The organism is Nonomuraea sp. bgisy101 (genome assembly GCF_057708945.1).
Genome location: NZ_JBYITD010000052.1, coordinates 1 through 55951 on the forward strand (window position 1 = coordinate 1; position 55951 = coordinate 55951).

General features: G+C 70.3%; 50 protein-coding genes and 1 riboswitch (1 of these 51 cut by a window edge). Of the genes, 23 read left to right on the forward strand and 27 right to left on the reverse strand.

The features are described from left to right. Positions 1-69 precede the first annotated feature (69 nt). From AC3EO4_RS50650 to AC3EO4_RS50660, 3 genes are all read right to left on the reverse strand, one after another. Positions 70-1596, reverse strand: coding sequence for a tripartite tricarboxylate transporter permease (locus tag AC3EO4_RS50650; RefSeq protein WP_379576129.1), 1527 nt, complete (start codon positions 1594-1596; stop codon positions 70-72). Further along, positions 1597-2058 (reverse strand): tripartite tricarboxylate transporter TctB family protein, encoded by a 462-nt coding sequence (locus AC3EO4_RS50655; RefSeq protein WP_379576128.1) that lies wholly within the window; start codon positions 2056-2058, stop codon positions 1597-1599. It lies immediately after the preceding gene. Positions 2059-2249: 191 nt separating this feature from the next. Then, entirely contained in the window at positions 2250-3218 is a 969-nt protein-coding gene (locus tag AC3EO4_RS50660) for a Bug family tripartite tricarboxylate transporter substrate binding protein (protein ID WP_379576127.1), read from the reverse strand. A gap of 146 nt (positions 3219-3364) precedes the next feature. Here AC3EO4_RS50660 and AC3EO4_RS50665 point away from each other — a divergent pair, with 146 nt between their 5' ends. The 3 genes from AC3EO4_RS50665 to AC3EO4_RS50675 all read left to right on the forward strand — a co-directional run bounded on the left by AC3EO4_RS50665 (position 3365) and on the right by AC3EO4_RS50675 (position 7623). Further along, positions 3365-4897, forward strand: a complete 1533-nt coding sequence (locus AC3EO4_RS50665) for an ATP-binding protein (RefSeq protein ID WP_379576126.1) — start codon at positions 3365-3367, stop codon at positions 4895-4897. Then, positions 4894-5547 carry a response regulator gene (locus AC3EO4_RS50670; protein ID WP_379576125.1) on the forward strand — a complete coding sequence of 218 codons (654 nt, stop codon included), beginning with the start codon at positions 4894-4896 and terminating at the stop codon, positions 5545-5547. The genes AC3EO4_RS50665 and AC3EO4_RS50670 overlap by 4 nt, the downstream gene beginning before the upstream one ends. A 75-nt stretch (positions 5548-5622) precedes the next feature. Continuing rightward, positions 5623-7623, forward strand: coding sequence for a VanW family protein (locus tag AC3EO4_RS50675; protein ID WP_431903232.1), 2001 nt, complete (start codon positions 5623-5625; stop codon positions 7621-7623). A gap of 27 nt (positions 7624-7650) precedes the next feature. Here AC3EO4_RS50675 and AC3EO4_RS50680 read toward each other — a convergent pair whose 3' ends face one another. Next, positions 7651-8715: a PQQ-dependent sugar dehydrogenase gene (locus tag AC3EO4_RS50680; RefSeq protein ID WP_431903234.1), complete on the reverse strand. Its 1065-nt coding sequence runs from the start codon at positions 8713-8715 to the stop codon at positions 7651-7653. Positions 8716-8753: 38 nt separating this feature from the next. Between AC3EO4_RS50680 and AC3EO4_RS50685 the strand changes: the two genes are divergently transcribed. The 5 genes from AC3EO4_RS50685 to ilvC all read left to right on the forward strand — a co-directional run bounded on the left by AC3EO4_RS50685 (position 8754) and on the right by ilvC (position 16054). Continuing rightward, entirely contained in the window at positions 8754-9662 is a 909-nt protein-coding gene (locus tag AC3EO4_RS50685; protein ID WP_379576122.1) for a 2-hydroxyacid dehydrogenase, read from the forward strand. A 271-nt stretch (positions 9663-9933) separates the two neighbouring features. Then, positions 9934-12579 carry a putative bifunctional diguanylate cyclase/phosphodiesterase gene (locus AC3EO4_RS50690; protein WP_431903282.1) on the forward strand — a complete coding sequence of 882 codons (2646 nt, stop codon included), beginning with the start codon at positions 9934-9936 and terminating at the stop codon, positions 12577-12579. Positions 12580-12785: 206 nt separating this feature from the next. Beyond that, complete coding sequence (locus AC3EO4_RS50695; RefSeq protein WP_431903236.1) at positions 12786-14525, forward strand: acetolactate synthase large subunit; 1740 nt, start codon at positions 12786-12788, stop codon at positions 14523-14525. After that, positions 14518-15042 carry an acetolactate synthase small subunit gene (gene ilvN, locus AC3EO4_RS50700; RefSeq protein WP_354909714.1) on the forward strand — a complete coding sequence of 175 codons (525 nt, stop codon included), beginning with the start codon at positions 14518-14520 and terminating at the stop codon, positions 15040-15042. The genes AC3EO4_RS50695 and ilvN overlap by 8 nt, the downstream gene beginning before the upstream one ends. A 22-nt stretch (positions 15043-15064) precedes the next feature. Further along, on the forward strand, positions 15065-16054 hold the full coding sequence (gene ilvC, locus AC3EO4_RS50705) for a ketol-acid reductoisomerase (RefSeq protein WP_379576330.1): 990 nt from the start codon (positions 15065-15067) through the stop codon (positions 16052-16054). A gap of 118 nt (positions 16055-16172) precedes the next feature. Here ilvC and AC3EO4_RS50710 read toward each other — a convergent pair whose 3' ends face one another. Continuing rightward, positions 16173-17801: an MFS transporter gene (locus tag AC3EO4_RS50710; RefSeq protein ID WP_431903239.1), complete on the reverse strand. Its 1629-nt coding sequence runs from the start codon at positions 17799-17801 to the stop codon at positions 16173-16175. A gap of 1 nt (position 17802) precedes the next feature. Beyond that, a complete protein-coding gene (locus AC3EO4_RS50715) occupies positions 17803-18552 on the reverse strand; it encodes an SDR family oxidoreductase (RefSeq protein ID WP_379576119.1) in 750 nt (249 codons plus the stop codon). Between the two features lie 93 nt (positions 18553-18645). On the opposite strand from AC3EO4_RS50715, the gene AC3EO4_RS50720 reads away from it, so the two are divergent. Next, on the forward strand, positions 18646-22071 hold the full coding sequence (locus AC3EO4_RS50720; protein ID WP_431903241.1) for an AfsR/SARP family transcriptional regulator: 3426 nt from the start codon (positions 18646-18648) through the stop codon (positions 22069-22071). 461 nt (positions 22072-22532) lie between these two features. Here AC3EO4_RS50720 and AC3EO4_RS50725 read toward each other — a convergent pair whose 3' ends face one another. Then, the gene (locus tag AC3EO4_RS50725) at positions 22533-23390 is read right to left on the reverse strand and encodes a CAP domain-containing protein (RefSeq protein ID WP_379576117.1); all 858 of its coding nucleotides are present in this window, start codon (positions 23388-23390) and stop codon (positions 22533-22535) included. A 966-nt stretch (positions 23391-24356) separates the two neighbouring features. Beyond that, positions 24357-25211 (reverse strand): NAD(P)H-binding protein, encoded by an 855-nt coding sequence (locus tag AC3EO4_RS50730; protein WP_431903243.1) that lies wholly within the window; start codon positions 25209-25211, stop codon positions 24357-24359. Positions 25212-25325: 114 nt separating this feature from the next. Here AC3EO4_RS50730 and AC3EO4_RS50735 point away from each other — a divergent pair, with 114 nt between their 5' ends. Beyond that, entirely contained in the window at positions 25326-25664 is a 339-nt protein-coding gene (locus AC3EO4_RS50735; protein ID WP_431903245.1) for a transposase, read from the forward strand. Between the two features lie 191 nt (positions 25665-25855). Here AC3EO4_RS50735 and dacB read toward each other — a convergent pair whose 3' ends face one another. Further along, positions 25856-27403 carry a D-alanyl-D-alanine carboxypeptidase/D-alanyl-D-alanine endopeptidase gene (gene dacB / locus AC3EO4_RS50740; protein WP_431903246.1) on the reverse strand — a complete coding sequence of 516 codons (1548 nt, stop codon included), beginning with the start codon at positions 27401-27403 and terminating at the stop codon, positions 25856-25858. Between the two features lie 767 nt (positions 27404-28170). Here dacB and AC3EO4_RS50745 point away from each other — a divergent pair. Together AC3EO4_RS50745 and AC3EO4_RS50750 are read left to right on the forward strand one after the other, a co-directional pair. After that, a complete protein-coding gene (locus AC3EO4_RS50745; RefSeq protein WP_431903248.1) occupies positions 28171-29727 on the forward strand; it encodes a serine hydrolase domain-containing protein in 1557 nt (518 codons plus the stop codon). 402 nt (positions 29728-30129) lie between these two features. Further along, on the forward strand, positions 30130-30915 hold the full coding sequence (locus AC3EO4_RS50750) for a MerR family transcriptional regulator (RefSeq protein WP_379576112.1): 786 nt from the start codon (positions 30130-30132) through the stop codon (positions 30913-30915). 216 nt (positions 30916-31131) lie between these two features. Here AC3EO4_RS50750 and AC3EO4_RS50755 read toward each other — a convergent pair whose 3' ends face one another. Both AC3EO4_RS50755 and AC3EO4_RS50760 read right to left on the reverse strand, forming a co-directional pair. Next, on the reverse strand, positions 31132-31314 hold the full coding sequence (locus AC3EO4_RS50755; protein ID WP_431903250.1) for a hypothetical protein: 183 nt from the start codon (positions 31312-31314) through the stop codon (positions 31132-31134). Further along, entirely contained in the window at positions 31271-31822 is a 552-nt protein-coding gene (locus AC3EO4_RS50760; RefSeq protein WP_379576110.1) for an FHA domain-containing protein, read from the reverse strand. The genes AC3EO4_RS50755 and AC3EO4_RS50760 overlap by 44 nt, the downstream gene beginning before the upstream one ends. An 80-nt stretch (positions 31823-31902) precedes the next feature. Here AC3EO4_RS50760 and AC3EO4_RS50765 point away from each other — a divergent pair, with 80 nt between their 5' ends. Genes AC3EO4_RS50765 through AC3EO4_RS50775 form a run of 3 tightly spaced genes read left to right on the forward strand, consistent with a single transcriptional unit; the run spans position 31903 to position 35641 of the window. Beyond that, entirely contained in the window at positions 31903-32415 is a 513-nt protein-coding gene (locus tag AC3EO4_RS50765; RefSeq protein WP_431903252.1) for a PadR family transcriptional regulator, read from the forward strand. Continuing rightward, complete coding sequence (locus AC3EO4_RS50770) at positions 32412-33107, forward strand: ABC transporter ATP-binding protein (RefSeq protein ID WP_431903254.1); 696 nt, start codon at positions 32412-32414, stop codon at positions 33105-33107. Before AC3EO4_RS50765 ends, AC3EO4_RS50770 begins: the two co-directional genes overlap by 4 nt. Beyond that, on the forward strand, positions 33104-35641 hold the full coding sequence (locus tag AC3EO4_RS50775; protein ID WP_431903256.1) for an ABC transporter permease: 2538 nt from the start codon (positions 33104-33106) through the stop codon (positions 35639-35641). The genes AC3EO4_RS50770 and AC3EO4_RS50775 overlap by 4 nt, the downstream gene beginning before the upstream one ends. On the opposite strand, the gene AC3EO4_RS50780 is transcribed toward AC3EO4_RS50775, so the two are convergent. The 3 genes from AC3EO4_RS50780 to AC3EO4_RS50790 are packed head-to-tail and all read right to left on the reverse strand — an operon-like array spanning position 35634 to position 38610. Continuing rightward, the gene (locus tag AC3EO4_RS50780) at positions 35634-36392 is read right to left on the reverse strand and encodes a class I SAM-dependent methyltransferase (protein WP_431903258.1); all 759 of its coding nucleotides are present in this window, start codon (positions 36390-36392) and stop codon (positions 35634-35636) included. The genes AC3EO4_RS50775 and AC3EO4_RS50780 overlap by 8 nt on opposite strands. Next, complete coding sequence (locus AC3EO4_RS50785; RefSeq protein WP_431903260.1) at positions 36340-37710, reverse strand: MFS transporter; 1371 nt, start codon at positions 37708-37710, stop codon at positions 36340-36342. The genes AC3EO4_RS50780 and AC3EO4_RS50785 overlap by 53 nt, the downstream gene beginning before the upstream one ends. Before the next feature lie 42 nt (positions 37711-37752). Continuing rightward, complete coding sequence (locus AC3EO4_RS50790) at positions 37753-38610, reverse strand: hypothetical protein (RefSeq protein ID WP_379576104.1); 858 nt, start codon at positions 38608-38610, stop codon at positions 37753-37755. 227 nt (positions 38611-38837) lie between these two features. On the opposite strand from AC3EO4_RS50790, the gene serA reads away from it, so the two are divergent. Together serA and AC3EO4_RS50800 are read left to right on the forward strand one after the other, a co-directional pair. After that, positions 38838-40427, forward strand: a complete 1590-nt coding sequence (gene serA / locus AC3EO4_RS50795) for a phosphoglycerate dehydrogenase (RefSeq protein WP_379576103.1) — start codon at positions 38838-38840, stop codon at positions 40425-40427. A 439-nt stretch (positions 40428-40866) separates the two neighbouring features. Continuing rightward, positions 40867-40989: a hypothetical protein gene (locus AC3EO4_RS50800; RefSeq protein WP_379576102.1), complete on the forward strand. Its 123-nt coding sequence runs from the start codon at positions 40867-40869 to the stop codon at positions 40987-40989. Between the two features lie 241 nt (positions 40990-41230). On the opposite strand, the gene AC3EO4_RS50805 is transcribed toward AC3EO4_RS50800, so the two are convergent. Then, entirely contained in the window at positions 41231-41719 is a 489-nt protein-coding gene (locus tag AC3EO4_RS50805; RefSeq protein WP_379576101.1) for a C40 family peptidase, read from the reverse strand. 168 nt (positions 41720-41887) lie between these two features. Next, a riboswitch (cyclic di-AMP (ydaO/yuaA leader) is annotated at positions 41888-42032 on the reverse strand. A 100-nt stretch (positions 42033-42132) separates the two neighbouring features. Between AC3EO4_RS50805 and AC3EO4_RS50810 the strand changes: the two genes are divergently transcribed. Then, complete coding sequence (locus AC3EO4_RS50810; RefSeq protein WP_379576100.1) at positions 42133-43185, forward strand: 3-isopropylmalate dehydrogenase; 1053 nt, start codon at positions 42133-42135, stop codon at positions 43183-43185. 208 nt (positions 43186-43393) lie between these two features. Next, positions 43394-44491, forward strand: coding sequence for a branched-chain amino acid aminotransferase (locus AC3EO4_RS50815; protein WP_379576099.1), 1098 nt, complete (start codon positions 43394-43396; stop codon positions 44489-44491). 104 nt (positions 44492-44595) lie between these two features. Here the strand turns inward: AC3EO4_RS50815 and AC3EO4_RS50820 are convergent, their stop codons facing one another. The 5 genes from AC3EO4_RS50820 to AC3EO4_RS50840 form a co-directional block, all read right to left on the reverse strand. Beyond that, the gene (locus AC3EO4_RS50820; RefSeq protein WP_379576098.1) at positions 44596-45399 is read right to left on the reverse strand and encodes an MOSC domain-containing protein; all 804 of its coding nucleotides are present in this window, start codon (positions 45397-45399) and stop codon (positions 44596-44598) included. A gap of 94 nt (positions 45400-45493) precedes the next feature. After that, complete coding sequence (locus AC3EO4_RS50825; RefSeq protein ID WP_431903265.1) at positions 45494-46276, reverse strand: dienelactone hydrolase family protein; 783 nt, start codon at positions 46274-46276, stop codon at positions 45494-45496. 125 nt (positions 46277-46401) lie between these two features. Then, on the reverse strand, positions 46402-46983 hold the full coding sequence (locus AC3EO4_RS50830) for a GNAT family N-acetyltransferase (RefSeq protein ID WP_431903266.1): 582 nt from the start codon (positions 46981-46983) through the stop codon (positions 46402-46404). A 15-nt stretch (positions 46984-46998) separates the two neighbouring features. Continuing rightward, complete coding sequence (locus AC3EO4_RS50835; RefSeq protein ID WP_431903268.1) at positions 46999-47601, reverse strand: Uma2 family endonuclease; 603 nt, start codon at positions 47599-47601, stop codon at positions 46999-47001. A gap of 26 nt (positions 47602-47627) precedes the next feature. Next, positions 47628-48272 (reverse strand): O-methyltransferase, encoded by a 645-nt coding sequence (locus AC3EO4_RS50840; RefSeq protein WP_379576094.1) that lies wholly within the window; start codon positions 48270-48272, stop codon positions 47628-47630. Between the two features lie 107 nt (positions 48273-48379). On the opposite strand from AC3EO4_RS50840, the gene AC3EO4_RS50845 reads away from it, so the two are divergent. Together AC3EO4_RS50845 and cimA are read left to right on the forward strand one after the other, a co-directional pair. Further along, positions 48380-48991 carry a DsbA family protein gene (locus AC3EO4_RS50845; RefSeq protein WP_379576093.1) on the forward strand — a complete coding sequence of 204 codons (612 nt, stop codon included), beginning with the start codon at positions 48380-48382 and terminating at the stop codon, positions 48989-48991. 175 nt (positions 48992-49166) lie between these two features. Beyond that, on the forward strand, positions 49167-50741 hold the full coding sequence (gene cimA, locus AC3EO4_RS50850; protein ID WP_431903270.1) for a citramalate synthase: 1575 nt from the start codon (positions 49167-49169) through the stop codon (positions 50739-50741). A 171-nt stretch (positions 50742-50912) separates the two neighbouring features. Here the strand turns inward: cimA and AC3EO4_RS50855 are convergent, their stop codons facing one another. Further along, the gene (locus AC3EO4_RS50855) at positions 50913-52544 is read right to left on the reverse strand and encodes a heparinase II/III domain-containing protein (RefSeq protein ID WP_431903272.1); all 1632 of its coding nucleotides are present in this window, start codon (positions 52542-52544) and stop codon (positions 50913-50915) included. Between the two features lie 96 nt (positions 52545-52640). Between AC3EO4_RS50855 and AC3EO4_RS50860 the strand changes: the two genes are divergently transcribed. Then, a complete protein-coding gene (locus tag AC3EO4_RS50860; RefSeq protein WP_379576090.1) occupies positions 52641-53228 on the forward strand; it encodes an HD domain-containing protein in 588 nt (195 codons plus the stop codon). Here AC3EO4_RS50860 and AC3EO4_RS50865 read toward each other — a convergent pair. After that, positions 53225-53650: an antibiotic biosynthesis monooxygenase family protein gene (locus AC3EO4_RS50865; protein ID WP_431903274.1), complete on the reverse strand. Its 426-nt coding sequence runs from the start codon at positions 53648-53650 to the stop codon at positions 53225-53227. The genes AC3EO4_RS50860 and AC3EO4_RS50865 overlap by 4 nt on opposite strands. 141 nt (positions 53651-53791) lie before the next feature. Here AC3EO4_RS50865 and AC3EO4_RS50870 point away from each other — a divergent pair, with 141 nt between their 5' ends. Further along, positions 53792-53995, forward strand: coding sequence for a cold-shock protein (locus AC3EO4_RS50870; protein ID WP_358126354.1), 204 nt, complete (start codon positions 53792-53794; stop codon positions 53993-53995). Positions 53996-54033: 38 nt separating this feature from the next. Here the strand turns inward: AC3EO4_RS50870 and AC3EO4_RS50875 are convergent, their stop codons facing one another. The 5 genes in view from AC3EO4_RS50875 to AC3EO4_RS50895 are tightly spaced (each overlapping or abutting the next) and all read right to left on the reverse strand, a layout consistent with a single transcriptional unit that may run on beyond the window. Beyond that, positions 54034-54615: a hypothetical protein gene (locus AC3EO4_RS50875; protein ID WP_431903276.1), complete on the reverse strand. Its 582-nt coding sequence runs from the start codon at positions 54613-54615 to the stop codon at positions 54034-54036. After that, complete coding sequence (locus tag AC3EO4_RS50880) at positions 54612-55259, reverse strand: DUF6286 domain-containing protein (protein ID WP_431903278.1); 648 nt, start codon at positions 55257-55259, stop codon at positions 54612-54614. The genes AC3EO4_RS50875 and AC3EO4_RS50880 overlap by 4 nt, the downstream gene beginning before the upstream one ends. Continuing rightward, a complete protein-coding gene (locus AC3EO4_RS50885; RefSeq protein WP_379576086.1) occupies positions 55256-55591 on the reverse strand; it encodes an Asp23/Gls24 family envelope stress response protein in 336 nt (111 codons plus the stop codon). Before AC3EO4_RS50885 ends, AC3EO4_RS50880 begins: the two co-directional genes overlap by 4 nt. Next, a complete protein-coding gene (locus AC3EO4_RS50890; protein ID WP_379576085.1) occupies positions 55588-55776 on the reverse strand; it encodes a DUF2273 domain-containing protein in 189 nt (62 codons plus the stop codon). The genes AC3EO4_RS50885 and AC3EO4_RS50890 overlap by 4 nt, the downstream gene beginning before the upstream one ends. Further along, positions 55773-55951 carry the 3' portion of a hypothetical protein gene (locus AC3EO4_RS50895; protein WP_379576084.1) on the reverse strand. It continues 100 nt past the right edge of the window, so only the last 179 of its 279 coding nucleotides appear in the window; the start codon falls outside the window, past its right edge — the gene reads right to left on this strand; it ends in the stop codon at positions 55773-55775. The genes AC3EO4_RS50890 and AC3EO4_RS50895 overlap by 4 nt, the downstream gene beginning before the upstream one ends.

The following is a 55951-nucleotide window of genomic DNA, read 5'->3' on the forward strand; positions in this document are numbered from 1 at the left end:
GACGGGCCGGCGGGGCCTCGACGCTCATGTCCCAAGAGCCACCTGGGTGATGCCCAGGAAGCCCGCGGCTCACTCCATCTGAGACCCAGGTGTGATGACCGCGCCGGGATGGCGCCGCGCCCACAGCCGCCTGAACAGGGGCGTCAGGAGGGCCAGCGCGGCCAGACCCAGCAGGACGGCCGCGATCGGGCTTCTGACCAGCGCGGTCACGTCGCCCGCGCTGATGGCCAGCGCCCTGCGCAGCTGCTTCTCCGCCATCGGACCGAGGATCATGCCGATCACCGCGGGGGCGACCGGCAGCCCGAAGCGGCGCATGGCGTAGCCGAGAAGGCCGAGCACGAACAGCACCACGAGGTCGACGGCCGACGAGTTCAGCGCGTAGACGCCCAGGGCCGCGAACAGCACGATGCCCGAGTAGAGGTAGGGGCGCGGGATGCGCAGCACGCGGGCCCACAGGGGGGCCAGCGGCAGGTTCAGCACCAGCAGCATCGCGTTGCCGATGAACAGCGAGGCGATCATGCCCCACACCAGGGCCGGGTTGTGGTCGAACAGTTGCGGGCCAGGCTGCAGGCCGTACTGCTGGAAGGCGGCCAGCAGGATCGCCGCCGTCGCCGACGTGGGCAGGCCGAGCGTGAGCAGCGGGACGAGCGTGCCCGCCGCCGAGGCGTTGTTGGCCGCCTCGGGTCCTGCGACGCCCTCGATCGCGCCCTTGCCGTACTCCTCCTTGGCCACGCCGCGGGCCAGCTTCTTCTCCGCGGCGTAGGACAGGAACGTCGGGATCTCCGCGCCGCCGCCCGGCAGCGCGCCGAACGGGAAGCCGAGCGCGGTGCCGCGCAGCCACGGCTTCCAGGAGCGGCCCCAGTCCGAGCGGCCCATCCACGCGCGGCCCACGGGAACCACCTCGGGGCTGGCGTGCCGCAGCCTGGAGGCGACGTACAGCGCCTCGCCCAGCGCGAACAGGCCGACGGCGACGATCACCACGTCGATGCCGTCGAGCAACTGCGGGATGCCGAGGGTGAGGCGGGCCTGCCCGGTCTGCTCGTCGATGCCGACCAGTCCGATGACCAGCCCGAGACCGAGCGAGGCCAGGCCGCGCACCATCGAGCGCGACAGCACCGAGGAGACCGCGGTGAAGGCCAGCACGGCGAGGGCGAAGTAGTCCTCGGGACCGAAGGAGATCGCGAAGTCGACCACCGCGGGAGCGGCGACGACGAGCAGGGCCGTGGCGATCGTGCCCGCCACGAACGAGCCGATGGCGGCAGTGGCCAGCGCCTGCGCGGCCCTGCCCCGCCTGGCCATCTTGTTGCCCTCCAGCGCGGTGATCATGGAGGACGACTCGCCTGGCGTGTTGAGCAGGATGGACGTGGTGGACCCGCCGTACATGCCGCCGTAGTAGATGCCGGCGAACATGATGAACGCGCTGGCCGGGGGCACGGTGAAGGTGATCGGCAGCAGGAGCGCGACCGTCATGGCGGGGCCGATGCCGGGCAGGACACCGACGAGCGTGCCGAGGGTGACGCCGACGAGCGCGTACAGCAGGTTGACCGGGGTGAGGGCGGTGGCGAAGCCCTCCAGGAGAAGCTGGAGCGAATCCACTCACATCACCCCCTGGAGCAGGCCGTCAGGGAGGGTGACGCCCAGGCCCCTGACGAAGGCCAGATAGGAGACGACGCCCAGGACGACGGCGATGATCGCGGTCTTGACCTTGCTCTCGGCACCCAGGGCGACGGAGAGGCCGAAGAACAGCAGCGAAGCGGAGATGACCCAGCCGAGGGTGGTGAGGACGGCGGTGAAGGCCAGGAAGATGCCGCTGACCAGTCCGACGCTCTTCCAGTCGGCGGGGGCGTCGGCGTCGATGTCCTCGCTCTCCTCGGGATCGCCCCGGCCGCCGCGCAGGACGTCGAGGGTGTAGAAGGCGCCGATGACGATCAGGGCGCCGCCGACGAGGATGGGGAAGAACCTGGGGCCCAGACCGAGGGCGGAGCTGGCGGCGGTGACATCGAGGGTGCCGACGATGACGAACACGCCGAGGACGAGGACGACGAGGGACAACCCCATCTCCGGGCGCCACCATCCGTGCCTCTTGCCGTGGTCCTCTCCCCGGTCACCGGCTGGGGGCGGCCCGGCAGAGGCGCCGCCGCCGGCGGGCGGGGGGCTCGGGACCCCGGTACGGCCTGCCGTACCGGGATCCGGGTGCGCGGGGACGGCGCCACGGGGGGTGGCGCCGTCCTGCTCGTGCGGGGAGGACATCAGGAGACGAGCCCCATCTCGGCGATGACGGCCTTGACGCGGGTCTGCTCGGCGTTCAGGTAGTCGGCGAACTGCTGCCCGGTCTGGAAGGCGTCGATCCAGCCGTTCTTGGCCACCGCGTCCTTCCACGCCTGCGAGTCGTGCATCTTGGTCACCAGGTCGGTGAGCGCCTTCTTGTCGGCGTCGCTCAGTCCCGCGGGCGCGACGAACCCTCGCCAGTTGGCCAGCTCGACGTCGAGGCCGCCCTCCTTCAGCGTGGGCGCGTCGACGGAGTCGATGCGGCTGGGCGCGGAGACGGCCAGCGCGCGCAGCTTGCCGGACTTCACGTGCTCGGCGAACTCGCCGACGCCGGACACACCGATCGTGACCTTGCCGCCGAGCAGCGCGTTGAGCGCCTCGCCGCCGCCCGAGTGGGCGATGTAGTTGACCTGCTTGGGGTCGACTCCGCCCGCCTTGGCCATCAGGCCCGCCAGGATGTGGTCGGTGCCGCCCGCCGAGCCGCCCGCGACGGACACCTTCGCGGGGTCGGCCTTCCACGCGGCCACCAGGTCGGCCAGCGTCTTCAGCGGCGAGTCAGCGGGCACGACGACGATCTCGTACTCCTCGGTCAGCTTGGCGATCGGCGTGGTCTCGGCCAGCGTGACCTTGGACTTGTTCTGCTCGATCGCGCCGACCATGACCAGGCCCATGGTCATGAGCAGGTTGCCGTCGCCCTTCTCGCCCGCGAGCTGGGCCAGGCCGATCGTGCCTCCCGCGCCGGGCACGTTGAAGACCTCGGTCTTGCGCTGGGGGTCGACGGACTTGATCGCCTGCTCGGCCGTACGGGAGGTCTGGTCCCAGCCGCCGCCGACGGCGGCGGGCGCCATGATGCGCAGTGTGCCGGTGCCGCCGCCCCCGCCCTGCTGGCCGCAGCCGGTGAGGGCCGCGACGGAGAGGGCGGCGATGGTGGCGAGTATGCGGAGTCGCATGATCACTCCAAAACGGGGGGTGTCACAATCTCGAATACTGGATGGTGAAACGGACATCCCCTCTCGTCGACCCTTTACGCGGTTGCCGTCGTAAAGGTCATATTGGTCGCGACCCGTGCGTGACCTGCTGGTGCTTCCATGGCCCTGTGAGACTCGGCACGCAACTCTTCGTGCTGCAGATGGTGATCGTCGTGCTCGCCGTCAGCGGCACGGCTGTCGTATGGGCTCAGCACACCCGGCGGCAGCTCGACTCGCAGTACCAGCAGCGGGCGCTGGCGATCGCCGAAGCGGTGGCGGGGATGCCGCAGGTGCGCGAGGCCTTCGCCGCGCAGGATCCCTCCACGCTCCTGCAGCCGATCGCGGCCGGCGTCCAGCTGGAGACCGGCGCCGACTACGTCGTGATCGCCAACAGGGAGCAGAGACGCTACGCCCACCCGAACACCGCGCTCATCGGCAAGCGGCTGTCCACGGACGGCTCGACCGTCCTGAAGACGGGCGAGAAGTGGGTCGGCGTGGAGACGGGGACGATCGGCACCACGGTGCGCGGCAAGGCCCCGATCTTCGACGAGTACGGCACGATCATCGGGCTCGCCTCGGTCGGGGTGCTCGTGGAGAAGGTGGACGCGCAGGTCGCCTCGGTGCTGGCGCCGCTGCTGTGGACGGGGCTCGCCGTCCTGGTGGCGGGCTCGGCTCTGGCGGCGCTCATCGCCCGCAGGGTCCGCAGGCAGATCTTCGGCCTCGAACCCGCCGAGATCGCCAAGCTCCTGGAGCAGCGCGAGGGTGTGCTGCACGGGGTGAAGGAAGGCGTGCTCGCGCTCGACATGAAGGGCAGGGTGACGCTGGTCAACGACGCCGCCCGCGAGCTGCTCGGCGAGGTGGGCGGCGACCTGACCGACATGCCGGTCTCCGAGCGCATGCGCGACGTGCTCGGTGGCGCGGACCCGGGCGAGGACAAGATCGTGCTGCACGGCGAGCGGGTGCTGGTCCTCAACCGCACTCCCGTGTCCGTGCGCGGCCAGCAGCGCGGCTGGGTGATCACCCTGCGCGACAGGACCGAGCTCGTACGGCTGGCCCAGGAGCTCGACTCGGCCAGCTCCACGACGGAGGCGCTGCGGGCCCAGGCCCACGAGTTCGCCAACCGCATGCACACCGTCGTGGGCCTGCTGGAGCTGGGCGAGCACGACGCGGCGATCAGCTTCATCACCAGGACCACGCGCAGTACCTACGCGACGGGCATCCGCGAGCGCGTCGCCGACCCCACGCTGGCCGCGCTGCTGCTGGCCAAGTCGGCGGAGGCGGCCGAACGCGGCGCCACGCTCGTGCTGGCCGACGACACCCGCGTGCCGAAGGGCGCGATCGACGATCCTCAGGACGCCGTGCTCGTCGTCGGCAACCTGGTGGCCAACGCGCTCGACGCGCTCGACGGCGCGCCGGGGACGATCGAGGTCGCCGTCGTGGCCACGGGGGAGGGGCTACGGGTGCGGGTCGGCGACTCGGGCCCCGGCATCACCCCTGACCTGGTGGAAGAGGTCTTCAGGGAAGGGTTCACGACCAAGGCGGCGCACTCCGGCCCCCGCGGGCTCGGCCTCGCACTGACGCGGCAGGCGTGCATGCGCAGGGGCGGCTGGGTGCGCGTCCACAACTCGGGAGGCGCCGTGTTCACGGCGTTGCTGCCATGACCGTGAGGGTGCTCGTCGTCGACGACGACTTCATGGTGGCCCGCATCCACAGCGGTTACGTGGCGAAGCTGCAGGGCTTCGAGGTCGTCGGCACCGCCCACACCGGTGCCGCGGCGCTGGACGCGGTGGCCGAGCATCATCCCGACCTGGTTCTGCTGGACATCTACCTGCCCGACATGTCTGGTCTGGAAGTGCTGAACAGGCTGCGTGGCGTCGACGTTCTCATGATCAGCGCGGCCCGCGACCTGCCGACGGTCAGAGCGGCGATGCGCGGCGGCGCGGTCAGCTATCTGATCAAGCCCTTCACCTCGGCCGCGCTGGCCGAGCGGCTCTCCAGCTACGCCGACACACGCAAGCAGCTCACCTCCATCGGCCCCGAGGTCAGGCAGGACGACATCGACCGTCTGTTCGGCGTCACGAGGGCGCCCCTGCCCAAGGGCCTGTCCTCGGCGACCTGCGCACTCGTCGCCGACGCGCTGCGCGAGGCCGGGGGCGATCTTTCGGCCAGCGAGGCCGCCACGCTGACCGGGTTGTCGCGGGTCAGCGCGCGCCGCTACCTGGAATACCTTTGCGCGGCGGGCAAGGCGGAGCTGCGCCCCAGGTACGGCACGACAGGCCGCCCGGAGCATCGCTACCGCTGGATGTCCTGATTCAAGGTACATATCGCATCACCTGTGCCTTAGTGTTTCCTGAGGAAAGGCAGCGGATTGGGAGGAGCTTGAGGCGTGGCGAACGCCCGACCGATGGACCCACCGACCGACCCGTTCGCCTCGGTGCCCACCCCCAAACCGGGGAAAGGCAGGAAGCCGCGCGTCGGTGGGCTGCCTCCCGGCGTCTCGCCCGACATCTACGGCCCCACAGGCCGGCAGGACCAACGGCCCGTCGGGCCCACCGCCCTGCCTCCCGTCGCCCCGCCGCCGCAGCCGTGGCCGATGGCCGAGGGCCAGCAGGACTACGAGCCCGCGCCTCCGCCGCCGCCCGTGTTCGGCCTGCAGGAACGCCGCTCCTTCGCCGAGCCCCCGCCGCCGCCCGCTCCGCCCAGGCGCGGACGCCTGCTGCCCGCGATCGCCGTCGTGATCGCGGTGCTGCTCGTCCTGGCGTACGTGGTGCCTGCGGTGATCATGTCGGACTCGGTGCTGCCCGGCACCAGGGTGGACGGCGTCGACATCGGCGGGTTGACCGTGACCGAGGCCGCCGACAGGCTCCGTGACGAGCTGGCGCCGAAGATCGAGCGGCCCCTCCAGGTCGAGGTGAACGGCCGCAAGGAGACCGTCGAGTCCGACGAGGCAGGCGTCGAGCTCAACGTCGTCGGCACGATCGAGCAGGCGCCGAGCGGCTTCCCCAGCCCCATCGAGGTGTGGCGGGCGCTGACCGGCACCACGACGATCGAGCCGAAGGTCACCATCGAGTCCGCCCAGCTCGCCAGGACGGTCGAAGGGCTGGCCGCGAAATACGACCAGAAGGCGCGCGAGGGCAGGGTCGCCTTCAAGGGACTCCAACCCGTCACCGTCGCCCCGCGCGAGGGGCGCGTCCTGGACCAGGCGGCCGCGGCCAAGCTGATCAGTGAGGCCTTCCTCGGCTCGCACGGGACCGTGACCCTGCCCGTCAAGATCGACGAGCCCACGACCAAGCCCGCCGCGGTCAAGGCCGCCGCCGCCACCGCGACCAGCGCGCTGTCCGGGCCGATCACCCTGACCAGGGACGGCAAGCAGGCGCAGATCCCCGTCGCCGCCATCGCCGCCAACCTCACCTTCGTCTCCGACGGCGAAGGCGGGCTCGAACCCCGCTTCGACGCGCGTCAGGCGATCGCCGGGATCGAGGGTCAGCTGATCGACGCCGCCCAGGCGCCACGCGATGCCACCTACGACGTCGTCGACGGCAGGCTCAAGCTCGTCTCCGCGCGCAAGGGCAAGGGCGTCGACGACAAGAAACTGGCCGTCGACGTGGCCGAGGCGCTCAAGACGGGCGGCAGCCGTACCATCCCGGTGGATCTGGCGGTCGTCGCGCCACGCATGACCGACAGCGAACTGCGCGGGATGGGCATCAAGGAGAAGGTCGGCTCCTTCACCACCCAGCACCCCTGCTGCGCGGCGCGCGTGACCAACATCCAGCTGATGGCCAGGACCCTCGACGGCTACATCGTCAAGCCGGGGGAGACGTTCTCCATCAACGGCATCGTCGGCGAGCGGACCACGGCCAAGGGCTACGTGCCCGCGGGACAGATCGTCGCGGGCAAGATGGAGGACGGCGTCGGCGGCGGCGTCTCACAGTTCGCCACCACGATGTACAACGCGGCCTACTTCGGCGGGTTCGAGGACGTCGAGCACATGGCGCACATGTACTGGATCTCCAGGTACCCGCCAGGGCGGGAGGCGACGGTCTTCTGGCCGACCGTGGACCTGAAGTGGAAGAACGACTCCCCGTACGGCGTGCTGGTGAAGACCTCCTACACGGGCACCTCGATCACGGTCACGCTCTGGAGCACCAAGCGGTACGACAAGGTCGAGTCGGTCACCTCGCCGAAGCGGAACCACGTCGCCTTCACGCGGAAGGAGGACGACAGCCCCGGCTGCAAGCCGCAGGAGGCGCACGACGGGTTCACGATCGACGTGACGCGAGTGATCACCAAGGACGGGGTCGAGGTCAAGCGGGAGAGGAAGACCACCACCTACCGCATGGGCCCGCAGGTCACCTGCGTGAAGCCGGCGACCGACGACCTGGAGTAGCGGCCGGGGCCGTGCTCACCTGCGGCCTCAGCTCAGCGGCACCGACAGGATCCTGTCGTCGCCGTCGCGGGGGTCGCCCCTGCCGTCGTGATTGCTCGTGCCCACCCACAGGCTGCCGTCGGGCGCCGCGGTGACGGCCCGCAGCCTGCCGTACGTGCCGTCGAAGCGGGCCACGGGCTTGCCGGCCGAGCCGTCCGCGCCCAGCGGCACCTGCCACAGCCGCCTGCCCTGCAGCGCGCCGACCCACAGCGAGCCCTTCGCGTAGGCCATGCCCGAAGGGGAGGCCTCCGAGGTGCTCCAGGTGACGATCGGATCGATGAAGTCGGGGTCGGAGCCGACGCCCTCCACCTCGGGCCAGCCGTAGTTGCCGCCCGGCTTGATCAGGTTGACCTCGTCGTAGGAACTGGAGCCGAACTCCGAGGCGTACAGCCGCCCTGCCGGGTCCCACGCCAGGCCCTGCACGTTGCGGTGCCCGTAGCTGTAGACCAGGGTGCCGAACGGGTTGCCCGGTGCAGGCGTGCCGTCCACGGTCATCCGCAGGATCTTGCCGCCGAGCGAGTCGCGGTCCTGGGCCAGCGGCCTGTCGCCGGTCTCGCCCGTGGTCGCGTACAGGAAGCCGTCGGGTCCGAACGCGAGCCGTCCTCCGTCGTGGATGCCGCCCTTCGGGATGCCCTTCACGATCACCTTGGCGTCCGAGAGCCGGTCATCGGCGAGGCGGTAGCGGACGATCCTGTTGTCCGCCGCCGCGGTGTAGTACAGGAAGACCTGCTCGCCCTTCACCGCCACGCCCATGAGCCCGCCCTCCCCGTCGGGCTCGGCCCCCGCGATCCTGCCCAGCGAGGTGACCAGGCCCGTGGACGTCACGCGCAGCAGCCTGGCGCGGTCCCGCTCGGTGACCAGCGCGTCGCCGCCGTCCAGGAACGCGATCGACCACGGCACCCGCAGCCCCTCCGCGACCGTCCTGGGCTCGCCGGGCGTCGCCGACGGCTTCGCCGTACCGGCCGGGCGCACACCGCTCCCGACCTCCGCCGGCGCCGCGGCGCACCCCGCGGCCAGTGTCGCGGCGATCATGATCGTAAAGATGGACCTCATGTGCCCCATACTCGCCTCTTCCCCATAAAGTTCCGCGTATGAAGATCTGGGTGCCGTCCGAGGCCGCCGCTGAAGTGCTCGCCGACCTGCCCGATGTGGAGTGCGTCGTCTTCGACGGCCGCGGCCCGGCCCCCAAGGGGGCCGAGGAGGCCGAGGTGTGGATCCCGCCGCTGATCCCCGTGCAGGACACGCCCGAACTCATGGCGCGGATGAAAAGGCTGCGGCTGGTGCAGACCGTGACGGCGGGCGTGGAGCCCTACCGGCCGCACCTGCCCCAAGGGGTCACGCTGTGCAACGCGCGCGGCGTGCACGACGCGGGCACCGCCGAGTGGGCGGTCGGCGCGATGATCGCGGTGCTGAGGGACTTCCCCGCCTTCGTGGACGCGCAGCGCAGGGGCGAGTGGGCCTACCACTACACCGACGTGCTGGCCGACGCCCGTGTGCTGATCGTCGGGTACGGATCCATCGGCGCGGCGCTCGAACGCAGGCTCGACGGGTTCGAGGTCGAGGTGGTGAGGGTGGCCAGGACGGCCCGCGAGGGCGTCCACCCCATGGAGGAACTGGACACGCTCCTTCCCGACGCCGACGTCGTGGTGCTGCTCGTGCCCGCGACCGCCCACACGGCCGGCATGGTCGACGCCGGATTCCTCGCGCGCATGAAGGACGGGGCGCTGCTCGTCAACGCCGCAAGGGGCGCGGTGGTCGACACCGACGCCCTGGTCGCCGAGCTCGTCTCCGGGCGGCTGCGGGCCGCCCTCGACGTCACCGACCCCGAGCCGCTGCCCGGCGGGCACCCGCTCTGGAACGCGCCAGGGGTGTTCATCACACCGCACGTGGCGGGCAGCACGCCCGCCTCGACACGCCGCGTGCTGCGCCTGATCCGCTCCCAGCTGCTGCGATACCTCGCGGGCGAGCCGCTGAAGAACGTCATCACCGAGTCGTACTGACGGTGTCGTACTGACAAAGGGATTCCCGAACGTGTCTGCCCCGTGACCTTCGGTGCGTACGGTGGGCGACATCGACGATTCCACGACAGCTATCCATGACCCGTTGTCAAGGCGATCTTCGGAGCAAAGTGGTCCTCATGGTTATCAGATCGGTGACGACTCCCCGGTTGTCGTCCCCCGCGCACCCGGAAGAGCACACACTGGCGATGTGCGACTGCCGAACTCCGGCAGTCACGTGAGCTGACTTGACACGGGATGGGCAACGACATTGATCCGCTGGCGTGATCCACGGGCGCCGCTCGCCGGCGCGGCCGCGACGGGTGTGGTGGGGTTGGCCGCCGCCCTTCTCGCGGGCGCACCGGCCCTGGCGACCGCCGCGGTCGCCGGAGGGCTGGCCGCGCTGCTGGCGGCCGTCTCGCTGCTGGTCGCCTCCGTGCGGATGGCGCCCCAGCACCGGCCCGCCGCGCGCTGGCTCGGCTCGGCCTCGGTGGTCTGGCTCTTCGGTGTGGCGCTGCGCCCCGTCGCGGCGGGCTCCATCCTGGCGGTCAACTTCTCCGACCTGCTCGTCCTCGTCGCCACCGTGCTGTTCGCCGGGGGGTGCGTGCTGGCCGCGGGACGGCCCATGCACGCCCGTGTCGTGCTGAGACAGGTGACCGACGCCTATCTGTGCGCGGCCGCCCTCTTCCTGATCAGCTGGGTGATCGCGCTCAAGCCGCTCTACGTCGAGGTGGGCGTCTCCTCGACGTTCATGATCACGCTGTTGCCCGCGCTGGTCAGCCTGCTGGTGACCTGCGCCGTGGGGCCCGTGGTCGTCACCGCGCGGTCGCCGCTGTGGCCGCTCGGCCTCGCGGGCCTGGCCGTCCTCGCCACCGCGACGATCGGCGAGCTCTCCGGCGCGGTCGCCAGGCTCGGCGGTGTCGACCCGCCCAGGTGGAGCCTCCTGCTCGCGCCCGTCGCCTTCCTGCTGCTGGCGGCACTGCCCTGGAGCGGCAGGTCGTCGAGGATCATCGACGCGGGCGGCGAGGAGTCGAAGGCGCCCACCGGCCAGGTCGCCGCCACCCTGATCGCGGCCGTGCCGCTGTGCCTGGTCGTGATCGCCGCCGGCGCGATGCTGCTCAACCTGAAAGGCCCGCCCGTCACGGGCGTCGCCCTGGTCGCCGCCTCCGTGGTGGTGATCCTCGTCGTCCGCGTGTTCGTGCTGATCACCACCACCGCCCGCATGCGCCACCTGGTCGCGCTCGGCGACCGCCAACTGCGCGAGCTGGCCGAGAGCACCGGCGACGTGGTCCTGCTGTGCGACTACGAAGGCGTCGTCCGCGAGATGGGCGCGGGCGTCGAGGTGACCTACGGCTACCGCCCCGAGGACCTGGTCGGCGGGTCGATCTTCGACTACATCCACCCCGAGGACGTGCCGGGCATCCAGCTGGCGCTGCGCCAGATGGGCCTGGACGAGGACCCGGTGGCGCCCGGCGCCTGCCTGATCGCCTGCAGGGTGCGGGCGGCCGACGGCACGTGGCGGCCCACCGAGTCCGTGGCCACCCGCCACGTGCACGGCGAGGAACTGCTGCTGGTCACCACCCGCGACGTGAGCGACGAGGAGGCGCTGCGCAACCAGGTCGCCCACCTGACCTTCCACGACGGCGTCACGGGCCTGCCCAACCGCTCCTACTTCGAGGAGCGCACGCGGGAGGTCCTGGAGGGCAGACAGGCGGGGCGCACCGCGGTGATCTTCCTCGACCTCGACGGGTTCACCTCGGTCAACGACTCGGTGGGCCACGCCAGCGGCGACTACCTCCTCGGGCAGGCCGCGCGTCGCCTTCGCGGCGCCGTACGGCCCGACGACACGCTGGCGCGCTGGGGCGGCGACGAGTTCGCCGTGCTGGTGGAGACGGGCCCCGAGGCCGCGCAGGTCGCGGTCGACGTGGCCGAGCGGCTCGTCAGGGCGGTCTCGCAGGACCCGTTCAGGGTGGCCGACCGCGACGTCGCGCTGACCGCGAGCGTGGGCGTGGCCTTCGCCGAGGACGGCGTGCCCGCGGGCGACCTGATCCGCAACGCCGACGTGGCGATGGCACGAGCCAAGGAGCTCGGCGGGCGCAGGGTCGAGGTGTTCGCCGCGCACATGCACGCCGATGTGGTGCGCAGGCTCGAGCTGGCCGCCGACCTGCACCGGGCGCTGGTGGAGGAGCAGTTCGCGATCGAGTACCAGCCGGTCGTCGACCTTGCCACCTCGCGGGTGACCGCGGTCGAGGCGCTGGTGCGGTGGTGGCGGGGGTCGGTGTTCGTGCCGCCTGAGCAGTTCCTCGGCCCTGCCGAGGACACCGGGCTCATCGTGCCGCTGAGCGAGTGGATCCTGCGCGAGGCCTGCCGCGAGGTGGCCACGTGGCGGGCGTCGTCGTGGGACATCGGGCTGTCGCTCAACCTGTCGGCCAGACAGATCACGGCGCCGCGCTTCGTCGAGACCATCTCCGAGGCGCTGCAGGAGAGCGGCCTGCCCGCCTCCGCGCTCACCCTCGAGGTGATCGAGGAGATGCTGGTCGAGGACGCCGAGGAGACGATCAGCAGGTTGTCGGAGCTGCGCGCCCTCGGCGTGCGGCTGGCCATCGACGACTTCGGCACCGGCTACGCCTCGCTCGCGTTCCTGCGCCAGCTGCCCGTCGACATGATCAAGATCGACCCCTCGTTCGTCTCGGGTCTCGGCCGTGACGAGACGCTGACGCTGCTCACCCGCACGATCGTCAGGCTCGGCCACGACCTCGGGCTGATCGTCGTGGCCGAGGGCATCGAGCGGCCCGAGCAGCTGGAACTGTTGAGGGAGATGGGCTGCACCCGCGGTCAGGGCTATCTCGTGGCCAGGCCCATGGCGGCGCGCGGCGTCGACTCGCTCATGCGCACCAACCTCACCAGTCTCGGATCGTGAGACTCGTGTTCCACCAAATTGACACAGCCGCCCTAGGAGCGGCTATGGTGTGTCTCATGCTTCGCAGTGAGATTCTCGTAGTACTTCGCCGGCGCGCAGGCCGTTAGCGAAGCACTTCGACCTGCGCGCCGCCCCAGCCCCGCACCTCCGTGCGGGCGGGGCATTTTTTATGTCCTCAGTGCTCAACGCCACGCAAGGAACGAGCGATGACCGAACGGATGACAGGTGCACAAGCCCTCGTGAGGGCGCTGGAGCACGTTGGAGTCGACACCGTGTTCGGGATCCCTGGCGGCGCGATTCTCCCCGCCTACGATCCTCTCTACGACTCGACCAAGGTCCGTCACGTGCTTGTAAGGCACGAGCAGGGCGCCGGCCACGCGGCCGAGGGCTACGCCCAGGCCACGGGCAAGGTCGGGGTGTGCATGGCGACCAGCGGTCCCGGCGCCACGAACCTGGTGACGCCCATCGCCGACGCCTACATGGACTCGGTGCCCATGGTGGCCATCACCGGCCAGGTGGCCAGCAGCATGATCGGCACGGACGCCTTCCAGGAGGCGGACATCTCCGGCATCACCATGCCGATCACCAAGCACAGCTTCCTGGTCACCGACGCGTCCGACATCCCGCGCACGATCATGGAAGCGTTCCACATCGCCTCCACGGGCCGCCCTGGCCCCGTCCTCGTCGACATCGCCAAGGACGCGTTGCAGGCCGACACGACCTTCGTCTGGCCGCCCGTCATGCAGCTGCCCGGCTACCGGCCGGTCACCAGGCCGCACTCCAAGCAGATCCGCGAGGCGGCCAAGCTCATCGCCGAGTCCAAGCGGCCCGTCCTCTACGTCGGCGGCGGCGTCCACAAGGCGCGCGCGTCGGCCGAGCTGCTGCGCCTGGCCGAGCTGACCGGCATTCCCGTCGTCACCACGCTGATGGCGCGCGGCACCTTCCCCGACAGCCACCCGCAGCACATGGGCATGCCCGGCATGCACGGCAGCGTCTCGGCGGTCGGCGCGCTCCAGCAGTCCGACCTGATCATCGGCTTGGGCGTGCGGTTCGACGACCGCGTCACGGGACAGCTGTCCACCTTCGCGCCCCACGCCAAGGTCGTCCACGCCGACATCGACCCCGCGGAGATCTCCAAGAACCGCCACGCGGACGTGCCGATCGTCGGCGACTGCCGCGAGGTCATCACCGAGATGATCGGCGCCGTCGAGGCCGAGGGACGCAAGGGCGACTACACCGAGTGGTGGAAGACGCTCAACGGCTACAAGGAGACCTACCCGCTCGGCTACGAGGAGTTCGCCGACGGCTCGCTGGCTCCGCAGTACGTCATGGAGCGGCTGAGCGCGATCTCGGGCCCGGAGACCTACTTCGTCGCCGGCGTCGGACAGCACCAGATGTGGGCCGCGCAGTTCATCGACTACGAGAACCCGGGCAGGTTCATCAACTCGGGCGGCCTCGGCACGATGGGCTTCGCCGTCCCCGCCGCGATGGGCGCCAAGATGGGCAGGCCTGGCGCGACCGTGTGGGCGATCGACGGCGACGGCTGCTTCCAGATGACCAACCAGGAGCTGGCGACCTGCGCGATCGAGGGCGTGCCCGTCAAGATCGCGATCATCAACAACGGTAACCTCGGCATGGTCAGGCAGTGGCAGACGCTGTTCTACGACCAGCGCTACTCCAACACCGACCTGCAGGCGAAACTCCGGATCCCCGACTTCGTCAAGCTGGCCGAGGCCTATGGTTGTGTGGGCCTGCGTTGCGAGCGGCCCGAAGACGTCGACTCCGTCATCAAGGAGGCCATGGAGATCAACGACCGCCCTGTGGTCGTCGACTTCGTGGTCCACCAGGACGCCATGGTGTGGCCGATGGTCGCCGCCGGCACGAGCAACGACGACATCAAGATCGCGCGGGACATGGCGCCGACGTGGGAGAGCGAAGATGAGTAGGCACACTCTGTCCGTGCTCGTGGAGAACAAGCCGGGCGTCCTGGCCCGCGTGTCCTCCCTGTTCAGCAGGCGCGGCTTCAACATCGACTCGCTGGCGGTCGGGCCGACCGAGCACTCCGACATCTCGCGCATGACGATCGTGGTCAGCGTCGAGGAGCTCCCGCTGGAGCAGGTCACCAAGCAGCTCAACAAGCTCGTGAACATCCTCAAGATCGTCGAGCTCGACAGCTCCCAGTCGGTGCAGCGCGAGCTCATGCTGATCAAGGTGAAGGCGGACGCCGAGACCAGGTCGCACGTCCTCGAACTGGTCCAGCTGTTCAGGGCCCGCTGCGTCGACGTCGCGTCCGACGCGGTGACCATCGAGGTCACCGGCACCCCGGACAAGCTCGAGGCCTTCATCAAGGTGCTGGAGCCGTTCGGCATCAAGGAACTTGTCCAGTCGGGCATGGTGGCCATCGGCCGCGGCGCCCGTTCCATCACCGACCGGTCCCTCAGGGCACTGGACCGTACCGCCTGAAAGGTATATGCACGTGACCGAGATCTTCTATGACGACCAGGCCGACCTGTCGATCATCCAGGGGCGGGTCGTGGCCGTCATCGGATACGGCAGCCAGGGCCACGCCCACGCCCTCTCCCTGCGTGACTCCGGTGTGGACGTCCGCGTGGGCCTGCCCGAGACCTCCAAGAGCAGGGACCTGGCCGCGGCCGAGGGCCTGCGCGTGGTCACCCCCGCCGAGGCGGCCGCCGAGGCCGACCTCATCATGATCCTCGCGCCCGACCACCTTCAGCGCGGCATCTACGAGAACGACATCAAGCCGAACCTGCAGGAGGGCGACGCGCTCTTCTTCGGCCACGGCCTCAACATCCGCTACGGCCTCATCGAGGCGCCCGAGGGCGTCGACGTCGCCATGGTCGCCCCCAAGGGCCCCGGCCACCTCGTCCGCCGCCAGTACCAGGCGGGACGCGGCGTGCCGTGCCTCGTCGCGGTCGAGAAGGACGCCTCCGGCAAGGCCTTCGACCTGGCCCTGTCCTACGCCAAGGGCATCGGCGGCACCCGCGCGGGCGCCCTCAAGACGACCTTCACCGAGGAGACCGAGACCGACCTGTTCGGCGAGCAGGCCGTCCTCTGCGGTGGCGTGTCCGAGCTAATCAAGGCGGGCTTCGAGACGCTGATCGAGGCCGGGTACCAGCCCGAGGTCGCCTACTTCGAGTGCCTCCACGAGATGAAGCTGATCGTGGACCTCATGTACGAGGGCGGCATCTCCAAGATGTACTGGTCGGTGTCCGACACCGCCGAGTACGGCGGCTACACGCGCGGCCCGCGCGTGGTCACCGAGGAGACCAAGAAGGAGATGAAGCGCATCCTGGCCGAGGTTCAGGACGGCACCTTCGCGCGCCAGCTGGTCGAGGAGTTCGAGGGCGGGCAGAAGGAGTTCACGCGCTACCGCGAGGAGCTGGCCGAGCACCCGATCGAGAAGACCGGCGCCAAGCTGCGGCCGATGATGAGCTGGCTCAAGGCCGAGGGCTGATCCGCGTCCGGGCGTCCCTTCCCGGGGCGCCCGGCCACCGGCGCGTGGCGCCGACCAGGTGCGGCCCACTGCCCGGTCATCGGTAGGCGGCGCCGACCAGGTCCACGCCACCGCCCGGTCATCGGTGGGCGGCGCCGACCAGGTCCGCGCCGCTCTCCCTTCTTTCGTCTTGACGGCAAGCCGGCTCCGGCACCTCCGCGGTCACCGGCGGGCCTCCGTCCAGGGGACGCTCCTCGGGAGCGTGTGGCCGCTCGCCGTCACGGACCGCGGCGCCCGTCTCCACCAGTCGCCAGATCAGCACCGAGGCCCCCAGCGCCGCCACCACCAGCACCGCGAGTCCCGCCCTGGCCGCGTCCGTCCAGCCGGCGGCGTCGAGCCCGCCGAAGAACACCGCGCCGACCACGGTGACGCCGAGGACGCCGCCCACCTCCTGCACGGTTCCCAGCACGCCGGCCGCCGCGCCCGCGTGCGCCTGCCGTACCGAGGACAGGGTCATCGACAGCAGCGGTGACATCACCAGACCCATCCCCGCCCCGGCCGTGAAGAGCCCGGGGAGCAGCGCGGCCAGCGGGCCGCCGGCCGCCTGGAAGTTCCACAGCAGCCCCGCGGTGAGTGCGAGCGCGCCCGCCACGGGAAGCCTTCGGCCCGTCCGGGAGCCGGTGCCGCGCCTGGTGACGAGCGAGGCGGCGAAGAATCCGGCGTTGACCGCCGTGAACACCGCGCCCGAGGCCACCGGGGCCAGCCCTCTGCCGTCCTGAAGGTAGAGGGCCAGCAGGAACGACAGGCCCGACGAGGTCCCGAACAGGAGCGCCACGGCGGCCAGCCCCAGCACGAACCCGCGGTTCCTGAACACGCCCAGATCGAGCAGGGGATCGTCGAGGCGCCTCTGCCTGGCGACGAACGCGGCCATCAGGGGGAGCGCGGCGGCCAGGCAGGCCCATGACCAGGCGGGCCATCCGGCTTCCCTGCCGTGCGCGAGCGGGAAGACGACAGCCACCAGGCCTGTGGCGATCATGGCCGCGCCCACCAGGTCGAGCCTGCGGCGAACCGGCTCGCGGGCCGCGCGCGCCGGGCCTCCCGAGAGGTCGGCGAGCCTCCCGGCCGCCTTGGGGCCTGCTTCGTGCGGTGCGCGGGGTCGCGTGCCGGCGCTTTCGAGGGCAGGGCTGCCCGGGCCGGGGAGAGGGCCGGGGAGGAGGCGGTGGGCGCAGGCGAGGGCGAGGACGCCGATCGGGACGTTGATCAGGAAGCACGTGCGCCACCCCAGCCCTGCCAGGTCCGTCGCGACCAGCGTGCCGCCGATGACCTGACCGCCGACGCCCGCGAGGCCGACGGCCGTGCCGTACCAGCCGAAGGCCTTCGCCCCGTCGGCGCCCTGGTAGAGCGCCCTCATCAGCGTCAGCACCTGCGGTGCCATCAGGGCCGCCGCGCAGCCCTGCAGGATCCGCGCCGACACCAGGAACGCCGGGCCCTGCGCCGCCCCGCACGCGGCCGAGGCCAGCGTGAACAGGGCGAGGCCCGTGAGGAAGACCCGGCGCGCGCCGTGGATGTCGCCGAGCCGTCCCGCGATGATCACACCGGCCGCGTAGGCCAGGCCGTAGCCCGCGATCACCAGCTGGGTCGCTGACTCGCCCGCGCCGAGGTCGGCGCGGATGGCGGGCAGCGCGACGTTGGCGATGAAGAAGTCGAGCGTGGTGACGAACGCGGCGACGAGCAGGATGGGCAGCGCCCTCCAACGGCTGCTGGTCATGTCAGGCCATGACCTGGCCGAGGCCGCCGTCGGCGTGCAGGACGGTGCCGGTGGTGAAGGTGGCGTCGAAGGCGAGATACATCACGGCCGCCGCGATCTCCTCGGGCGAGGCGTGCCTGCTCATCGGCGTGAGGTCCTCGCCGAGCCGCTGGTTGGCCGCCTTCTCCTCCTCGGTCATCGTCGCGAAGCCCATGCTGGGGGTCTGGGTGAAGCCGGGACTGATGACGTTCACGCGGATGCCGCGCGGGAGGAACTCGGCGGCGAACGACTTGGCGAACCCTCTGACGGCGGTCACCGTCCCGGTGGCGACGCTGGTGTCCGCGTAGCCGAGGCCGTCGAGGACCGCGGTGGTGAACACGAACGAGCCGCCCTTGCTCACCAGGGGCAGCAGGCGCTGCGTGGTGAAGAACGCGCCCTTGGTCTTGATCGCGAACATCTTGTCGTAGGCGGCCTCGGTGACCCCCTCGATGGGGCCCGTCTCGGCGTATCCGACGTTGACGAAGACGAAGTCGACCCGGCCGAGCGTGCTCTCGACGTAGCGGCCGAGGGCCTCGATGTCGGCCATGCTGCCGGCGTCCGAGCGCAGGACGTGCGCCCTGCCGGAGGCGAGCTCGCTCCTCGCGGCCTCGACGTTCTTCTCGTTGTTGCCGGTGAGCACCACCTCGGCGCCTTCGGCCAGGAGCGCCTTCACCACGGCGAGGCCGATGCCGTGGGTGCCGCCGGTGACCACTGCTCGCTTGCTGGGATTCATGGAGATGAGCCTGGAGAGGGGCAGTTATGAGTGGCTTATGGCGATCCCGTAGCCGTTCCGAAATCGTCGGTGGCCTTTGTTAGCTTGAGCGACATGCGATTCGGGGTGCTCGGCCCGCTGGCGGTCTGGTCGACGGAGGGGCGTGCGCTGCGCATACCCGAGGCGAAGGTCCGCGCGCTGCTGGCAGACCTGCTCGCGCACGCCGGGCGGCCGGTCTCCGCCGACCGCCTGATCGAGGACCTGTGGGGGGACAGCCCGCCGGGCAAGCCGGCGGCGGCGCTGCGGGTCAAGGTGTCCCAGCTGCGCAGGGTGCTGGAGGAGGCGGAGCAGGACGGCAGGCAGCGGCTTGCCTTCGCCCCCGCCGGCTACGCGCTGCGGGTGGAGCCGGGTGCGCTCGACGCCGACCGGTTCGAGACGCTCGCCGAGCGGGCCCACGCCAGCGACGACCCGGCCACCAAGGTGGCGCTGCTGGCCGACGCGCTGGCGTTGTGGCGGGGCGAGCCGTTCGCCGACGTCGCGGACGAGGCGTTCGTCGGGCCGGCACGGGCCCGCCTGGCCGAGCGGCGCCTGGTGGCGATCGAGGAGCAGGCCGAGGCGAGGCTCGCGCTCGGCGAACACGCCCTGCTCGCTGCCGAGCTCGCCGACCTGGTGGGCGAGCATCCGCTCCGCGAGCGGCTGCGGGCCGTCCACCTGCGCGCCCTCTACCGCGCGGGCAGGCAGAGCGAGGCGCTCGACAGCTATGCCCGCCTGCGCGCCCTGCTGGCCGAGGAGCTCGGCCTCGATCCGGGGCCCGAACTGGTGGCGCTCCACCAGGCGATCCTGGAACAGGATCCCGCGCTCGACGCCGCGCCCACCACGCGCACCAACCTGCCCGTGCCCATGACCGGCCTGATCGGCAGGGAGAGCGCGACGGCCGAGGTGCGTTCGCTGGTCGAAGCCCACAGGCTCGTCACGCTGACCGGCCCAGGAGGGGTCGGCAAGACCCGGCTCGCGCTGGAGGTGGCGGCGCGGCTCGAAGGAGCGCATCCCGACGGGGTCTGGCTGGTCGAGCTGGGCGCTCGGCCCGCCACCGTCGGCGTCGTCGACGCCATCGCCGCGGTGATGGGCGTCCGCGACGACAGGGCCGCGGGCAAGCGTGGCGCCGACGCGACCGAGCGGCTCGTCGACGTACTGCGCGCCAAGCGCGCCCTGCTCGTGCTCGACAACTGCGAGCACGTCGTCGACCAGGTCGCCGCCGTGGCCGAGACGTTGCTGAGGTCGGCGCCCTCGCTTCGGATCCTGGCCACCAGCCAGGAGGCGCTGGCCATCGACGGCGAGCGGCTGTGGGCCGTGCGGCCACTCGACCTGCCCTCGGGCACGGGCGACCCGGCCGCCTCCAGCGCCGTGCGACTGTTCGCGGCACGGGCGGCCGCGGCCGCGCCGGGGTTCGCCCTCGACGAGCACAACGCGGAGGCGGTCGCGGCCGTCTGCCGCCGCCTCGACGGGCTGCCGCTCGCGCTGGAGCTCGCCGCCTCGCGCATGAGGGTGCTCAGCCCCGCCCAGCTCGCCGAGCGGCTCGACGACAGGTTCCGCCTGCTCGGGGCGGGCAGGCGCGACGCGCCCGCCAGGCAGCAGACGCTGCGCGCGATGATCGACTGGAGCTGGGAGCTGCTCACCGGGGCCGAGCGGGTCGTACTGCGCCGCCTGGCCGTCCACGCCGACGGCTGCACGCTTGAGGCGGCCGAGGCGGTGTGCTCGGGAGAGGGCGTGCGCCCCGCCGACGTGCTCGACCTGCTGGCCAGGCTCGTCGACCGCTCGTTGGTCGTCACCGTGTCAGGAGCGCAGGGAATCCGCTACCGCCTGCTGGAGTCGGTGGCCGCCTACTGCCTGGAGCGGATGGAGGAGGAGCGGGAGCTCGACTGTGTACGGCGTCGCCACGCCCGCCATTACCTCGCTCTCGCGGAGGGGAGCGAGCGGCGGGTGGAGGGGCAGGCGCGCCGGCTGGCGACACTCGACATCGAGAGCGCCAACCTCCGCACCGCGCTCGAGACCGCGGCGGAGCAGGGCTCGGCGGAGACCGCGCTGCGCCTGGCCAACGCGATGGCCAGGTACTTCCTGCTGCGCTGCCGCTTCGACGAGGGCCGCAGGGCGCTGGCTCTGGCGCTGTCCGTCAGAGACGAGCCGCAGCCGGCTCACGGTGTCCCGACCGGCGGTGTGCCGATCGGTGGTGTCTCGGCCGGAGGTGTGTCGACCGGTGGTGTTTCGGCCGGAGGTGTCTCGGTCGGTGGTGTGCCGATCGGGGGTGGGGCGATCCACGGTGGGCCGGGCGGGGGCGGGCCGGATGACGGCGGGTGGGCCGTTGACGGGCCGGTTTCGGGTGGGGCGGTTTCCAGTGGGGCGGGTCATGGCGGGACGATTCGTGGCTCGTCGGATCGGGGCGTTCTGAGCGAGGGGCACGCGGCGCTCAGGGCGCAGGCCGAGATCTGGGAGATGGGGCTGACGATGCGGCTGGGCATCGCCGTCGACGTCGGGCAGCGGGCCGAGTCCGCGCTCGCCGTACTCGAAGCGGCCGGAGACGTCGAGGCCCTGGCGAGGGCGCAGTGGTTCCTCGGGTTCACCACCTGGGGCCATGGCGACCTGGCCTGCAGCGAGAAGCTGGTCGGCAGGTCGCTGGAGACGTTCGAGACACTAGACGACCGGTGGGGCACGGCGGCCGCGCTGGCCGCCCGTGCGGTCCACGGCATGATCAGGGGCGATTTCGCCGCCGCCGAGCGGGACGGCAAGCGGAGCGCGGCACTGTTCGAGGAGCTCGACGACCACTGGGGCGTCCTGCAGGCGGTCGAGCCGCTGGCGATGCTCGCGGAGATCGGTGGCGACTACGACGGGGCGGCGGCGCTCCACTCCCAGGGTCTGGCGATGGCCGAGGAGCTGGAGTTGTGGTTCGAGGTGTCCAGGAGCATGTCGGGGCTTGGCCGTATCGCGTTGTTGAAGGGCGACTACGCCAGGGCCGACGACCTGCACGAGCGGGCAAGGCGGCTGGCGGCGACGCACGCGCACCCGTACGCCCAGCAGTTCGCCGAGGTCGGTCTCGCGCTGAGCGCCAGGCGGCAGGGCAGGCTCGACGCGGCGGAGAAGCACCTGCGCACCTGGCTCGACTGGATCACGAAGGTGGAGGGCGAGTCGGGGGCCGCCCTGCTGCTGGCCGAACTGGGGTTCATCGCCGAGCTGCGAGGTGATGCCGAGCTGGCCATGTCCCTCCACCGCGAGGGCCACGCCCACGCCGGCGCCACCTCCGACCCTCGGGCGATCGCGCTGGCGCTGGAGGGGATGGCGGGGGCGGCGTCGCTGGCGGGCGACCATCGGCAAGCGGCCAGGCTGCTCGGGTCGGCCGCGGCGGCGAGAGAATCGGTGGGCAGGCCGCTGCCCGCGGCCGAGCGGGGCGACGTCGAGCGGATCACGGCCCGGTGCGTCGAGGCGCTCGACGAGGAGAACTTCCTGGCCGAATTCAGGACGGGCGCCCGGGAACCGGCCGCGGTGTGAAGCCACGCCCGCACGTCTGGGGGGCTGGCTGACCGGGGCAGGCGTCGCGTCCCCACACTCCCAAGTCGTCGGATCCTCGGAACTCGAGGGTTGTCGGAAGCCGGTGGTCCTCGGGATCCGGGTCGTGGGTCTTCGGGCTCCCGGGTTTCCGGCTCTCGGCGCCCCCGGGGTTGTTGGGCGTCGGTGGTTTCGGAATCCGGGCCCGTAGGTCCTCGGGCTCCCGGGTTGTTAGGGGTTGGTGGTCCTCGGCACCCGGGGGCGGTGGGTCCTCGCACTCCCGGGTTTGCGGCTCTCGGAACCTGGGTCGGTGTTTCCCAGGTCCCCCTGGTCTCGGTCCCTGGCGTGCGGTGTGCGGGAAAAGGCGCGGGCCCGCCTGCGGCTCCCTCGTGCGGAGGGGGAGGCGCGGCGGGCCCGCTGGCGTCGGGTGGGGCGGTGGGTTGACCCGACGCGGGGGAGTGGCGTCAGTGGCGGGCGAAGACCTGGGTCCAGTGCGGGCCCTTCGAGTCGTGGCCGACGCCGATGTGGGTGTAGTTGCAGTTCATGATGTTCGCGCGGTGCCCAGGGCTGTTCATCCAGCCCCGAACCACGTCGGCGGCGGTGCGCTGGCCCTTGGCGATGTTCTCGCCCCAAGCGGTGACGGGCGAGAAGCCCGACGCCTTGATGCGGTCGCCGGGGTTGCGACCGTCGGGGGAAGTGTGGTCGAAGTAGCCCTTGGCTGCCATGTCCGCCGAGTGGCCCTCGGCCGCGGCATGCAGCTTCGGGTCGTGGGTGAGCGGCTTGCAGCCGCCGGAGGCGCGCTCCGCGTTGGTCAGCTTGACGACCTCGTCCTCGACGGTGGAGCCGCCACCGGTGGGCGTGCTCGTCGGGGTCGGGGTCGGCGTCGCCGTGGTGGTGGGGGTCGCCGTGGGGGAGGTGGTCGGCGTGGGCGTGGGCGTGGGGACGCTGTCGCAGGACAGCACGGCCACGCCGGAGCGACGCGCGTTGCCCCGGTAGTCGGTCGCGGTCACGTAGAGGCGGCGGGGCACGTCACTGCAGCGGACACCGGCCACGACCCGGCCGTTGGTGACGAGCTGCGAACCGCTCTTGAGCAGCCGGTCGGGCCCCGGCCGCACCTCGACGATGCGGACGCGCAGCCGCGCCTGGTCGTCGCAGCCCGTCCGGGCGGCGCCGCCCCTGACGACGCCGTTGGTGTCGAGGTATGGCTTGGCCGCGACAACGCGGCAGGAGTTCGGCTGGGTCTCCGCATGTGCGGCGGTGACCGGAGTGCTCAATGCCGCCAGACTTCCGAGGCAGGCGAGTGCCTGGAGCTGTCTGCGCACGTTGTCCTCCGTTGGGGGTTAGACACTGGGTCGAAGAGGCATTCTGGTGTGCACAGAACCCAAATGTCACGAAAAAACCACGAAAATCTGGGGCTCCATGTGTCCCTTTCGTAACAAAGATCTCTCTAGTCGCGCGTGAACCATGTGCCCTACCTGCGCGTCTAAGGCTCTTCGATCTCTGTTCCATCCGACGCACCCCGACTCCATCCCGTTCCACCGTCGGCAGTGGTTCTTGAGCGGGTATCGTGCGGAGGACTCCCGGACCTCGGCAGGCCGCGAGCGCTTGGACGGTTCCACAAGTCGCTGCAGGTCAGACGATCTCCGGTAGGCTCTTCACCGGTTCGCTCAGGTCGCGTTCCCCTGGAACGTTCTCCACCGGCGACGGCGACCCACACGATCCTCAGGCCGTCCTCCGTCGGTTCGACCGCGCCCCGCCTCGTCCTTCGGCGGCGTCCATCGGCTCGTGCCGGGCCCCTCCAGGCGCCTCCGTCGGCTCGCACGCTCCCCGCCGCTGTCCTTCGGGGTTTCCATCGCTTCGTGTCTGCCGGGTGTCGCTCGGCTGGCATGCTCTGCACAGCTGTTCGGTGGTTTTCCGCCGGTTCGTGTCGGCCCCTCCTTGAGTGAGCCTTCGTCGGCGTTCAGTGGGTTTCCATCGGTTGGTTTCCGTCCCTCCATGAGTGGACGTCGATCGGTTCGCATGCTCTGCGCCGCCGTTCGGGGGTTTCCATCGGTTCGTGCCGGACCGCTCCTTGTGCGGCCTCTGTGGCCCGTACGGGCCCGGGCTGTTCGCGGCTGGACATCCATCCGTTACGGCAGGCCGTGCCACGCGCCACCCTGGGCGCGTGGCCGGCCTCCATCCAGGGATACGCATCACCGAGCGTCCGTGGCCGGGCGCCGTTACGGAAAAGCCAGGCTTCTTCCGAACGCGATCACCGCCCCCGCGTAGCCTCGGGCGGCTGGGTCAGGTCAGCTCAGGTCGGCGGTGTGGTCGGATGCCCACCGGGACAGGGGGCGGGCGGGTCGGCCGAGGACTCGTTCGACGTCCGGCGAGACCTCGGGCGGTTCCTCCGCGTACTCGGCCTGGTAGCCCAGGATGTACTCGGCGATGTCCATCGGGAACCCCGCCATGATGTAGGCGGCGCGGGCCTGCCCGTACGTCAGCGGCTCGAAGCGGAGCGGCCTGCCCAGGCCCTCGCCCACCGCCGCCGCCTGCTCGCGGTGGGTCTGCGCCAGGGGTCCGCTCAGCGTGTACGCGTTCCCGGCGTGGCCGTCCTCGAGAAGAGCGGCGACGATCACGTCCGCGATGTCGGCTTCGTGGATGGGAACGCCGAGCGCGTCAGGGAAGGCGCTGCGCACCACGCCCTCGGTGCGGATCGACTCGCCCCACATGTCGAGCTTGTTCATGGCGAACTCGCCCGGCCGTACATGAGTCCACTCCAGCCCGGACCCCTCGATGACGCGCTCCACGTCGCACAGCATCTCGAAACTGCCCGGCCGCCGGATCGTCACGGCCGCGCTCGTCATGTCGACGACCCGGGTCACCCCCGCCCTGGCCGCCTGTGTCACGAAGGCGGCGGCCTGCTTGGTCGCGAGGTCGGCGTCGAGGACGCCGGGCAGGTAGTAGGTCCTGTCCGCCCCTTCGAACGCGGCGGAGAACGCGGAGGCGTCGGTGAGGTCGCCCGCCACGACCTCGGCCGCGCGGGGCAGTGCGGCGGCCGACGGGTTCCTGGTCAGGGCCCGCACCTGGTGCCCTGCCGCGAGCAGTCTGTCGACCACGATCCGGCCGACCGCGCCCGTCGCGCCCGTCACGAGGATCCTCATGGATCTTCTTCCTTTCGTCGGTGAGGCGGTGAAGGTAACCCCGGAAAGCCCTGGTCCGCACATGGGCCTATGTCTCATGTGGCAGGTCAGAGCCCATGCGAGAGGATCACCGGCATGGAGGCGCTCGCTCAGCGGCTGGTCCCGGACGAGATGTGGGCGGTTGCCGGCACGCTCATGCCGGGGCAGCGGGTGCGCCCCCAGGGTGGTGGCAGGGCGGCGACCGACGCGCGCAGGGTGATGGTGGCGGTCGTGTACGTGGTCACGAGCGGGTGCGCGTGGCAGCATCTGCCACGTTCGTTCGGAGTTACGGTGCCCACGGCGCATCGGTGGTTCGCTCGGTGGACGCGGGCCGGGTTGTGGGGGAACCTGCACGAGGCGACGGCGTCCGACCCGATGCTCGCCGACTGGACGAGGGCGATCCGTGACTGTGCGTCGCTCCGTGATCACACCTGAGAAATCACCAAACGAGACATTCGCCAAATCGGGGCAATCCGCCCATTCGTCCACGTGACAACACCGCCGGGCGGACGGGCACGCCGGGGTGCCGGGGTGCCGGGGTGCCGGGGTGGGTCCCGAGAAAGCGGAAGGCCCGCCTGGGCGAACCAGGCGGGCCGTTGACGCGGTGGAAGCGCGTGGTCAGCGGGTCAGCATTGGACGGGCTTCAGCCACGAGCACTCCAGGTCGCCGCCCTCCGAGGAGGCGGGACTGTCGTCGGTGCGGAGCTGGGCGGCGGTGTCGGGCGTAGTGCGGCTGAACTTCGCCAGCCGTACCGCGATCTTGTCCTCGATGTCCTTGGGCGACCCGGACAGGTACTGGTTCAGCATGATCGAGAACACCAGCGGCTCGCCCTCGGCGCTCGTGACGTACCCGGACAGCGACGTGACGCTCGTCAGCGATCCCGTCTTGGCGTGGACGTTGTTCGCGGCAGGCGTGCCCCGCATCCGGCTGCGCAGGGTGCCGCCGGTGAAGCGGTCGGCGTTGCCCGCGATGGGCAGCGCGTCGTACCAGGTCTTGAACCACGGCTTGCCCCGCACCGACAGCAGCAGCTGGGTGATCGACGTCGCGGTGACGCCGTCGCGGCGGGAGAGGCCCGAGCCGTCGCGCAGGTTCAGGATCTGGACCCCGTTCGCCTTGGCGAAGTCCGAGGTGGCCTTGAGTCCCGCGGACCAGGTGCCCTGGTTCGCGACCTTGCGGCCCATGGCCTTGGTGAGGATCTCGGCGTGCATGTTGTTGCTGAGCTTCATGAACGGCACCAGCAGCTCGCTCAGCGGCATCGACTCGTGTTTGGCCAGCTCGGTCGCGCCCTCGGGGGCTCCGTTGACCGTGGAGCCGAGGATTTTGACGCCGTGGGCGTTGAGCGCCTTGCGGAACAGGGAGGCGGCGTAGCCGGTCGGGCTGTCGACGGCCACCCACTCGTCGTACGGCCCGGCCACGGTGCCGGTGATGACGATCGTGTTGGTGGCGTGCTGGCGTTCGATGAGCACGTCCGTCGAGGCGCCGACCGTGGCGTTGTTGACGATCTTCACGTAGTCGGTCTCGGGGGTGGTGCTGACCTTGACCTTGTCGCCGTCGGGCGCGACGGAGACGATCACCGAGCCCGCGTCGTAGTCCCTGTCGGGCGAGGCGGTCAGCGCGGAGATCTGGGCGGCGTAGTAGGCGGTCTCGTCGTCCCACGCCCAGTCCTGGCCGAGCCGTACCGCGTCGAACCAGGTGTCGTCGGTGACCAGCTTGCCGGTGACGAGCTTGATGCCCTTCGCGGCGACGGCGGCGGCGAGCGCGTCGTAGTCGGCGGCAAGCATGGTCGGGTCGCCGGTGCCGCGCAGCACCAGGTCGCCCTTGAGAACCGACCCGATGGTACGGCCGGCGGCCAGCGCGCTGGTGGTGAAGCGGTAGTCGAGCCCGAGCACCTCCGCCGCTGCCGCGGAGGTGAACAGCTTGGTGTTGGAGGCGGGGGTCATGAGCTTGCCCGCGTCGGTCGAGTAGAGCTCCTCGCCGGTGCTGGCGCTCTTGACGACGACGCCGGCCCGGCCGATGTCCAGGCGGGAGTCGCTGAGGATCTGGTTGAGATCCTGGGTGAGGTCGGCGACGCCGGGGGAGGGGTCGGCGGCGGTGGCGGGAGAGACAGGGCTGGACGCCCACGCGAGGGCGGCGACGAGCGCGCCGGCGACGAGTGAGGCTGGGGTGCGACGCATGGAGGTCTCCAGGGTGCGTACTAGGTCTCGCAGGGATCATGGGAGCGCCGCTCTCTCCCCGCAATCCGCAAATTTCCGTATCTTTGGCCCGCTGCAGGTGTCCCACCGGTCCGTCCACTTCCGCGGTCGGGATTCTGCCGTGTTCAGTCCGACGATGGGCATCGTTTCTGCGGGACAGAGACTGCGTACAGGCTTCGGGAGACGGTCTGCAGAAGACCGCAGACGGTGGACTGCATACATACTGCGGGCCGGTCTCGGGGGCCAGGGGGTGCCGGGACTGAACGGCGCGCTCGTGGGGTGCCGGTGTCCGGAAGGCTGCAGGCGGTGGACTGCATGCACGCTGCGGGTCGGCGCTACAGCCAGGGTGGCGGCTGAACACTGCGCTCGTGGGGGACCGGTGTCCGGAAGGCTGCAGACGGTGGACTGTATGCACGCTGCGGGCTGGTCCACGGGCGGCCAGGGTGGACTGGATGCTGCGTTCGTGGGGCGCGGTGTCCGGAAGGCTGCAGACGGTGGACTGCATACATGCTGCGGGCTGGTCTACGAGGCCAGGGGTGGCCGACTGGATCGCCTTACGGAACGCCCCGGACTCGTGCGAGATGCGACTGTCACCCGACGGGGACGGCGTCCTGCTCCAGAAGTTGTCCCGAACCCCAAGATTCGCTGTGAGCTAGATCATGGTTGAGGTTGACCTTGGGTCAGGGTGGAAGCTCGTCGCAGCGGCACGACGCCGACCGGACATAACAGATTTAAAGGAGCAAACCACCATGTCCCTCCCCCTTTCCGGCCAGGACAAGAGCACCCTGCGGACCGCCGCGTACGGCGCCGTGTCGCTGATGGCCGCCGCCACCGGCTCGCCCCACAAGGCCGCCACGAACGCCTCCATCGCCCTGACCTCAGCGACCGGTCTGGTCGGGCACGTGCTCGCCGCGAAGGCCAAGGACATCGAACTGAAGGGCAAGACCGTCGCCGAACTCGCCGACCGGGTACTACCGGCCCTGACCGCAGCCATGAAGCTGCTCGGCAAGCAAGCTCCGGCAGAAGCCGACAACTTCCGCATGACCATCCTCCTCGCCATCGAAGCCGCCCAGGGCCACCCGGACCAGCCCAGCGCCACCATGACCGAGATGGCCCGCAAGATCACCGCCGCCCTCGACGCCGGGGTGGCCACTGCGGACAGCGGGGCTGCGCCGGCGGCTGCGGCCGGGCAGGACCGTCCGGAGCTGCAGAAGGCGATCGAGGAGATCGTCGATTCCGGTTTCGTCGGGGTGTCGCTGCGCGTGCACGATGAGCGGGGCGAGTGGGTCGGCAGCGCCGGGGGGGCCGAGCTGGGCGGGGCCGCGAAGCCGCCGATGAACGGGCACGTCCGGATCGGCAGCAACACCAAGACCTTCATCGCGACCCTGGTACTGCAGCTGGTGGCCGAGGGCAAGGTCGGGCTGGACACCCCGGTGGCGGACTACCTGCCCGAGTTCGGGCTGGACGAGCGGATCACGGTGCGGATGCTATTGCAGCACACCAGCGGGGTGTTCAACTTCAGCGGCGAGGTCTACGGCGACGGGACGATCGCGCCGGGGATCCCCATCCCCTACGGCACCACGGGCAAAGAGTGGATGGACAACCGGTTCACGACCTACCGGCCGCAGGAACTGGTGGAGCTGGCGTTGTCCAAGCCTGCGCGGTTCGAGCCGGGGACGGGCTGGAGCTATTCCAACACCAACTACGTGCTGGCCAGGCTGCTGATCGAGAAGGTCACCGGCCGTTCGGTCGCCGAGGAGATGCGGCGGCTGATCCTGGGGCCGCTCGGGCTGTCGGGCACCGTGGTGCCGGACGCCTCGGCGGAGATCTCTGAGCCGCACGCCCACGCCTACTACCGGTACGAGGACGCCGGCGAGCAGAAGACGATCGACATCACCCGCGAGAACCCTTCATGGATCTCCAGCGGCGGCGACATGATCTCGACCACCCAGGACCTTCACACGTTCATCTCCGCGCTGCTGGGCGGCAGGCTCCTGCCGGCCCCGCTGCTGGCCGAGATGTGCACCCCACACCCGACGGGCATCCCGAACATGGACTACGGCCTGGGAGTGTTCTTGGTGAAGACGGACGGCGGCGGCACCGTCATCTCCCACAACGGCGCCGCCGTGGGCCACGCGGCGCTGATGTACAGCACCCCCGACGGCAGCAAGACCCTGACCGCCGCGCTGAACTGCGTGGACGACGCCGACCTGTCCATCGCGACAGCATTCCAGAACGCCCAGCAAAGGCTCGTCAACGAGGTGTTCTGCGGTGGGCAGGCCGATCCGGCTCAGCCGACGGACTGAGCACCTGCGACCTGTACGCCTCGAGGGGCGAGCCCTTCCGGTCGTGTGTGAGGGAGGACGCGGGCCGGGGTCGCGTGGAGCTCTTCGGGTCGTGTGTGAGGGAGGACGCGGGCCGGGGTCGCGTGGAGCTCTTCGGGTCGTGTGTGAGGGAGGACGCGGGCCGGGGTCGCGTGGAGCTCTTCGGGTCGTGTGTGAGGGAGAGCGCGGGCCGGGGCCACGCCGAGCTCTTCGGGTCGTGTGTGAGGGAGGACGCGGGCCGGGGCCACGCCGAGCTCTTCCGGTCGTGCGTGAGGGAGGACGCGGGCCGGGGCCACGCCGAGCTCTACGGGCTCGGCGTGACCCGTCCATATGCTCGGTCGTGGTGTGTGGCCGCCGAGCTCGAGCACAAGGCAGGCTGTGCAGATGAGGAACGAAGTCACGATCGGGCAGGCGGCGGCATTCGTCGGCGTCACGGTGAAGACGGTGCGGCATTACCACAAGCTCGGCCTGGTCGAGGAGCCGGAACGCGACAGCTCCGGCTACCGGCGGTACGGATCGGACGATCTGTTGCGGCTGGTGCAGGTACGGACGCTGGCCGCCGCCGGGGTGCCGCTGGCCGAGATCGGACCCCTGCTCGACGCCGATGCCACGCTGTTCGCCGCCGCGCTCGCCGACGTCGAGCGCCAGCTCACCGAACGGATCGAGGAGTTGATCGCGCGGCGTGACACGCTGCATCGGCTCGCCGATGGTAACCGGGCTCTGCTGCCTGACCGCGCTGTGGCGCTGCTGGAGCGGATGCTCGGCCTCGGATTCCCCGCGGACGAGGTGGCGGCCACCAGGGAGGGCTGGGTGCTGGCCAAGGCCCTGGTCCCCGAAGGCTTCGACGACTACCTCACCCATTTCGAGCACGCCCTCGAAGACACCCGGCTCGTCGCCTTGACCAGGCGCGCAGCCGAAGCCGGAGCCTGGGAACCGGACGACCCCCGCATCGCCGAGCTCGCCACCGCCGTGGCCGACCACTACCTCGCCAACCCCGCACTGCTGAAGACCGTGACCGGCCTGCAAGCCCGCACCGAGGCCGCGGCCCGGTACACGCTGATCGCCCACCACGGCGAAGAGCAGACTCCGGCCGCGGCGCGGCTGGCCGCGCTTTTCGAGGCCAAGCTCCGCGCCGCCGGCATCCGCATCCCCAGACTGGACGCCCACTGACCGCATCCCCAGACCTGGCGCCCGCTGACCGCATCCCCAGACCTGGCGCCCGCTGACCGCATCCCCAGACCGGGCGCCCGCTGACCGCGCCGTGCTCCGGTCCTTCGGACCGGCGACCGGCCGGAGGTCTGCCCACAGACACCGCTGGGGCGACTGCACGGCCTCACGCCGGGGGTGCCGCCCACGATCAGTACCGTGTCCGGGTCGGGGCGCGGATCAGAACAGCGTGTCGCGGACCCGCAGGGGCCGGTAGCCGGTCAGGCCGAGCCGGGCGAGTTCGGCGTCGGTGTCGACCTCGATCGCGCCGAAGAAGTCGATGTTCTCGCCGTGCGCGGGCGAGGTGACGGGCGATGGCCTATCGGGTGCCTGCCGTACTGGACACCAGGAACCCCACGTCACCGAACGAGATCTCGTCGCCCGAGCGGACCCGCGCCGGGCCGACCAGCCGCCACCCGTTGAGGCGGGTGCCGTTCAGTGACCCCAGGTCGACGAGCATCCACGACCCGTCGTCGCCCTTGCGCAGCTCCGCGTGCACCCTGGACACGGTCAGGTCGGCCAGTACCAGGTCGCAGGCGGAGCCGCGGCCCACCACGTACCGGAGCCTGCTGTCCTCGGGCAGCGCGAGCCGCGGCAGCCGCGGCTTGCGCCAGGCGGACTGCAGGCGGGTGGTGAGCTCCGAGACCGAGGCGACCACGTCGGTCAGCCGCTGTCTGAAGGTGTTGCGCGGGGGGAGGTCGGCGACGAGGTCGTCGAGCTCGTGGCGGCTGCGCGCCCGCAGCGCCTGATCGACTCGGCCCACGAACGTGTCGTGGCTCAGACGCCCCTCGACGGCGCGGTCGCGGAGCTCGTCGATGGCGCGATCACGTTCCCCATCGGATGCGCGAAATGGGGGTTGCGTCGAGCTCATGCCCCGAGTATCGGCCCGAACCGCGTTTCCTGTCCAGAAAACCTTGAAGGGGGCATACTGAGTATGCATACTCAGTATTCATGTCGATCCGACACGGGCTCCTGGCGTTGCTCAGCCAGGGCCCCAGATATGGCTATCAACTACGTGCGGAGTTCGAGGCGTCGACGGGGGCGACCTGGCCGCTCAACATCGGCCAGGTCTACACGACGCTTTCCCGCATGGAGCGAGACGGCCTGGTCGCCTCAGGGGAAGAGGACGAGCAGGGCCGGGTCGTCTACACGGTCACCGAGGCCGGTCGGGCGGAGATGGAGCGATGGTTCGGCACCCCCGTCGCCCAGTCCGACCGGCCGAGGGACGAGCTGGTCATCAAACTCGCGATGGCCGTCACAGCCAAGGACGTGGACGTCGCCAAGGTCGTCCAACGCCAGCGAACCGCCACGATGCGCACCCTGCAGGAGCTGACCAGAGCGAAGCGCGCCAGCTCTGCCGGCCCCGCCCAGCGTCTCGTGCTGGATTCGATGATCTTTCAGGCCGAGGCCGAGCAGCGATGGCTCGACCACTGCGAGGCCGTACTCAAGGAGGCAGGGGCATGAAGCGTGTGGTGGCGCTGAAGGACGTGGCGCGCGTGCACGGGGAAGGAGAAGCCGCGGTTCACGCGCTGAAGGGCGTCAGCCTGGAGGTCGGCGTGGGGGAACTGGTGGCGGTCATGGGGCCCTCGGGGTCGGGCAAGTCGACGCTGCTCAACCTCGCGGGCGGCCTGGACCGCCCCACCGGCGGCACGGTCGAGGTCGACGGGGTCGATCTGTCGACGGTCAAGGACCTGGCGGCGTTGCGGCGCAGGAGCGTCGGCTACGTCTTCCAGGACCTCAACCTCATCCCGTCGCTGACCGCGGTGGAGAACGTCATGCTCCCCCGCGAGCTCGACGGCGTGCGGGCCCGCGACGCCAGGCAGGAGGCGCTGGCGGTGCTGGGCGAGGTCGGCCTGCCGCATCTGGCCGACAGGTTCCCTGACGAGATCTCGGGCGGGCAGCGCCAGCGCATCGCGATCGCCAGGTCACTGGTCGGCGAGCGGCGGCTGATCCTGGCCGACGAGCCGACGGGCGCGCTGGACACGCCGACCGGCGACGAGATCCTCGAACTGCTGCGCAGCCGCTGCGAGGCGGGCGCGGCGGTGCTGCTGGTCACCCACGAGTCGCGTTACGCGGGATGGGCGGACAGGGTGGTGTTCCTGCGCGACGGGCGCATCGCCGACGAGACGACCGCGCCGGCGGTGAGCGCGCGATGAGGGTCGCACTGCGCATCTCGCGCCGGGACGCCGTCAGAGCCAAGGGGCGCACCGCACTGATCATGGTCATGATCGGCCTGCCGGTGCTGGTGATCACGGGGTTGCTCACGTTCGCCGCGACGGCCGACGTGACGGTCAAGGAGGGGCTGGTCAGAGATCTGGGCGCGGCCGACCTGCGGATCAAGACGACCCCCTACAGCGAGATCACGGAGCAGTACGGCGACAGCGGCCTCCCCGGTCCCGAGGACTCGAAGCCGAAACGCGCCCAGCCCACGACCACGGCGGAGGTCGCGGCGAGGCTCCAGCCGGGCACCAGACTGATCGGCTTCGACGAGGGCAGTGTCGACGTCTGGCGTGCCGACCAGTACGAGCATGTCGCCGCCGTGGAGATCGACCTGCGCGATCCCCTGGCCAGGGGCGTGCGGCCACTGGTCGAGGGGCGCTACCCGGCCGGCCCCGACGAGGTCGTGGTGACGCGGGCCATGCCGTTCCGTCCCGGTGACACGATCAAGGTCACCCGCGCGAACCGTCCCGTGCGGGTGGTGGGCGTGGTGTCCTACCCGTTCAACACCGAGCACATGGAGGTCGTCGGCAGCCGGGGTGTGCTGTTGCTGGACAAGCGCGACGGTCAGGGCACCGGCTGGCTCGCCGACACTCCGTCTCCCGCGACGCTGTCGGACACGAGGCGCTTGAACGAGGTCGGTCTCGTCGGACTCTCTTCCCTCACCACTGACGACGATCCACTGATGTCGATGATGACGTCCACGCAGGTGCTCGCGGTCGCTCTCGTGGTGTTCATGGTGGTGGCGGAGACGGCTCTGCTGGCGGGACCCGCCTTCGCGATCGGGCTGCGGCGGCGCAGGACCGAGCTTGCCATGATCGCCGCCCAGGGCGGTTCGAAGGCGCACCTGCGGGCGATCGTGCTGGCCGACGGCCTGGTGCTGGGCGGAACCGCCGCGGTGCCGGCCGCCGTCGTCGGTACCGCGGCCGGGTTGCTGCTCGTCCCGCTGCTGTCGGATTCGGTGGGCCCGGCGGAGGTGCCCTGGTGGCAGGTGCTGGGCGTCGCGGCGCTCGGGTCGCTCAGCGGGATGGTGGCGGCCCTGGTCCCCGCGCTGCAGGCGGCGCGGCAGGACACCGCGGCCGTGCTGTCCGGACGCTCGGGTGCCGCCCGCGACAGGACGGGCAAGCCCGTACTCGGACTGGTCCTGCTGGCGGCGGGCGTCGTGGCGAGCGTGGCGGCGTCCAGGACGGAGGAGGTGTGGATCTTCGCGGCCGCCGTGCTCGGGCAGCTCGGGATGGTCGCGGTGATGCCGTGGCTGGTCAGGTTCACCGGGCGGCTCGCCGTACGGCTGCCGCTCACGCTGCGGCTGAGCGTCCGCGACGCCGTCCGCCACCGGGTGCGTACGGCATCGGCGGTGGCGGCCGTGATGACGGCGACGGCCGGGGCGGTCGCCGCGGGCATCGGGGTCAACAGCCAGTACGTCGACCAGCGCGATTCCTACCGCGCCCCCACGCCGGTCGGCACGCTGTCGATCACCGCGGCCGGCGGGGACGACGCCGAATGGGCGAAGATCCGTACCACCGCGGCGAGGTTGCTTCCCGGTGTCACGCTGGCGAGTGGCTACCAGGCGACCACGGCCGCAGGGGAGTCGGTCGCCCTGCTCCCGAGGGTGCCGATCACGTGCCGAGAGTGCACCAGGGGCGTCTTCTTCAACCTGCAGATCGGTGATCAGGGGGTGCTCGACGTGATGTTGGGCAGGCACGACCCGGCGGCGGCCGCCGCGCTCGCCGCGGGAAAGGCGGTGGTCTTCGACCCCGCGTTGGCGCGTAACGGGATGCTCTCCCTCAACGCCAGCGGCTACCGCAGATCCGTCGACGACAAGGGCTTCGTCGTGCCCGCCGTCGTGGTCAAGGCCTCCGATCCGCGGCTGGGCGGTGCCCTGCTGCCGCCGGCGGCGGTGACGGCGCAGGGCTGGAAGCTCCAGGAGCGCGAGCTCTTCACGCGGCATCCGGTACCGGACATCGAGCGGCTCCACAGGGAGCTCTCGGTGGTCAGTCCGTACGCGGGCGCCGGCGTGGCGAGCGGCTTCCAGAGCGACATCGACGGCACGCTACTCGCGCTGATGGGCGGCGCGCTCATCCTGGTGCTCGGCGGCACGTTCGTGGCGACGGCTCTGGCCGCCGCCGACATGCGACCCGATCTCGCGACCGTCTCGGCGGTGGGCGCGCCCGCCAAGACGGGCCGGCTGGTCGTCGCGGGGCAGGCCGGTTACATCGCGGGCCTCGGCGCGCTGGTGGGCGCCGTCGCAGGCGTCGTCCCCGGTGTGGCGCTGGCCTGGGCGATGACCACCGCAGGCGGCACCGCCCTGGGCTTCGGCCCGTTCATGGTCCGGCAGGACCCCGGCCCGGCGACGATCGCCGTGCCGTGGTCGCTGGTCGGCGTCGTGGTGATCGGGTTGCCGCTGCTGGCAGCGCTGGTCGCCGGAGCGTTCGCGCGGACAGGGACGCTGACCCTGACCCGCCGCCTCACCTGACGGCGCGGCGCACGCGGATCTTGGACTGCTTGTACGGCAGCAGCTCCCAGTCCTCCATGAACGTCGCCGTCAGGCCGTACCGTCCGGCCAGCTCCACGAGCGTCTCGGTGCGGTAGTAGAAGTCTTCGCGCAGGACGTGGTGCTCCTTGCCCCGCGTCCTGTCGAAGGTGAAGTCGAACCAGCCGCCGGGCTTCATGACCCGTCCCACGTTCGCGAAGCACTCCTCGATCACGTGCAGCGGGGAGTGGGAGAAGACGCTGTGGGCGTGGATGACATCGAAGTGCTCGCTGGGGAGGAAGCTGAAACGCAGGTCGTGAACAGGGGTCAGACGGGGGAGCTTGTCCTGCAGGCCGTAGTCGGCCAGCGTCTGCTGGGCGGCGAACAGGATGTCGGGCGAGATGTCGATCCCGTAGTAGTGGCCGGGCGAGAGGTAGTCGATGAACAGCCGCCCGGCCCGCAGGTTGCCGCAGCCGATCTCCAGCATGCGGTGCTCGGGGCTCAGACCGTGCTGGACGAGGTAGTCGAACTGCGCCTTTCCGATCTTCAGCCACTTCTCCCGGCTCTTGGAGCCGACGGCGCGGTCGGGATTGCGTTCGGTGTCCGAGCGCATCACCGCCCTGTAGTAGTCGACGTGGTCGCGGCTCTGAAGCCTGAGCCACAGGTCCCTGGTGAGCCGCCGCGCGTGGGGGATGACTCTGTCAGGGTGCCGAAGGGCGTATCTCGCCTGATGTAGAAGACTCGAGCGGGTCATGGAGAACATGCTCCGCTGTCAATCGGTAACGGAACGTCATGAGAACGGCAAGAAAAATAATGGAGGCTGGCACGGCTGTTTGACCGAGGAGCACGGCGGTGATGGCGGAATCGGACTGCGCCACCGGCCTTCCCGGATCAGATGACACGAATCCCCCCAAGGTCAGCACCCCGCCGAAGATCAACGCGCCGCACGCGCTCACGGCGCTCTCGATCGCCGTCCACAACCCGGTGAAGACCCCCGCCCTCCGCTTGCCGGTCGTGGCGGCGTCGAAGGCGATCACGTCGGCCAGCATCGAGAACTGGAGGAGCTGGGCGCCCGCGAACCCGATGCCCACCACCAGCAGCATGAGGTGCGCGAACAGGCCGCCGAACAGCGGTGTGGCGGTGGCCGCCGCCGTACCGCCGGCGAAGATCAGGCCGGCGATGAGCATCGCCCCGCGCTTGTCGTAGCGCTTGGACAGCTTGACCCACAGCGGCATCGTGAGCAGGATCGGCCCGATCAGCGCGGCGAAGAGCGTGCTGGTGGCCTTGGGGTCGCCGAGAACGTACGTGGCGAAGTACGGTCCCGCCGCCAGCATCACCCCGACGGCCAGGAACTGCGTGCAGCTCAGCGCCAGCAGCCACACGTACGAGGGGTTGCCGCGCACGACGGCGAACTGTGACCACAGCGAGCCGCCGTCGGGTTCGGGGGCGCCGGTCATGGGGGCGCGGGCCGTGCCGAAGAAGGCGCCGAGCATGGCGGCCAGCATCACGAACGCGACGGTCAGGCCCATCAGCCGGTAGCTGGCCAGGGTGCCTCCGTCGCCCTGGCTGTTGACGATCGCCGGGGCGACGATGCCGCTGACCACGGTGGCCGCGCCGATGAAGACCATCCGCCACTGCAGCAACGCGGTCCGCTCGTGGTAGTCGCCGGTCATCTCGGCGGGCATCGCCTTGTACGGCACCTCGAACAGCGCGTACGCGGTGGCGGCGATCAGGAACACCGCCGCGACGTAGATCGCGGCGGGTGTGCCGGTGAGCGGGGGGCCGGCGAACAGCGCGGCGAAGGCCGGCGGCAGCGTGCAGGCGCCCGCCAGCATCCAGGGCCTGCGCGGGCCCATCCGGGACACCGTCCGGTCGGACCACCGGCCCACCAGCGGGTTCACGACCAGGTCCCACACCTTGGGCGCGGCCACGACCAGCCCCGCGAGCCACGCGGGCACGGCGAGGAAGTTGGTCATGTAGAACAGCAGGAGCAGCCCCGGCACGGCGCCGAAGGTGGCCGTGCAGAAGGAGCCCACGCCGTAACCGAGCCGCACCCGGGTGGAGACGATCATGGGCTCATTCAAACCGAGCGAGCTCTTGGTCGGTAGGCCCAATCAGTCCGTGACGTCGGCGCACACCACGTGCGCGCCCAGCTCCACCATCCTGCGCTCGCTGCGCGCGTCCGCCACCCGCGCCATGAGGATCGGCGCCTCGCTGGCCGCCAGTTGGGGCAGCTTCGCGCGCACCCCGCGGTGCAGGTCGCGTACGACGTCCTCGGCTGCCGACATGTGGACCTTGACGTGCAGCATGATCCCGGGAGCGCCCGACGCCGTGCGCGCCTCGGAGATCCACACGTGGTGGACCAGCGGGTAGTCGACGAGCAGCAGGGCGATCGCGCCCCGCAGCGCGGGCAGGATGGGGTGGGTGCAGCGGCGGTAGCCGGGATCCACCTGCTGCATCGGCCCCGACAGGTGGGGGCGCGGTGCGGGGATCCACGACTGCGGCGCGGGGGCGACCTGTACGGGCGGCGCGCTCTGCAGCACCGAGCCGCCACGCGAGACCGCGGCCATGGCGCCCGTCGCGTACGCCGTGGGCATCGCCCCGGACAGCACCGGCTGCGGTCCCGTCCGCGTCGACAGCAGGAAGCGCTGGAGATCCTCGATCGGTACGGCTGCCGCGGCGGGGCCTGCGGCGTCGATCACGATCTCCCGCACGCCGGTGACACGCTGGATGTCGAGGATGGTGTCGGCGTCGCAGGCCGACAACGAATGGCCACCCCGGTGCCGTGCGTAGGTGTCCGGCCCGGTGTAGCCGAGCAGGACCCGGTCGCCGACCTGGGTCGTGCCCAGGACGACGGAGCGGTCAGGGCGCACGGCGACCAGGATTCCCCCATCGGCGAGTGCGGCCAGCAGCAGGTGCGGACTGCCGTGCTGGACGAGCACGTCGGCGAGAGCGGGGTTCCCGATGCTCATATGGTGAACGATAGGTAGTAGCCCACGGCTTATCAGGCTAATAGCGAAGAAATCTCCCGATCAAGACAAAGTTGGCTGCGGTTGGGATGAGTTGCTCAGCGCCTGGGTAGCGCGCCCAGATCCTGAGACCCTCGTGAATGCGTTCACAAGCCCCGATAGACTCAGAGGGATCCGAGGGGCCCGCTGACGTGTCCCTCAGCCCGTCGCATGACCCTAAGGATCCACCAGTGAACAAGCCCGTCGTTCTGGTCGCAGAGGAGCTGTCGGAAGCGGGTCTCGCCGTGCTCGGCGCAGACTTCGAAGTCCGTCACACCGACGGCGCCGACCGCTCGCAGTTCCTACCCGCGCTCGCCGACGTGGACGCGCTCATCGTCCGCTCCGCCACCCAGGTGGACGCCGAGGCCATCGCCGCGGCGCCCAAGCTGCGCGTCGTCGCCCGGGCCGGTGTCGGCCTCGACAACGTCGACGTCGAGGCGGCGACGAAGGCCGGGGTCATGGTCGTGAACGCGCCCACCTCCAACATCACCAGTGCCGCAGAACAGACGATCGCGCTCATCCTGGCCAGCGCGCGCAACACCGCGCAGGCTCACGCCGCGCTCAAGAACGGTGAGTGGAAGCGGTCCAAGTACACCGGCGTCGAGCTCGACGAGAAGATCGTCGGCATCCTGGGTCTCGGCAAGATCGGCCAGCTCGTCGCGCAGCGGCTGCAGCCGTTCGGTGTCGAGCTGATCGCCTATGACCCCTACCTGCCTCCGGCCCGCGCCGCGGCCATGGGCGTCAGGCTGGCCGGCCTCGACGAGGTCATCAGGACGGCCGACTTCCTGACCGTGCACCTGCCGAAGTCGAAGGAGACCATCGGCCTCATCGGCGACAAGGAACTGCACGAGGTCAAGCCGTCGGTGCGGATCATCAACGTGGCCCGCGGCGGCATCGTCGACGAGGCCGCGCTGTACTCCGCGATCAAGGAGGGCCGCGTGGCGGGCGCGGGCCTCGACGTGTTCGCCAAGGAGCCCTGCACCGACAGCCCGCTGTTCGAGCTGGACCAGGTCGTCGCCACCCCGCACCTCGGCGCCTCCACGCACGAGGCGCAGGAGAAGGCGGGCACGCAGGTCGCGCGCAGCGTCAAGCTCGCCCTCGCCGGCGAGTTCGTTCCCGACGCGGTCAACGTCCAGGGCGGCGTGGTCGCCGAGGAAGTCAAGCCCGGCCTGCCGCTCGCCGAGAAGCTGGGCCGCGTGTTCACCGCGCTCGCCGGTGAGACCGCCACCAAGCTCGACATCGAGGTGCGCGGCGAGATCGCCTCGCAGGACGTGCGGGTGCTGGAGCTGGCCGCGCTCAAGGGCGTCTTCACCGACGTCATCGAGGACGCGGTGACCTACGTGAACGCGCCGCTGCTGGCCAAGGAGCGCGGGCTGACCGTCGAGCTGGTCACCAGCTCGGAGAGCCCCGACTGGCGCAACGTCGTCGGCGTCCGCGGCGTGCTGGCCGACGGCCGGACCGTCTCGGTGTCGGGCACGCTCTCGGGGCCGCGCCAGGTCACCAAGATCGTCGAGGTCAACGGCTACGAGATGGAGATCGAGCCGACCGACCATCTGGCCTTCTTCACCTACACCGACCGGCCGGGCATCGTCGGCGTCGTGGGTCACCTGCTGGGCGAGAAGGGCATCAACATCGCCTCCATGCAGGTGGCGCGGGACGTCAAGGGCGGCAAGGCGCTGATCGCGCTGACCGTCGACTCGGCGATCCCCGCCGACGTGGTGGACCAGATCGTGGGCGAGATCGGCGCCGACAGCGGGCGCTCGGTGGACCTCACCGACTGACGGCCGCTCGCGTCACGACGCCCTCCCGCCCTGTGGCGCGGGAGGGCGTTCTTCTTGCCGTCATCTCCCGGTTCCCTGCGCCGTACGGCACGCCGTGCCACGCGCCTCCGTGGCCACCGGCCGCCCTCCGTCCAGGGGACGCTCCTCGTGAGCGCTCGCGCGCCACCGCAACGGCGTCTCAAATAGTGAGATATTCGGACGTCCTACGAGACAGCCGGGGCCGTGCCAGGTACTTTGGAATGGATGCGCTGGGTACTCGTCATTCTTACCAGCCGCGACGGGGCCTGTTAGGGCAGGTCGGCCACCCGTCGCGGTGAGCGGCGTCGTGTCGGCCTTAAGCCCCCTCCGTCCGGTCCGTGATCCGGACCGCACGAGACCAGGCCCGGTCGGATTCGCGACCGGGATCCGACGTCCGATCCACTCGCGTCCGCGAAAAGAGATGAGTCACGTGTACGACATGTATCCATGGAACCGCGCCGAAGATCACGACGAGGAGGCGGCGGAGGCCGTCCAGACCGCGCTGGACCGCAGGGACAACGGCGGCTCCCCCTCCCCCCGCTGAACGGGGCCACCCGGTGGAGTTCCCCCTGCTCCACCGGGGTGAACCCACCCACCTTCGAACGCGCATGAGCCTCCGGAAGGCTCCGCGGAACGGGGTGTCTCCGGGAGCCTTCGGATCTTCACGTCTTTCGCGGCCGCTGACGGTGTTCTCCGTCATGCGACAGCGCCAGGGAGTCCTTGTGTCTCCGTGCCAGTCGTGGGGCCGGAGTGCTGGAACCTCCCGCGAGTTCGGCGGCCCGGGCCTAGAAGGTGGCCCGCAGCGACATGGGGGCCGCCTCGGTCTTCACCTCGACCAGTCGCCGGGACTGCGCCACGCCCTTCGGGTCAGGCCGTACCGCGCCGACGAACGCCTGGCGGCGCCACGGGCTGAGCTTCTCCTCCTTCACCACGTCGCCGCTGCGCGGCGCGTGCACCATGTAGCCGTCCTTGGAGATCATCCCGACGTGCCCGAGGTTGCTGAAGAAGACCAGGTCGCCGGGCTTCAGGTTCTCCCACTTGATCTTCTTGTCGAATGCCTGGTACTGGTCGCGTGCCACGCGGGGAAGCTCGATCCCCGCCTTCTCGTAGGCCCTCAGCATCAGTCCCGAGCAGTCATAGCCGCTCGGGCTGGTGCCGCCCCAGACGTACGGGGTGCCCCGTTTGGACATCGCGAACTTCAGTGCGATCTGCCATGCGGGCTTGGGTATCTGCTTGAGCTGGGCCTTCTTGATGTCCGCTCCGGTGATGGTCATCGTGCGAGCGGGGTCGCCCTGTACGGGCTTGGTGTCGTCAGGTTGGACCGACTGGCTCTTCAGGGTCTCGACCTGGATGGGGGTGGCCGACGCGGGGGAGGCGGCGGCGGCTGATCCTGCGGCGAGGAGGCCACCGAGGACGGCGGCCGTGACGATGCGAGACAGGGGAATGTCCTTCCACGGGGCCGACCGGGTTAGCTGACGGGCTCGGGCGTGGAAGCCGCCCTACGGCATGGGGGTGCCGATTCGCCCCAAGGGGGAATGGGTCCCCGGCTCCGTGCGAACGTCGCAGCGGATTAGGCTGGCAGGGACTCTAACGAAAGGGTCAAAAGACCGCAAACCCGACAAAACGCCGTGTCCGGAAAATGAGATGCGGTGTTCGACAGCCGAGACGACCCGGTAAGGTACCGGCCATGGAGTCGCGCAACATTCGTCTGGCCGTCATTCCCGGTGACGGGATCGGCACCGAGGTCGTCGCCGAAGGGCTCAAGGTCCTGGAGGCGGTCGGCGCCAAGATCGACACCACTCACTACGATCTGGGTGCCACCCGTTACAACGCCACCGGTGAGACCCTCACCGACGAAACCCTGCAGGAACTGCGCGGCTACGACGCCATCCTGCTCGGCGCGATCGGCGACCCGAGCGTCCCGCCGGGGATCCTCGAGCGCGACCTGCTGCTCCGACTCCGCTTCGAGCTCGACCACTACGTCAACCTGCGCCCGGTGAAGCTCTTCCCCGGCGTGGAGACCCCGCTGGCCGACACCCGCCCCGAGGACATCGACATGATCGTCGTCCGCGAGGGCACGGAGAGCCTCTACGCCGGCGCCGGCGGCGTCCTGCGTCGCGGCACCCCGCACGAGGTCGCCACCCAGGACTCCCTCAACACCGCCTTCGGCGTCGAGCGTGTGATCCGCTACGCCTTCGCCAAGGCCGCCGAGCGTCCCCGCAAGAAGCTCACGCTGGTCCACAAGACCAACGTGCTCGCCTACGCGGGCGACCTCTGGATGCGCACCCTCAACCGGGTCGCCGCGGACTTCCCCGACGTCACCACCGAGTACCAGCACGTCGACGCCGCCTCGATGTTCTTCGTCAACCAGCCGGAGCGCTTCGACGTGATCGTCACCGACAACCTGTTCGGCGACATCATCACCGACATCGGCGCCGCCATCGCCGGCGGCATCGGCCTGGCAGCCAGCGGCAACATCAACCCCGACAGGACCGCGCCCAGCATGTTCGAGCCGGTCCACGGCAGCGCGCCCGACATCGCGGGCCAGGGCAAGGCCGACCCGACCGCCACCATCCTGTCCGTCGCCATGATGCTCGACCACCTCGGCCTGACCGAGGAGGCGGCCCGCGTCGAGCAGGCCGTCGCCGACGACATCGTGGAACGCCTGGCCGGATGGGCCGGCCGTACGACGCACGAGATCGGTGACGACATCACCGCACGAGTAGCCGGCGGCGCCTGACCGCCTGCCACTCAGCACCACAGGCGGCCTGGCGCCCTTCGGCCGGGTCCATACTGTCCTGGATCCGGCGAGCGCGTAGCCGCCTGGATACCACATTGAGCGCCTGGCGGCTCGCGAGATCGCCAGGCGTTTGCTGTAAGTTCCCGTTACCCGGTTCATCGCAAAATGGACTCAGGGCAAATCTCGCGAAAAGAGAAGGATTTCCGTCATGACCACCGCTCAGAAGCTCAGCTTCGATGTGCAGCTCTCCGACCACGCTCGCACTGCGGCGGAGCGTGAGCAGGTACTGGCGAGCCCGGGGTTCGGGCAGACCTTCACCGATCACATGATCTCGATCGACTACACCGAGGGCAGGGGCTGGCACGACGCGCGGCTCATGCCGTACGGGCCGCTCGTCCTCGACCCCGCGACCTCGGTCTTCCACTACGCGCAGGAGCTGTTCGAGGGACTCAAGGCCTACCGCCAGACCAACGGGTCGATCGCGACGTTCAGGCCGTACGCGAACGCCGCCCGCTTCAACGCCTCCTGCGTCCGGATGGCCATGCCCGAACTGCCCGAGGACACCTTCGTCGAGTCCCTGGACCTGCTCGTCCAGACCGACCGCGAGTGGGTCCCCACCACCGAGGGACACAGCCTCTACCTGCGGCCCTTCATCATCGCGACCCAGGTCGGGCTGGGCGTCAACTACCCGTCCAAGACCTACAAGTACATGGTCATCGCCTCGCCCGCCGCCTCCTACTTCAGCGGCGGCGTGCAGCCGGTGTCGGTGTGGCTGTCCACCGAGTACACCCGCGCCGCCCCCGGCGGGACCGGCGCGGCCAAGTGCGGCGGCAACTACGCCGGCGCCTTCGTCGCCCAGCGCGAGGCCGTCGCGAACGGGTGCGACCAGGTGGTCTGGCTCGACTCCAACGAGCACAGGTACGTCGAGGAGATGGGCGGGATGAACCTGTTCTTCGTCTTCGGCAACAAGCTCTTCACCCCCGCGCTGACCGGCACCCTGCTGCCCGGCATCACCCGCGACTCCATCCTGTCCCTGGCCGCCGACCTGGGACTGGAGGCCGAGGAGGGCCGCATCTCGATCGAGGAGTGGCAGGCCGGGTGCGAGTCCGGCGAGCTCACCGAGGTGTTCGCGTGCGGCACGGCGGCGGTCGTGACCCCGGTCGGGTCGGTGAAGGGCGCCGACCGCGCCTGGACGATCGGCGACGGCACGCCGGGTCCGGTGACCATGAAGGTGCGTGAGGAACTGCTGGGCATCCAGTACGGCACGCGTCCCGACACCCACCACTGGATCCACAAGCTCTCCTGACCTCGTTCGTCCGTTGAGCCCTTCCCCGGGCGCGTAGCGTCTTCGCGCTCCGGGGCTCGTGGCCGTCGCCCGGACCTGCAGGTCTCCCACCTGCGAGGACGTGATCAGGGGTCGCTCGCGACCAGCGCGTCGCCGACGGCCAGCCTGCCGGGGCGCAGGACGGACAGCTTGACGCCGAACGCGATCCCGCCCTCGGCCGCCCTGCGGTAGGTGGCGAGCGTGCGCAGCGGCTCGGGGCCCGCCTTCGTCCCCGTGCGCTGGTCGACCATCGTGACGGCGCATCTGATGGCCCGCTTGGCGAAGCCCAGTTCGGTGTCCCCGATGCGGACGTGGCCGATCAGGTCTTCCAGGTGGGGTTCGTCCCATCCGTCGATCACGATGTTGGGCCGGAAACGTGACATCGGAAGGGAAGAAGCGCCCAGCCGCCGGTTGAGCTCGTCCAGCGAGGCCTGGGAGATGGCGTGGACGGGGCTGCTGTCGGCGTATCCGGACGTCCCCGGTGTCCGGCCGTCGGTCACCCTGTCGTGGTCGGGCGGGACCCTCACGAGCCTGCTGGGCACGGCGAGCACACGGGAGAGCCATTCCGCGGCACGCTCGCCCTGGTCGATGCCCCGGTAGGGGGCGCCGAACAGGACGACGTCCCTGCGCGCCGCGTCGAGATCCACGTCGAGGTGCAGGTCGGCGACGCCTGGCGCGCTCAGCGCGAGTCGCGTGCCGTCGGCCTCGACGGCGGGCCGGATGACGGCCAGCCGCGGGTCGCGGCGCTGGCTGCGGAACCCGCCCGACGGGTCGGTGACCATGAAGCTGCGGTCGTGCGCGAGTCCCGCCCGGGTGAGCGGCGACACGCGGGCGGGCACGCCCGCGCAGCCTTTGACCGGGTACGAGATCAGCCCGCCTACCGTTGCCATGAAGGTGCCCCATTTCTGTCAGGTACGCGCCGGAAGGCTACGGCCGGGTGTCCGCACGAGGCCAGAGAAGGCGCGGTTATCTGACAGAAGTTCGTCACATTTGAGGGCTTCGATGCGTGGCGACGAAGTCGAGCACCCGCCGCCAGGCGTCGGCGCAGGCCTCCACGAAATCCTGCGCGGTGAGCGCGAAGAAGCCGTGCGGCGCGCCAGGGTAGATGACGAACTCATGCGGGCATCCCGCTTCGGTCAGCGCCTCGTCGAAGGCGCCGACCATGGCGGCCGGGATGCCGTCGTCCGCTCCGCCCCACAGGGCCAGGATCGGCGTGGTCAGATCGGCGGCGAGCTGGATGGGCCCTGGCGCGCCGTTGATCGGGCCGGGGAAGCCGTAGAAGCCGACCGAGCCCGCCAGGCCGAACCGGGTGGCGGCGGACCGGAAGGCCTGGCGGCCGCCGAAGCAGAAGCCCAGGGAGAACAGGTCCAGGGCGCCGATCGAGCGCAGCCGGTCGGTGGCCGCGGTGATGTCGGCGTCGAGACCGGCGGGAGTGAGTTCTCCGAGATGCCGCATGAGATTGCCCATCGAGGTGAATTCGGCGTCGCGATGTGCGTAATCGGTGCCCGCGGTCCGGCCGAAATAGTCGATGGCGATCGCCGGATGCCCCTGTTCTGCCAGGCGGGTGGTGAGGGTCTCGTAGAAAGGGGAGAGGCCGTTGTTGTCCGGCAGAACGAGCACGCCCGCCCCGGACGGCTGTTCGGGGCGGGCGAGAAAAGCCGCGAAAAGGGTGCCGTCGGCGGAGGTGAGCGTCACCGGCCCGGCCGCCGCGACCCTGGTGACAGCGGGGGCGTGGACGGGTGGGACGGCGTCGGCGTCGTAGCACATGGGGATTCCTTGTCGTGGGTCCGAATAACCGCACGAAAGGCTAACAAGGAATTCAGGATATGACGTTCATCATATCAGGTAAAAGTAATATTCAACAGTTCTTGTCGATAGAGATTTGGTCACTCTTAATGGCGCTGCTCACGGGCCGACGCCCATTCGGATTTCGTCAACGCGTATTCGACCTCGCCGTGCTCCGACCCTTCGATGGCCTCGGGCCAGTCCTCGAAGAACGTGCGCACGAACGTCAGCCCCGACTTCTCCATCACCCTTCTGGACCCGGTGTTCACCGCCATCGTGTACGCGGTCACGCGCTCCACGCCCTGCTCGGTGAACCCTCGATCGATCAGCGCGCGCGATCCCTCGGTGCCGTAGCCCTTGCCCCAGGCCGACCTCCGCAGCCGGTAGCCGAGCTCGATCTCCCCCGGAGGGGCGTCCTTCCCCGGCCTGAAATGGAACCAGCCGATGAACTCCCCTGTGGCCTTCTCCTCGGCGGCCCAGAAGCCGAACCCGCCCGGACGGTCGTAGTAGGCCAGGAGCGCGGGCAGGCCGACATCCCTGATCTCCTCGCGAGGCACGGGCTTGCCGCCGTTGAGGAAGCGCATGACCTCAGGGTCGTTGTTCAGCGCGAACAGGTTGTCCAGATCGTCCTCGGTGAGTCGGCGCAGGGTCAGCCGCTCGGTCTCCAGCATGATGTGCACGCCACGCATTCTGCCCCGACGAAACTAGCCGGGTGAATCGGTTTTCGGCTCGCCGGAGCCGATGAGCGAGCGGGTGTCCAGGGTGAGCGCCCACGGCTCCGGCAGCTGGACAGGCGTGCCGAGGTCCGCCCGGACGTGCCTGCGGTATCCCTCGTCCGCCGGCAGGCTGTGGAGAGTGGCGGTGCCCGCTTCAGGATCGACGACCAGGTGGAGGGGGGCGCCCGCTCTGGCGTGCTCGCGCGGCTTGGTGACGCGGTCGTCGTGAACGCTGCAGGCCGCGACGACATCGACGACGAGGTGCGTGTCCTCGCCGTGAACCTCGCCGGCTCCCCGCATACGCGGCCCGCGGGGGACGACGACCAGGTCGGGAACGTAGCGATCGGCCCGCGCGCCGAGAAAGACCGTGATGTCGGTGTGGACCGTCCAGCCTTGCTCGACGACCTTGTCGGCGAGCAGCTTGAGCAGGGTGGCGACGAGCTCGGTCTGGCGGCGGGTCGGCGCGTCGTTCACCACGATCCTGCCGTCGATGAGCTCCACGCGGTGGCCGGGGAGGAGTGAGCGGGCGCGATCCCACATCGTGACCGCTCGTCCGCGGTCTGTACTGGGGGAGCGGTGGGTGGTCGACACGTCACCGATGGTAGCAGGACGGTTCGCTAGTTCTTTCGAATCATCGTCAGCCCGTCCGCCATGGGAAGGATCACCGACGTCACGCGCGGGTCGTTCTTCACCAGGTCGTTGAACTCGCGGATCCCCCGCGTCGTCGCGTCCTCGTAGGAGGGGTCGGCGACGTAGCCGCTCCACAGAGTGTTGTCCACCATGATCAGCCCGCCGTGCCGCAGCCGGTCCATCACCAGCTCGTAGTAGGTCGGGTACTGCGCCTTGTCCGCGTCGATGAAGGCCAGGTCGATCTCCTCGTCCAGCGCGCGCAGGGCGTCGGCCGCCGGCCCGATGGTGAGCGTGATCCGCGAGGAGACCCCCGCCTTCTCCCAGTACCGCTTGGCGATCGAGGTCCATTCCTCGCTGACGTCGAAGCAGCGCAACCGCCCGCCGGACAGGCCGCGGGCGATGCAGAGCGAGGAGTAGCCGGTGAAGGTGCCGACCTCCACGGCGAGGGCGGGGCGGACGAGCTGGGTGATCATGGTGAGGAAGCGGCCCTGGTCGGGCGTGATCTGCATGCCCGCGTGGGCGCCGGTGACCTCGCGCGTCTCGGCGGCCAGCTCGTCCAGCAGGTCGTCGGCCGGAGTGGCGTGGGCCATGATGTACTGCCCGACGGCGGGCGAGAGGTAGGACGCCTTCATGGGTCCCATTCTCCCGCCGGGATAGGCTGACACGCGGTCAAAAGTGGATCTTATGGGCGGAGCCATACGTGGAGTTGACGGTTGAGAGGCGGGGTCGTTCCCGACTGGTGGGCGCTTTCGTGGCGCTGGCCGTACTCGCGGGAATGTTGATCATCGCCGGTCTCCCGAAGGGGAGCGCCGCGCAGGAGGTGAGGCTCGTCCGGCAGGCCGACGGGTCGATGCTGCTGGCCAGGCCGGGTGTCAGCGCCCCGGTGCTCGACGTGTTCGAGGACTTCGACTGCCCCTACTGCAAGCAGCTGCACGACACCTCGCAATCCCGTCTCGAGCAGATGGTCGACGAGGGCAGGCTCATGGTCGTCTTCCACACGGTGACGATCTTCACGGAGGAGCCGTCGCGCTCGAACTCCATCAGGGCCGCGGCCGCCGCGCGCTGTGTCCCCTCGGCCAACTGGCTGGCCTTCCGCTCCCAGCTGTACGGCATCCAGCCGGCGCCGCACGGCGAGGCGTCGGGCTACACGGTGGCGGAGCTCGTCGCCGCGGGCGAAAAGGCGGGCGTGACGGACTCGGCGTTCGCGGAGTGCGTGACCTCCCAGCGCCACGCCGAGCGCCACCTCGAGGACAACTCCAGGATCAGGATCGACGGCACCCCCACGTTGCTGCTCGACGGGCAGCCCATCCGGGACCTGTCGGTTCTCGACCAGCAGGGCACCTCGGTATGACGTCCCGGCATATGAGATCGATGTGCCAAATGGTGAATCCGTATGGCAGACTCACAAGCACCATGTACTTCGGTCTGCTCATTATCGGCAGGCGCGCTGGCTGACAAAGGACAGAGCCAGCGCGCAGACCTCTCACGTCCGTGAGGGGTCTTTTTCTTTTCCTCAGGAGATCTCGATGGCCGACGACCGTTTCCACGTCTACGACACCACGCTGCGAGACGGCGCACAGCAGGAGGGCTTGAACCTCAGCGTCGCCGACAAGCTCGCTGTCGCGCGGCACCTGGACGGCCTGGGCGTCGGCTTCATCGAGGGGGGCTGGCCCGGCGCCAACCCCAAGGACACAGAGTTCTTCAGGCGCGCTCGAACAGAGCTCGACCTGAAGCACGCGCAGCTAGCCGCGTTCGGCGCGACCCGCCGGGCCGGTGTGAAGGCAGCCGACGACCCATTGGTGGCCGCTCTGCGCGAATCCGGCGCGCCGGTCGTGACCCTTGTCGCCAAGAGTCACGACCGGCACGTGGAGCTGGCCCTCCGCACGAGCCTCAAGGAGAACCTCGCGATGATCCGCGATACGGTTTCTCACCTTCGTGCGGGGGGACAGCGTGTCTTCCTCGACGCCGAGCACTTCTTCGACGGCTACATCTCCAACCCAGCGTACGCGCTGGAGGTGCTCACGACCGCCGCCGAGGCGGGGGCCGACGTCATCGCCCTGTGCGACACCAACGGCGGCATGCTGCCCGACGAGCTCGCCGAGGTCGTCCACGCGGCCGTGCAGACCAGCGCCCGCGTCGGCATCCACTGCCACGACGACACCGGCTGCGCGGTCGCCAACACGCTCGCCGCCGTCAAGGCGGGCGCCACGCACGTGCAGGGCTGCGCCAACGGTTACGGCGAGCGCTCCGGCAACGCCAACCTCTTCACCGTCGTCGCCAACCTCCAGCTCAAGCGCGGCTTCGACCTCGTGCCGCCGGAGGCGCTGGCCGACATGACCCGCATCGCGCACGCGATCACCGAGGTCACCAACGTCACGCCCAACTCCCACGCGCCCTACGTGGGCACCTCCGCCTTCGCGCACAAGGCGGGCCTGCACGCCAGCGCCATCAAGGTCGACCCCAACCTCTACCAGCACATCGATCCCGCGAAGGTCGGCAACGACATGCGCATGCTGGTCTCCGACATGGCCGGGCGCGCCTCGGTCGAGCTCAAGGGCAGGGAGCTGGGCTACGAGCTGACCCCAGAGTCCACCAAGACGCTGGTGGGCAGGGTGAAGGACCTGGAGGCCAAGGGCTACACGTTCGAGGCCGCCGACGCCTCCTTCGAACTGCTCCTGCGCGACACCGTCCAGGGTGCGCGCAAGCGCCACTTCGAGGTCGAGTCGTGGCGGGTGATCGTGGAGCGCACGAAGGGCGGCGAGGTGGTCAGCGAGGCCACGGTCAAGGTCCACGCCAAGGGGGAGCGCATCGTCGCCACCGGCGAGGGCAACGGCCCCGTCAACGCGCTCGACAAGGCGGTCAGGTTCGCGCTGGAGAAGCTCTACCCCGAGCTGGCCAAGCTGGAGCTGGTCGACTACAAGGTCCGCATCCTGGAGGGCTCGCACGGCACGGGCGCCATCACCCGCGTCCTCATCACCTCGAGCGACGAGAGCGGCGAGTGGGCGACCGTCGGGGTCGACGAGAACATCATCGAGGCCAGCTGGCAGGCGCTGGAGCAGGCCGTCACGTTCGGTCTCCTGCGCTCGGGCCGGGAGCTGTAACACGCGGTCCCCGCGGCGGCACGCCCCCAGAGCCGCCGCGCGTCGCCTACCCAGGGTGTGACCGCCCAGGGCCGCCGCGTCGCCTGTCCCGGGGTGTGACGACCCCGCCCCGGGCCGCCGCGTCGCCTGCCCCGGAGCGGCACCGGTCCGCCCCGGGGTTCCGCGCGGCGGCTAGAAGATCGAGGCCTTGAAGGTGACCGGGCCGTCAGCCGTCTGTACGGTCACCTTCCCGCCACCGCACGACACCTTGGGCTGGTCGGTCCCCGGCACGATCATCGTCAGGATCGAACGACCGGCAGGCGAGACGACCACGGTGGCCGGGTTCTTGGCCATGTACGTGGGTGACACCCAGCCGAGCTTCCCGCCCCGCTCCACCTTCTGCCCGCCCAGCGGCGCGCAGCCGTCCAGCTGCACCAGGCTGACCTTGAACTTCCCGTCGCCCAGCACGACCTTGCCGCCGCCGTTCGAGACCTCCTTGAGCGCGGAGTCGAAGCGCCAGATGTTGCCGACCTTCTTGCCGCCGCCCGCCGTGTCCAGGACGGCCATGACGTCCTGGTCGTGGTTGACGAGCACCGACCTGGTACGGCTCACGCCGTACGCCTTGTCGGTGAGCCGGTAGCGCTGGCGGTCCTTGTCGTAGGAGGTCCTGGTCAGCTTGGTGGCGGTCCTGGGCCTGAAGCGGGCGCCGACCACGGTCGGCACGTTGTGCGCCTCGGGGGACATGGTCCAGTACCTGTAGCGGGTGGACTCGTAGGAGTGGAAGCCGGTGTCGACGAGCACGTCCCTGCCGTGGGCGTAGTAGGTGACGCCGAGGTGGTCCTCGTGGCCGTGGAACTTGGTGCCCGGGCCGAACCTGATGGAGTAGAAGGCCGACTCGGGCTTGTTCCAGGACGTCCTGCCGTACACGTAGCCGGCCCTGAAGACCTTGGTCTTCTCGGAGGGGCTGGCGAAGCCGGTGGGCTCGTGGTCGGCGCCGCCGTCGCCGATGGGCACCATGTAGCCGTTGGGCCTGGTGGAGTGCATGATGAAGCCGCCGAGCCTGCCCCAACGGTCGGAGATCTCGCCCGGCACCTTGCGGCCGCAGTCCTTGAGGTTGTCCATCGCGACCTTGAGCCGGTCGTGGACGTAGATCGCGTAGCGGGGAGCCTGCTCCATGAGCGCTCCCTGCGAGTCGATGTCGAGCCGCACGGTCTTGGTGAGCCGCTTGATCGCGTGGTCCTGCCAGCGCCTGTCGCCCAGGCGGCAGCCGATGCCGAGCAGCGCGATGTCCTGGTCGATGCCGTGGTTGTGGCCCCACTCGTAGAGGCGGTCGTCGCCGAGCACCCTGGCGTGCTCGGCCAGGCTCGCCTTGAGCCAGGGGGCGTCGACGTGCTTGCTCAGGCACACCAGCGCGGGGGCGCGCAGCGCGATCGGGTGCTCGGCCCACGCGTAGGGGCTGGCGGCGCCGCGGCGCGGATTGTCCTTGACCCAGTCCTTGGCGATCTCGGTGGCCCTGGCGAGGTAGCGCTCCTCGCCGTTGCCCTCGTACTCGGCGACCAGCCGGCCCATCCAGCGCAGCGAGTGGAACACCATGGCCCACGAGCGGTTGTTGTAGGGGTTGGTGCGCCAGTTGACGTCCTGGCCGACCTTGACGGGCGGCAGGTCCAGGAAGGAGATCTCGCCCTTCATCACCTCGCCGGCCGTCGGAGTGGCGGGCAACCAGTCGCCCTGGCACTCGGGCGTGCGTTTCACCGCCGCGCTCGCCGGGTGGATCAGCCCTCCGAGGGCGAGCAGGAGGGCAAGGGGGATAGCGAGGCGGCGCACGCCAGATCCTTCCGGGCAGAACCGAGGGGGCGGAACATGCTGTCCGGAATAAGATCACCTGGTCAAGCCGGTATGGGACATCGTTATCGTGACGGCATGAACCTCGTGATTCCCGACACAACGGCCTGCAGGACCTCGCTCGAAGTGGCGACCGCCTTCCACACGCCCGCGCTGCTCAACCACTCCGTCAGGGCCTACCTCTGGGCCGCCGCGTACGCCCAGGAACGCGGCATCTCCTTCGACGCCGAGCTGCTCTACGTGTCGGCCATGTTGCACGATCTGGGGCTCGCGACGGCCTTCGACAACCACTCCGTCCCGTTCGAGGAGGCGGGAGGGCACGTGGCGTGGGTGTTCGGCGCGGGCGCGGGTTGGCCGGTTGAGCGGCGGCAGCGCGCGGCCGAGGTGATCGTGCGTCACATGTGGGACGAGGTGGACGTCGAGCAGGACCCGGAGGGGCACCTGCTCGAACTGTCCACCGGCATGGACATCTCGGGGCGCAACACCGAGGCCATCCCCGCCGCCCTTCGGGCGGAGGTGCTGGCCCGCTATCCCCGCCTCGGCCTCGCCAAGGAGTTCGTCGCCTGCTTCGAGAGCCAGGCCGAGCGCAAGCCGGACAGCCTGGCGGGGACGTTCGTCCGCGGCGGGTTGGCCGCCCGCATGGCTGCCAACCCGCTGGACGCCTAGGCCTTCGGCCCCGCGCTCTCCACGACCTCGAAGGACCAGAGCTCCGAGCCCGTGGCGGCCGGGCCCTGCCCGTGGCCGTGGCCCTGGCCCGGCTGGCCGTGTCCCTGGCCCGGCTGGCCGTGTCCCTGGCCCGGCTGGCCGTGTCCCTGGCCGGGCTCCTGGCCGTGTCCCTGGCCCTGGCCCGCCGCCTGCGCGTGCCCGGCCTGGAACGCCCTGCTGGACTGCCAGTTCTGGAAGTCCTCCTCGCTGCGCCAGCGCGTGTAGACGAGGTAGCTGTCGGTGCCCTCGACCGGGCGCAGCAGCTCGAACCACTCGAAACCGTCGGAGGCCTCGACCATCCCCGCGCGCCCGGAGAAGCGCCGTTCGAGCTCCTCGCGCATCTCGGCGGGGACGGACAGGACGTTGATCTTCACTACGGACATGGCTTCCAGCCTCCCATATGACATCTTTTTGCCCGCCATTGGCGCTCGGCTTCACGCTTTGGTCCGCCACATCGCGGAATGCGGGGTAGGGTCCGCAACGCAGCCTCGCGTCAGTGGCGAGGCAGTCAGAAGGAGAAGCAGTTGTCTGAAGGCACCGTTAAGTGGTTCAACGCCGAGAAGGGCTTCGGGTTCATCGCGCCCGACGACGGTAGCGCGGACGTGTTCGTGCACTACTCGGCTATCGCCACCAACGGCTACCGTTCGCTCGAGGAGAACCAGCGGGTCTCCTTCGAGACCACCCGTGGTCCGAAGGGCCTGCAGGCTGAGCAGGTCGTCCCGCTGTAACCAACGATGAGGCGGGGTCCCTCCAGGGCCCCGCTTCATCATTGCAGCACCCTCTTCTGCGGCACGGCCCGCTCCAGGTCCACCCGCGCGACCGTCGGCAGCCTGTCGGCGCCCAGCGCCTCCTGCAGGTGCGGCACGGTCACCGTGGTCAGCTCGTGCCGCAGCACGCTGATCGGCACCCTGTCGTCGGCCGCCACCCGAAGCCGCAACCGGAACAGCTCCTTGTCCTGCGCCAGCGTCGCGTTCGCCGTCCGCACCAGCGACAGCGCGGACAGCTCGGCCGAGGCGGCGCTCGCCACCGCCTGCGAGACGACCGTGGTCTGCCCGTCCGGCCCGCCGCCCACGCTGATGTCCTTCGCCGCCTCCGTACCGCCCTGCTCCACCAGCCAGCGCAGCCCCGTCAGCGCCACGAGCACCGCGAGGACCGCGAACGCCCACCAGATCCACGGTGAGAACCTGGCGAAGAAGTCGATGACGGGCTGGTCGACCAGTGGCTCGCTCGCGGGCGCCCAGTCCTGCGGGAAGGCGCCCAGCCCTCTGGCCAGCACGAGCCCGCCGGTGACGACCAGCAGCAGTCCGAGGACGGCCAGTCCCGCGCGGTTGGCCCTTCCCTTCCTCATCGCCGTTCCTTGATCGAGACCGACACCTGATAGTCGGTGATGGGGCAGAGCGCGGCGAGTCTGGCGTCCACCGCGTGCCGTACCGCTTCGCAGAGCCTCTCGTCGTCCCAGCCGGAGGCTCGGGCGAGCACGGTGACCCTGCCCCGCCGTACCGTGGCCTTGGCGGAGTGGACGCCTGGCACGTCCTGCGCCGCGTGTGCGAGCGCCGTGGCGAAGCCCTTCGGCCGCAGCCCGATGATCAGGTCGGGGTCGCCCGTCCGCACGGGCACCGTGTGACCACGCCCGCCGCGCAGGGCCAGCGCCAGCAGCGCGAGCCCGGCGAGGACGAGCACGCCTGCCCCGGCGAGCACCGTGGGGTGGTTCCACGGCGTCGTCGTGGCCCACGCCAGCAGCCGGTCCTGGGGAAGCCAGCGCGCCGGCCGCCCCGCGAGCATCGAGACGATCTCAACGGCCGCCACGAACCCGATCCCCACGAGCACCAGGGCGGCCAGCGACGCGGAGACCACCCTGCGCGGCCTGAACTCCCGGCGCGCGGCCCTGTCGGCGGTGGGGTAGGGCGGGGCGACCGGTACGGCCGCCGGTGCCGCCGACTGGCGGGGCGGCACAGGGCTCGCCGCCTTCCCCGACGCTGCCCGCAGTGTCATGACCTCACCTCCAGGCTCGTGACGTGCACGTCCACCTGGGCCACCTCGAGGCCGGTCAGCTCGAGCACCCTGCGCGCGACGTGTCCTCTGATCTCCGCGGCTACGGAGTGGAGGGGCGAGGGGTAGTCGAGCGCGACGTCGAGCCTGATCGTCGCCAGGTCGCCGTCGACCCTGGCCACGGGCGGGTGCCCCGCCACCGCCCGCACCCTGCCGACCTCGCCCGCGGCCTGCAGGGCGATGCCTGAGACGACCTTGTCGCAGATGCGGGTGCGGCCTCTCTGCTCCGCGGGAACGCGCTGGGTGGGGATCACGACGGTGGCCGTCGCCGTCATCGTCGCCTCGACGTGAAGGCCGACAGGTCGATCTCACCGGTCTCGGCGATGCGTCCGACCAGCAGGCCGAGCGCGCCCAGGACGAGGACCAGCAAGAACGCGCTCAGCCCGCCGAAGGCGGCGGTCAGGCCGAGGATGATGCCGACGGTCATGCCGATGATCGGCAGCCAGGAGCTGGTGTTCATGAGTCCTCCAGATCGTCGATCGCCACGTTGACGAGACGGCCCTCGACCATCGGGGCGACGGCCGCGCGCACCTCGTCGGCGGTGATGTAGACGGGGCGGCCGCCACGGGCGATGATCGCGATCTCCACCTCGCCGTCGCGAACGGACACCCCAGGGAGCCGCTCGCCTGGAAGGT

Excerpts from the sequence above, each read along its gene's own strand:
- AC3EO4_RS50885 (WP_379576086.1), bottom strand. The coding sequence starts at position 55,591 with ATGACGGCGACGGCCACCGTCGTGATCCCCACCCAGCGCGTTCCCGCG.
- AC3EO4_RS50790 (WP_379576104.1), bottom strand. The coding sequence starts at position 38,610 with ATGAGCATCGGGAACCCCGCTCTCGCCGACGTGCTCGTCCAGCACGGC.
- cimA (WP_431903270.1), top strand. The coding sequence starts at position 49,167 with ATGGCCGACGACCGTTTCCACGTCTACGACACCACGCTGCGAGACGGC.
- AC3EO4_RS50760 (WP_379576110.1), bottom strand. The coding sequence starts at position 31,822 with ATGAGCTCGACGCAACCCCCATTTCGCGCATCCGATGGGGAACGTGAT.
- AC3EO4_RS50765 (WP_431903252.1), top strand. The coding sequence starts at position 31,903 with ATGTCGATCCGACACGGGCTCCTGGCGTTGCTCAGCCAGGGCCCCAGA.
- AC3EO4_RS50750 (WP_379576112.1), top strand. The coding sequence starts at position 30,130 with ATGAGGAACGAAGTCACGATCGGGCAGGCGGCGGCATTCGTCGGCGTC.
- AC3EO4_RS50670 (WP_379576125.1), top strand. The coding sequence starts at position 4,894 with ATGACCGTGAGGGTGCTCGTCGTCGACGACGACTTCATGGTGGCCCGC.
- AC3EO4_RS50685 (WP_379576122.1), top strand. The coding sequence starts at position 8,754 with ATGAAGATCTGGGTGCCGTCCGAGGCCGCCGCTGAAGTGCTCGCCGAC.
- AC3EO4_RS50860 (WP_379576090.1), top strand. The coding sequence starts at position 52,641 with ATGAACCTCGTGATTCCCGACACAACGGCCTGCAGGACCTCGCTCGAA.
- dacB (WP_431903246.1), bottom strand. The coding sequence starts at position 27,403 with ATGCGTCGCACCCCAGCCTCACTCGTCGCCGGCGCGCTCGTCGCCGCC.
- AC3EO4_RS50775 (WP_431903256.1), top strand. The coding sequence starts at position 33,104 with ATGAGGGTCGCACTGCGCATCTCGCGCCGGGACGCCGTCAGAGCCAAG.
- AC3EO4_RS50780 (WP_431903258.1), bottom strand. The coding sequence starts at position 36,392 with ATGACCCGCTCGAGTCTTCTACATCAGGCGAGATACGCCCTTCGGCAC.
- AC3EO4_RS50880 (WP_431903278.1), bottom strand. The coding sequence starts at position 55,259 with ATGACACTGCGGGCAGCGTCGGGGAAGGCGGCGAGCCCTGTGCCGCCC.
- AC3EO4_RS50695 (WP_431903236.1), top strand. The coding sequence starts at position 12,786 with ATGACCGAACGGATGACAGGTGCACAAGCCCTCGTGAGGGCGCTGGAG.
- AC3EO4_RS50825 (WP_431903265.1), bottom strand. The coding sequence starts at position 46,276 with ATGTGCTACGACGCCGACGCCGTCCCACCCGTCCACGCCCCCGCTGTC.
- AC3EO4_RS50800 (WP_379576102.1), top strand. The coding sequence starts at position 40,867 with ATGAGTCACGTGTACGACATGTATCCATGGAACCGCGCCGAAGATCAC.
- AC3EO4_RS50875 (WP_431903276.1), bottom strand. The coding sequence starts at position 54,615 with ATGAGGAAGGGAAGGGCCAACCGCGCGGGACTGGCCGTCCTCGGACTG.
- AC3EO4_RS50655 (WP_379576128.1), bottom strand. The coding sequence starts at position 2,058 with ATGGGGTTGTCCCTCGTCGTCCTCGTCCTCGGCGTGTTCGTCATCGTC.
- AC3EO4_RS50830 (WP_431903266.1), bottom strand. The coding sequence starts at position 46,983 with ATGCGTGGCGTGCACATCATGCTGGAGACCGAGCGGCTGACCCTGCGC.
- ilvN (WP_354909714.1), top strand. The coding sequence starts at position 14,518 with ATGAGTAGGCACACTCTGTCCGTGCTCGTGGAGAACAAGCCGGGCGTC.
- AC3EO4_RS50720 (WP_431903241.1), top strand. The coding sequence starts at position 18,646 with ATGCGATTCGGGGTGCTCGGCCCGCTGGCGGTCTGGTCGACGGAGGGG.
- AC3EO4_RS50820 (WP_379576098.1), bottom strand. The coding sequence starts at position 45,399 with ATGGCAACGGTAGGCGGGCTGATCTCGTACCCGGTCAAAGGCTGCGCG.
- AC3EO4_RS50770 (WP_431903254.1), top strand. The coding sequence starts at position 32,412 with ATGAAGCGTGTGGTGGCGCTGAAGGACGTGGCGCGCGTGCACGGGGAA.
- AC3EO4_RS50715 (WP_379576119.1), bottom strand. The coding sequence starts at position 18,552 with ATGAATCCCAGCAAGCGAGCAGTGGTCACCGGCGGCACCCACGGCATC.
- AC3EO4_RS50785 (WP_431903260.1), bottom strand. The coding sequence starts at position 37,710 with ATGATCGTCTCCACCCGGGTGCGGCTCGGTTACGGCGTGGGCTCCTTC.
- AC3EO4_RS50745 (WP_431903248.1), top strand. The coding sequence starts at position 28,171 with ATGTCCCTCCCCCTTTCCGGCCAGGACAAGAGCACCCTGCGGACCGCC.
- AC3EO4_RS50890 (WP_379576085.1), bottom strand. The coding sequence starts at position 55,776 with ATGAACACCAGCTCCTGGCTGCCGATCATCGGCATGACCGTCGGCATC.
- AC3EO4_RS50730 (WP_431903243.1), bottom strand. The coding sequence starts at position 25,211 with ATGAGGATCCTCGTGACGGGCGCGACGGGCGCGGTCGGCCGGATCGTG.
- AC3EO4_RS50710 (WP_431903239.1), bottom strand. The coding sequence starts at position 17,801 with ATGACCAGCAGCCGTTGGAGGGCGCTGCCCATCCTGCTCGTCGCCGCG.
- AC3EO4_RS50865 (WP_431903274.1), bottom strand. The coding sequence starts at position 53,650 with ATGTCCGTAGTGAAGATCAACGTCCTGTCCGTCCCCGCCGAGATGCGC.
- AC3EO4_RS50680 (WP_431903234.1), bottom strand. The coding sequence starts at position 8,715 with ATGAGGTCCATCTTTACGATCATGATCGCCGCGACACTGGCCGCGGGG.
- AC3EO4_RS50840 (WP_379576094.1), bottom strand. The coding sequence starts at position 48,272 with ATGAAGGCGTCCTACCTCTCGCCCGCCGTCGGGCAGTACATCATGGCC.
- AC3EO4_RS50660 (WP_379576127.1), bottom strand. The coding sequence starts at position 3,218 with ATGCGACTCCGCATACTCGCCACCATCGCCGCCCTCTCCGTCGCGGCC.
- AC3EO4_RS50815 (WP_379576099.1), top strand. The coding sequence starts at position 43,394 with ATGACCACCGCTCAGAAGCTCAGCTTCGATGTGCAGCTCTCCGACCAC.
- AC3EO4_RS50805 (WP_379576101.1), bottom strand. The coding sequence starts at position 41,719 with ATGACCATCACCGGAGCGGACATCAAGAAGGCCCAGCTCAAGCAGATA.
- AC3EO4_RS50735 (WP_431903245.1), top strand. The coding sequence starts at position 25,326 with ATGGAGGCGCTCGCTCAGCGGCTGGTCCCGGACGAGATGTGGGCGGTT.
- AC3EO4_RS50810 (WP_379576100.1), top strand. The coding sequence starts at position 42,133 with ATGGAGTCGCGCAACATTCGTCTGGCCGTCATTCCCGGTGACGGGATC.